We start from the raw sequence: 54,151 nt of genomic DNA, 5'->3' as shown, positions 1-54,151 counted from the left end.
GCCCGCGAGCGTGTTCGGCGGCAACGGCTCGCCCGTTCGCGTGGCTTGCACGACCGGCGCGGGCGACTTCTCGCGCGCGGGCGATTCTTCGACTTCGCCTTGCGCCGCGCGCAGCAATTCCACCGCGACCGCTTCGACCGCCTGTTGCGCCTGCACGCCGATGCCGACGAGCTCGATGGTCGCGCCCTCGCCCGCACCGAGGCCGAGCAGGCCGACGACGCTTTCCACCGGCGCCTTCTTGCCTTCGTAGCGCACTTCGACCTTCGCGTCGAAACCGCGGGAAGCTTCGCGTGCCCGCGCCGCCGGACGCGCATGGAGGCCGCCCGCATGGGAGAGCGTCAGGCTGCGGCGCGCTTCGTCGAGAACGACCGCGCCCGCGCGCGCCGTCTCGGCTTTCTCGCCGTCCTTGGCGCGCAGAACCAGCAGGCGCGAGCCCGCTTTCAGCACGCCGCGGCCGGCGCGATCGATGATATCGAAGGCATCGCCGTTGGCGATCGCGATTACCGAAACGAGGCTCGGCGCGTGCTGCGCGACGAAATCCGCATCGAACTCGATCAGCGGCTCGCCCGCGCGCACCGTCGCGCCTTGCTGGATCTTCGGCGTGAAGCCCTTGCCGCCCAGCTCGACCGTGTCGATGCCGATATGCACGAGAATCTCGGCGCCTTCCTTCGTGCGCAGCGTCACGGCGTGATGCGTGCGCGCCAGATGCGTGATGGTGCCGTCGCAGGGCGAGACGAGCACGTTATCGAGCGGATCGATGCCGATGCCGTCGCCGAACATGCCCTCGGCGAACACGGGATCCGGCACGTCGGCGAGCGGCACGACGGGACCGGTGAACGGCGCGAGCAGCACGACGTCGTTCGGGTTATCGATGGAATGGTTCAACAGTGACTCCTCGGCACGGCGCATCGGCTATCTCACTCAATGGGTTTCGGTGACCTTGTTCAGGTGGCGCGGCGCGTCGGGATTGCGCCCGCGCGCGGCGGCCAGACCCGCGGCCATCACGTAGAACGAAAGAATCGCGGCGATCGGATCGAGCGCGGGATGGTCCGTGGCGACGAGCGGCAGTTCCGCTTCGGCGACGTCGGCTGGGGCTGCGAGCAGCACGCGCGCGCCGCGGGCACGCATATCGGCGGCAAGCTGGATGAGACCCGCCTGCTCCGGCCCGCGCGGCGCGAATACGAGCAGCGGATAGTCGCGGTCGATGATCTCCATCGGACCGTGACGCACTTCCGCGCTGGAAAACGCTTCGGCCTGAATGCCCGACGTTTCCTTCAGCTTGAGCGCGGCTTCCTGCGCGATGGCGAGGCCGAGGCCGCGCCCGATCACGATCATGCGATCGACGCTCTTCAGTTCGTCGACGGCGCGCGTCCAGTCGAGCTTGCCGGCGGCGCGCAGCTTCTCGGGCAGCGAATCGAGCGCCTTCAGCAATTCGACGTCGCGCTGAACGTGCGCGATCACGATCGCGGAAAGCGACAGCATCGCGATATAGCTCTTGGTCGCGGCAACCGACAGTTCGGGACCGGCGAGCAGCGGCAGGAAGTATTCGCACGCGCTTTCGAGCGGCGAACCGGAGACGTTGACGGCCGCGACGGTGAACGCCCCCGCGTCGCGCAGCGCCTGCATGGTGCCGACGAGATCGGGGCTCTTGCCCGACTGCGAGAACGCGACGGCCAGTTGGCCCGAGACACGCAGCGGCGCCTGCTGCAACGTCGCGACGGACATCGGCAGCGATGCGACCGGCACGCCGATGCGGCTCATCGTCAGGCTTGCGAAATAACTGGCGGCGTGGTCGGAACTGCCACGCGCGACCGTGAGCGCGACATTGCGCGGCTGTTCCTTGAGCTTTTCCGCGAGTTCTTCGATGCGCGAGGTATCGGCGAGCTGGGCCGCGACGACGTCGGCGGACTCGAGCGCCTCATTAAGCATATTCGACAATTGATTCTCCTTCGACGTACGTGGCGGTCAGCGCGTGCTCCCGGTCGAGCACGACGAGATCGGCCCAAGCGCCGCGCGCGATGCGGCCGCGGTCTTCGAGTCCGAGATAGTCGGCGGGGAAACGCGACAGGCGATTCGAGACGTCCGCGAGCGGAATGCCCAGCGAGACGAGATTGCGCAGCGCCTGATCCATCGTCAGGGTGCTGCCGGCGAGCGTGCCGTCCGCGAGGCGCACGCCGCCCATGCATTTGGTGACGTGCTGGCTGCCGAGGCGATATTCGCCGTCGGGCATACCGGCCGCCGAGGTGCTGTCGGTCACGACGTAGAGACGCGGAATCGCGCGCATCGCGGCCCGAATCGCGCCCGGATGAACGTGCAGCAGATCAGGAATCAGTTCCGCGTATTCGGCATGCGCGAGCGCCGCGCCGACCATGCCCGGGTCACGGTGATGCAGCGGCGACATTGCGTTGAACAGATGCGTGAAGCCGCGCGCGCCGTGCTTGAGCGCGTTCACGGCGTCGTCGTATGTGCCGAGCGAATGGCCGAGCTGCACACGCACGCCGCGCGCCGCGAGGTCCGAAATAATGTCGAGATGACCGGAGATTTCCGGCGCGATCGTGACGACGCGGATCGGCGCGAGATCGAGATACTTCAGCACTTCGTCGCGCACCGCGACGGCGGCCGCGTCCGGCTGCGCGCCGAGCTTGCCGGGATTGATGTACGGACCTTCCAGGTGCACGCCGAGCATGCGCGCGCCGCCCGCCGCGCGGTGTTTGGCCTGTTCGCCGAGACCCGCGACGACGCTCATGAGTTCGTCGCGCGGCGCAGTCATCGTGGTGGCGAGCAGGCTCGTCGTGCCGTGCTGCGCGTGCTGGCGGGCAACGGTGTCCGCCGCGTCGCCGCCTTCCATGATGTCGCGGCCGCCGCCGCCGTGAACGTGCAGATCGATAAAGCCCGGCAGGATGTAGGGCGCGTCGTTGGCGAGCGGATCGGCGATATGTCCTTCGAGCGCCGTCACGCGGCCGTTCTCGAAGCGGACCGTGCCGTGGATCCAGCCATCGGTCGTGAGTATGTTTCCTTTCAGCATGAATTTCTCTGGAAGTACGCGATGCATGGATGAGGTTCAGTGCCGTCCGCGCCGTGCTGCGAGCAGGCTTTCGTCGCGAAAGAAGCGAACGGCGTCCTTGGGTCCTCTCGTTCTCTGTTTGCTCTCTTGATGCGTCCGGATTAAGCGCGTCTGTGCCGACGCTTATCGATGCAGTTCCGCGACGAAGTCGTAGTAGTCGTCGCGACAGTAGGTGTCCGTCAATTCGATCGCGCGTTGATCCGCCGAATAGCCGATGCGCGTGATCACGAGCAGCGCTGCACGCGGCGCGACGCCCATGAGCCGGGCGATCTCCGCGCCGGCGTTCACCGCGCGAAAGTGCTGCAACGCGCGCACCACCGACAGCCCGCGCGCCTCCAGATACCGGTAGAGCGAAGCGCCGATCGCGAGTGGATCGGGCACCGCGGCGACCGGCAACGTTGAATGCTCGACCGCCATCACGATGCCGTCCGCGCGCCGCAACCGCTTCAGGCTTGCAACAGCCGCGCCCGGCGCCAGACCGAGGCGCACGGTTTCATCGCGATTCGCTGCGCGCAGTCCGCGTTCTAGCCAGATCGAATCGGGCGTGAAGCCGCGCTGCTCCATCTTTCGCGTGAAACCGGTGAGACGGGAAAGCGGATCTTCGACGCGCGGCGTGATGAAACTGCCCGCGCCTCGTACGCGCCGGATCAGGCCTTGCTCGACCAGCAGCGCGATGGCCTTTCTCGCGGTTATCCGCGACACGCCCACACCTTCCGACAACGTGCGCTCGGACGGCAGCGCCTCGCCAGCCGACCAGTTGCCCGCGTGGATCGCCGTGGCGAGGCGCGACGCCAACTGAAGATAGAGCGGCGTGTCGCTCCGCGCGTCGGGTGTCAGGTCCTGCCAGCGATGCTCCATCGAAAGCTCTCACCTCAAAAGTGGAGCCCATTATATAACCAACATAATACCAGTCAACGCTAAAGCGGCGTCTCAGGACGAACGTCAAATTTCTCGCTAAATCAATGAGTTAAAAAATGTTTAGCGGCTCGATTCGGAACATATCTGCTATTGGGACTTACCCGTACACGTAGTCCACTTGCCGAATTGGTTCCTTAATTGCCTGATAACCCATTTTTCGGGCATTTTCATATTCGCACGGTCGTTCTTCTTTGGCACAATGCATGTATTAATTCGGATTCACAATTAATTTCAACAAAACGAGAGACTAGAGCGATGGGCAGTTCCGATCCGAGCCGGGCCGTCGAAGCGGTGCGCCGTTTCAACCGTTTTTATGCACGCCATACCGGCGCACTCCACGAGCGGCTCCATAAAAGCTGCTTTTCGTTAACTGAAGTTCGCATCCTGCATGAGTTGGCGCAGGACCGGGCTGCCACGGCGGCCGATTTATCGCGCAACCTTGGACTTGATACGGGCTATCTCAGTCGCCTGATCAACAATTTCCAGAAGAACGGCCTCGTGGTACGGCGAAAGAACGAATCGGACGGCAGAGCGCATCTGCTTCATATCACGCCCGAAGCGAAAGCCCAGGTCGATGAGATCGATCTGCACGTATCGGCCGAGGCCGCCGCGCTGCTCAAGCGGCTGACCGCTGCCGAAATCGATCAGCTCTGCACGGCAATGGCGGACGTCGAGCGTCTGCTCTCGCCGCCGAACGCCGAAGGAGAAACGCGACTGCGCGGCCCGCGCGCCGGAGACTTCGGCTGGATGATCGAGCGCCAGGCGCATCTATATAGCGGCGAGCGGCCGAAGCTGGTCAGCGAGGCATGGGCGGCGAACATGGTCGCGAACTTTCTCGCGGAGATGCAGGCGAACACCCCGCGCATCGCGTGTTGGGTGGCGGAGCAGAACAACGCGACGCGCGTCGGTGCCGCGATACTTACCGCGGACTCCGAAAGCCGCGCACGCATCGACATGTTGTTCGTCGAACCGGGCGCGCGGCGTCGCGGACTCGGCGAGCGGCTCGTCGCGGCGTGCACGAACTTCGCGCACGGCGCTCGCTACGAACAGGTGATCTGCCGGCTGGACGAGCCCTACGAAGATTTCTGCGGACTCTTCATGCGAACCGGTTTCACGCCGGTGCAGGAGGGGAGCACGGGCATTCTTTGGCAGCGGCAGTTGCAGCAGATTTGCGTCGACTGATTGCGCCAAGGAAAACGGCGTCCCGCAGAACGCCGTTTCGAAAATCAAGCGATGACATTCAGAACGAAGGCACGACCGAGCCTTTGAACTCGCTCTTCAGGAACTGGCGGACATCTTCCGACTGGTAAGCCTCAACCAGCTTCTTCACCCACGGCTGATCCTTGTCCTTCGCGCGCACCGCGATCAGGTTCGCGTACGGGCTATGCACGTCTTCGAGCGCGATTGCGTCCTTCGTCGGCTGCAGGCCCGCGGCAAGCGCGAAGTTCGTGTTGATCGCGGCGGCATCGACGTCGGCGAGCGTGCGCGGCAATTGCGCGGCGTCGAGTTCGACGAGCTTGATCTTCTTCGGATTCTCCGCCACGTCGAGCGCCGTCGCGTTGTTGCCGTTCGCGCCCGCGCCCGCCTTCAGCTTGATGACGCCTTGCGCTTGCAGCAGCAACAGCGCGCGATTCTCGTTCGACGGATCGTTCGGCACCGCGACCTTCGCGCCTTGCTGCAGATCCTTCAGCGACTTCAGTTTCTTCGAATAGACCCCGAGCGGCGAGATATACGTCAGCCCCGCGTTGACGATCTTGTAGCCGCGCTGCTTGATCTGACTGTCGAGATACGGCTGATGCTGGAAACTGTTTGCGTCGAGATCGCCGGCGTCGAGCGCTGCGTTCGGCTGCACGTAGTCGTTGAACTCGATCACTTTCACGTTGAGCCCTTCGCGCTTCGCGACCTTCTGCACGACTTGCCAGATTTGCGCGTCCGGGCCGCTGATGGTGCCGACCTTGATCACCTTGTCGTCGGCGTGAGCGGCGAGGCTCGTGAACAACGCGGCGGAGGCCGCGACTGCGGTAATGGCTTTAAGCAAATTTCTGCGCTGCATGGTGTTCCTGTTTCGATGATGCGTGCTTGCTGGATTGCCTGATTCGTCTCCGATCGATGATCAGACCGGGTGACGGATGTTCGCACAGCATTGGTGCGACGTGAAATACAGATTGCTCATGTGAATATCCGCTGCCACGGGGTACGGCTAGAATCGACAACAGAACATCACAAATCTCGCGAGCCGGAGGCGCATCTCACCATGTACGTCATCAATCTTCGCTACACAGGCGCGCTTGCCGAGATCGACGACGCGCTCGACGCGCATCGCGCCTATCTCGAGCGCTATTTCGCGGCGGGCGTCTTCGTGATGGCGGGACCGAAGGTGCCGCGGGATGGCGGCGTCATCGTGGCGTCAGGCATCGAGCGCGATCGGCTAGATGCGATCGTCGCGGAGGATCCGTTCGCGCAGCAAGGGCTCGCGCACTACGACATCATCGAATTCAAGGCGACGCGGCTCGCGCCGGGTCTGAATCTGCCTGAGCCGTCGCTGGACGGCTGATAAAAGAAGTGGCCCGTTCGGGCCACTTTCGCGATCAGTCGATCAAGATCTTCAGGTCGTGAACCCACGGCTCGACGCCCTGCCCGTCGCGCGCGAAGAGACGCAGCTTGCCGTCCTTGTCGAACACGTAGCTGGCGGCGGTGTGATCCATCGTGTAGTCGTCGGGCGTCTTGCCCTGCGACTTCGCATAGTAGACGCGGAAGTCCTTGGCGAGCTTCGCGAGTTGCGCATCGTCGGCGGGCCGCAGACCGACATACGACGAGTTGAACGCCGCCACGTACTGACCGAGCAGATCGGGCGTGTCGCGCGCCGGGTCGACGGTGACCATCAGCACCTGCACGTCTTTCGCTTTGTCGCCGAGTTGCTGCATCGCTTGGGAGAGCTCGGCGAGCGTCGTCGGGCACACGTCGGGGCAATGCGTATAGCCGAAGAACAGCACCACGGCCTTGCCCTTGAAGTCCGCGAGCGTGCGCGTCTTGCCGTGCGTATCGGGCAAGGCGAAATCGCTGCCGAATTGCTTGTTCCCGGTGATGTCGAGATTCTTGAAATCCGGGGCTTTCTCGCACGCCGAAAGCAGCGCCGCGAAAAACAGCAGCGCGAAGATGCGACGAAGAATGGCCGTCATGCGCCGATCACCGTACGCACGTAGTGATCGACGAGCAGCGCGCCGAACAGCAGCGACAGGTACACGATCGAATAGCGGAAGGTCTTGCGCGCGAGCGCATCGGAATAGTCGCGATACATCTTCCACGCGTAGCCGATGAAACCCGCGCCGAGTGCGATCGCGCTCGCCAGATACACGACGCCGCTCATGCCGGAGATATACGGCATCAGCGTCACGGCGAACAGCACGAGCGTGTAGAGGAAGATGTTGAGCAGCGTGTACTTCTCGCCGTGGGTGATCGGCAACATCGGCAGGCCGGCGTTCTCGTAATCCTTGCGGCGATACAGCGCGAGCGCCCAGAAATGCGGCGGCGTCCACACGAAGATGATCAGCACGAGAATCCATGCGTCGCCGGGCACGTGTCCCGTGACCGCGGCCCAGCCGAGCGCCGGCGGCATTGCGCCCGACGCACCGCCGATCACGATGTTCTGCGGCGTGTAAGGCTTGAGCAGCAGCGTGTAGATGACCGCGTAGCCGACGAACGTGGCAATGGTGAGCCACATCGTGAGCGGATTGGTGAACGTGTAGAGCGTCCACATGCCGATGCCGCCGAGCAATGCTGAGAACGTCAAAATCTGCGTGGACGTGATCTGGCCGCGCGCGGACGGTCGCCACGCGGTGCGGCGCATTTTTGCATCGACTTTTTGCTCGACGAGACAATTGATTGCAAATGCCGCGCCGGCCAGCAACCAGATGCCGACGGCGCCGCCGATCAGCTTGTCCCACGGCACCATGCCGGGCGTGGACAGAAACATGCCGATGACGGCACAGAAAACGGCGAGCTGCGTGACGCGCGGCTTGGTCAGCGCGAGATACTGCGATGCGCGGCTGCCGAGTGGGGAGTTGAGTGTCGTGCTATCCATGATGTGGAGTCACGCTGAAACGACGTCGCGCGCGGGAACTGCGGCGCGGCCGGGACGGCTGGAAGAGATTCGAAAGTTTAGCATAACGAGTAGCAGCAACAGGATCGCGGCTCCGCCGTTGTGCGCCACCGCGACCGGCAACGGCCACTGCAGCACGATGTTCGACATGCCCGTCAGGAACTGAAGGACGATCATCAACAATACGCCGTTTGCGGGCTTTCGCAGCGATTCGAAACGTCGCAGTCTCAGCGCGAGCCACAGCAGATAAATCACGACGACGACCGCGAACGTGCGATGCGTCCAGTGAATCGCCACCAACGCGTCCTGCGAGATCACGTCACCGTCGCCGGTCATGCCGAGCGCGCGCCAGAGATGAAAGCCGTGCTCAAAATTCATTGGCGGAACCCACTGGCCGTTGCACAGCGGAAAGTCCGTGCACGCGAGCACCGCGTAATTCGTGCTGACCCAGCCGCCGAGCGCGATCTGCACGACGAGCACCAGCAAGCCGAATGCCGCGGCCGGCATCCAGCGCGCGGCGGCGGCATTCGAAACCGAGTCGAGCGATGGAATCGGCGTCATGCGCGCCGCCAGCCAGCCGAGCACGCCGAGCAGCGCGAGTCCGAGCAGCAGGTGCGTCGTGACGATCACCGGTTGCAGCTTCAGTGTGACGGTCCACGCGCCGAACGCGCCTTGCAGCAGGATAAGCAGCAGAATGCCCGTCGGCCACCACGGCGACACGTGCAGCGGACGCTTCTTGATGCGCGCCGTCCACGCGATGATCACCTGCGCGATGATGAGCACGCCGATCGCCATTGCGAAATAGCGATGCAGCATCTCGATCCACGCCTTCACCATGCTGACGGGACCGGTCGGCATCGCCTGATACGCGGCTGAAATCTGCGCATGGGCGATGAACGGCGACGACGTGCCGTAGCAGCCGGGCCAGTCCGGGCAGCCGAGGCCGGAATCGGTCAGACGCGTGAAGCCGCCGAACATGATGAGATCGAGCGTCAGGAAAGTGGTCAGCCAGACGAGTTTCCTGAACTTGTCGTCATCGGCCTTCACCCATACGTACGAGAGCGGCAGCAGCGCGATGCAGATGCCGATCAGGCCCAGTTGCAATACATAACTCATGTTTAACCTTCAAACCGCGTATTAGCCGCGTTTTAGCCGCGCTTTAGCCGATGCGCGACCACTTCAGGAGCTTTGCCACATCCCCGTTGATCTTCTTCGGATCGGGATTTTTCGGGAAGCGCATCATCAGATTGCCGTTCGGATCGACGAGAAAGATGTGATCCGTGAGCTTTGTGCCGTCATTCACCGGCAGCCACGCCGCGATCGACTTCTCGTCGGCGACGAGCATGCGCGTGTCCGGCTGCGGATACGCGGACTTGATGACGTCGGCGACCGGCTTGTCATCGGTGCGCAGCCACACGTTCACGACGCGCTCGCGCTCGGCGTTCTGCAACACGCGCACTTGCCGCATGAAATAGAGGCGCGTCGCGCATTGCTCGTCGCAGTCGCTGCCGTTGACGGTGATCATCAGCCATTTGCCTTCGAGCGACTTGAACGGCAGGGTCTGCCCTTTTTCATCGGTGACGACGAGCTGCGCCGGAATCGGGCGCTGCGGATCGATCAGCGTGCCGTAGCTCGATGTGCCGCCCGCGGGCTTGAACACGTAGTACATCAGATACGACGCGATCACCGGCGCCGCGCACACGAGCGCGAGCAGCAAAAGCATCCAGCGGCCGCTGATCCAGGAGCCTTTCTTCGCGTTTCCTTGCTGCGTGCGTGTCTTGTCGGTGGCAGCGGAGCGTTGTGATTGCATCGGTGAAAATGTGTCTCTGTTCGTCAGTGTTCAGGCGTGATGCTCGGCTTCATCGTCGGATTCGCTGCCTATGTCGGTTGCATCGCGCTTCTTCGCGGCGCGGCGCGCGGCGTACAGGCCAAACCCGATGGCCGCCGCCGCCATGCCCCACCACTGGAACATGTAGCCGTAATTGCGCTCGACGCCGAGCGTCGGCGCGGGCCAGTCGCGCACGAGCCTGTCGCCGGTATCGTTCGTCTGCTGAATCACGAACGGCTGAAACGCCAGCCCGGTTTCGGCCGCGTACGATCTGATGTCCAGGTTCTGGCGGATCTCCTTGTGCGCAGCCGATCCGCCGCTGCCCAGTTCGAACGCCTGCGACGCATTCGCGCGCGCGATCCCCTTCACCTCGACCACGCCTTTCGGCGTCTCATACGGCTCGATGCCCGTGCGGTCCGCCATGTTGCGCGGCAGCCATCCGCGATTGACGAGCACATAGCCGCCGCCCTCGAGTTTAAGCGGCATCACGACATAAAAGCCTGGCTGGTCGTTATAGGGACGATTGTCCAGATACACGACGCGCTCCGGCATGAACTCGCCGCGCGCCTCCACGCGATGGAACTCGATCGACTTGAGCGGCATCGGCTCGACGCCGACTTCGCGCGCGGGCGCATTCTCGAACGCGACGATCTGCGCGTTGAGCGCTTCCTTCTGATGCGCGCGGTCGCGCTGCCAGAAGCCGAGGCGCACCGTGATCGCGACGACGATCAGAATCAGGAGCGCGGGCCAGAACCGGATCTTCATGCCGAACGCCTAACCGTCGGCATCCGGCCGGCCGCTACACGCCGGGTTCCGTCGAGTGAGATAATGAGATAGTCCAAATTCATACTGCTCACCGTCGTTCCTGAGCAAAATCGCTGGCTGGTTTCATGCACATCTTCGTTGCTATCGCATTCATCCTTATCATCGGCAGCCTCGGCTCGGCGCTCTATTTCATGATGACCGACCGGGGCAGGACGAAGCGGATGGTGTGGTCGCTCGCCGCGCGCGTCGGGCTATCCATCTCGCTCTTCCTTTTCATCCTGTTCGCTCACTGGATGGGCTGGATTCAAACGTCGGGCGTTCCCATCGGACGCTGATCGCGACGATACGCGCAACGCGCGCCTCGCCCCGCGAGGCGAATTGTCGCGCGCGGCGCTAAAACGCACCGCCTCTTCAAACGACAACGCCGCCCCTTGAGACATCGAGGGCGGCGTGTTGATCACTGCTTCTATGCTCTCGGACCGGCGTCGCCGCCGGCCTTGCATCGCCGACGGCGCATCGCGCGCGCCCGCGTCGATATTCCTTACAGCCAGTAGACGACGACGTACAGACCCAGCCACACGACGTCGACGAAGTGCCAGTACCACGCGGCGCCCTCGAACGCGAAGTGGTGCTCCGCCGTGAAGTGACCGCGAATCAGCCGGAACATCACCACTGCCAGCATCGTGCCGCCGAGGAACACGTGGAAACCGTGGAAGCCCGTCAGCAGGAAGAACGTCGAGCCGTACACGCCGGAGTTGAGCGTCAGGTTGAGTTCGTTGTACGCGTGGAAATACTCGTAGCCCTGGCAGAACAGGAAGATGATACCGAGCAGAACAGTCGCGCCCAGCCAGATGATCGCCTTCTTGCGATGATCTTCGCGCAGCGCGTGGTGCGCCACCGTCAGCGTCGCGCCGGAAGACAGCAGAAGCGCCGTGTTGATGGTCGGCAGGGGCCACGGCACCATCGCGCGGAAATGCGGCACGAGCGCGGCGGGGCCGTTGTTCGGCCACACGGCGGTGAAGTCCGGCCAGATCAGCTTGTAGTCGAGGCTGCCGAGTTCGTGCATCGCGATGGCGCGCGCGTAGAACAGCGCGCCGAAGAACGCCGCGAAGAACATCACTTCGGAGAAGATGAACCAGCTCATGCTCCAGCGGTACGACACATCGACACGCTTGCCGTACATGCCGCCTTCGGATTCGGAGATGGCGTCGCCGAACCAGTGCCACAGCACGAACAGCACGAACAGCAAGCCGATAAACGTGCCGGCGGGCCCGAAGCTATGGCCGTTCACCCACGACGCCAGCGAGGCGAGCATGATCAGCAAGCCAGTTGCAGCCATCACCGGATGCCGCGACGGATGCGGCACGAAATAGTACGGGCTCTCGTTTTGACCGCTCATTGTTGATTCTCCACTTCGATCCAGTTGCTTGAATTTTCTTTTGCCGCCGGCAGCAGCGCTTCGCGCGACGCCCGGCGTTTTCCGTCTATCCCACTACCGCGCGCACGATCAGCAACAACACGACGATGAACAGCACCGCCCCGATGATGCCCGCCGCGATCAGATGCAGCGGATTCAACTGCGCGGCGTCGCTCTCCAGGTCGGCCCGGCGGCGCACGCCGAAAAACGACCAGCACACCGCCTTGATGAGCTTGAAGAAACCGCCCTTTTTCGGCGTATCCGCGCTCATGGCCGTCACGAGCCCTTCGCCACCGACTTCGGCGTGTTCAGCTCGAAGAACGTGTACGACAGCGTGATCGTCTTCACATCCTTCGGCAGCTTCGGATCGACGACGAACACGACCGGCATGCGCTTGGTCTCGTTCGGCGCGAGCGTCTGCTGCGTGAAACAGAAGCATTCGATCTTCTTGAAATACTCGGTGGCCTGCTTCGGCGCATAGCTCGGAATCGCCTGCGCGTTCACCGTGCGATTCTGTTCGTTGGTCACGTCGTACATGACCGTCATCACTTCGCCGGGATGGATGTCCAGCGAGTTCTGCTCCGGCTTGAACTTCAGCGGGCCGCGCGCGTTCGCATCGAATTCGATCGAGATCGAGCGGCTCATGTCCACTTGCGTGTTCTTCGCCTCGCGCGCGCCGACGTCCTTCTGCACGAGGTTGTTGATGCCGGTGATCTGGCAGATCGCGCGGTACATCGGCACGAGTGCAAAGCCGAAGCCGAACATCAGCGCGGCGACGACGAAGAGCTTGACCAGCATCGACCGGTTGAACGACCGGTCGACATGCGAATTTTCCTGCTGAGTGGACACGTTGCTTTCCTACCCTCGCGACAACAGGTATTGCCTGACGACGATACCCAGAAAGAAGACGGCGGCAACCAACACCATGATGATTCCGAGCCGCTTGTTACCCGCGCGTATTTCCTCGGGCGTGCGTCTTTTTTGTGGATTCGGGGCCATGCTTTCTCTTGCTTGCCGGCTGCAAGACTTCCGTGGCGGAAGCCTTGCAAACCTCGATGCTATTTATTCGACCGTCGGCGGATTTTCAAATGTATGGAACGGCGCCGGGCTCGGCACGGTCCATTCGAGGCCTTCCGCGCCATCCCACGGCTTGTCGGATGCCTTCTCCAGCTCGCCGCCGCCACGATACGTCGGCAGCGCGACCGCGAACAGGAAGTACACCTGTGCGAGGCCGAAGCCGAATGCGCCGATCGTCGCGACCTGGTTGAAGTCCGTGAACTGCGCCGGGTAGTCCGCATAACGGCGCGGCATGCCGGCGAGACCCAGGAAGTGCATCGGGAAGAACGTGATGTTGAAGAAGATCATCGACGCCCAGAAGTGGATCTTCCCGCGCATCTCGTTGTACATCCAGCCGGTCCACTTCGGCGCCCAGTAGTACCAGCCTGCGAACAACGCGAAGAGCGAACCCGCCACCAGCACGTAGTGGAAGTGCGCCACGACGTAATAGGTGCCGTGCATCTGGATGTCGAGCGGCGCCATCGACAGGATCAGGCCCGTGAAGCCGCCCATCGTGAACACAAACAGGAAGCCGATCGCGAACAGCATCGGGGTTTCGAACGACAGCGCGCCGCGCCACATCGTCGCCACCCAGTTGAACACCTTCACGCCCGTCGGGACCGCGATCAGCATCGTCGCGTACATGAAGAAGAGCTGGCCCGTCACCGGCATGCCGGTCGCGAACATGTGGTGCGCCCACACCATGAACGACAGGATCGCGATCGATGCCGTCGCGTACACCATCGAGCTATAGCCGAACAGCGGCTTGCGCGAGAACGCCGGAATCACCTGCGACACGATCCCGAACGCCGGCAAGATCATGATGTACACCTCGGGGTGACCGAAGAACCAGAAGATGTGCTGGTACATCACCGGATCGCCGCCGCCCGCCGCGTTGAAGAACGACGTGCCGAAGTGACGGTCGAACAGCACCATCGTGATCGCGCCCGCCAGGACCGGCATCACGGCGATCAGCAGGTACGCGGTGATGAGCCACGTCCACGCGAACATCGGCATCTTCATGAGCGTCATGCCCGGCGCGCGCATGTTCAAAATCGTCACGACGATGTTGATGCCGCCCATGATCGACGACGCGCCCATGATGTGGACCGCGAAAATCGCGAAGTCCATGCCGGGGCCCATTTGCGTGGAGAGCGGCGCGTACAGCGTCCAGCCCGCGGCGGTTGCGCCGCCCGGCACGAAGAACGAGCCGACGAGCAGCACCGCGGCGGCCGGCAGCAGCCAGAAGCTGAAGTTGTTCATCCGCGCGAACGCCATGTCCGATGCGCCGATCTGCAGCGGCACCATCCAGTTCGCGAAACCGACGAACGCCGGCATGATCGCGCCGAACACCATGATGAGGCCGTGCATGGTGGTCAGCTGATTGAAGAACTCGGGACGCATGATCTGCAGGCCCGGCTCGAACAGCTCGGCACGGATGCCGAGCGCCATCACGCCTCCGGAGAGGAACATGATGAAGGAGAACAACAGGTACAGCGTACCGATGTCCTTGTGGTTGGTAGCGAAGAGCCACCGGCGCCAGCCATGCGGCGTCTCGTGCGCATGGTCGTGCGCGTGGTCGTGACCTGCGCCTACATCGTGTCCGATGCTAGACATGACAATCATCTCCTAAAGCGAATACTCGGGGCACTTGGCAATGACGCGTGGGACTTTCCGTTGCCGTCCGGCGAAGGAAAGCGCCACGCTCGGCACGTCAAGCAGCCGGACTGATTTCCACGCGACGGGCTTCCTTGTTATCGGCGCCGCCCGTGATGGTTTCCGGTTTCTTCAACACGATGCGGTCTTCCGACACGCCCGCTGCCTTCAGCGCGTCGCGCACGGCTTGCGCGCGGCGCTTGGCGAGATCGGCGTTCTGGTCGGCGTTGCCGGTCGCATCGGTGAATCCCGACAACGCGATCTTCGCGTCCGGATGCGCCTTTGCGTAGGCCGCCGCGGCGTCCACCGCACTCTTCGCGTCGGCGGGCAGCGAATCCTTGCCCGTCTCGAAATAGATGCTGGCGGGCAGACCGGCGGCTTGCGACGCCTGCGCACCCGATGCAGCCGGCGCGCTCGCTTCGGCCGCCGCGGGCGCGGCACTCGCCGCTTCCGGCGCCGATGCCGCCGCCGCATTGCCGCCGCCTTCGGGCATCTTGCCCGCCTTGGCATCGATGACCTGCTTCGGTTGCAGCAGATCGCCGGTGTGGTTGCTCCAGCTATTACGCTCGAACGTGACGACCGACGCGATCTCGACGTCGTTCAACACACCTTGCCACGGCGGCATCGCGGCCTTGCCGTGCAGCACGATATTCAGATGCTCGGCGATGGAACCGTTCGCGATCTTCGAGCCGTCGAGCGCCGGGAACTGGCCCGCGCCCTTGCCGGTCGGCTGGTGGCAGACCGCGCAGTTCGACGTGTAAACCTGCTGGCCGCGCGCCATCAGTTCGTCCTTCGTGTACGTCTTGAGCGGATCGTCCTGGCCGGCGGCCATCTTCTTCTTTTGCCCATCGACCCACTTTGCGTAGTCATCGGCCGACAGCACTTCGACGACCACCGGCATGTACGCGTGCTCCTTGCCGCACAGTTCCGTACAGAATCCGCGATACGTGCCCACCTTCTCGGCCTTGAACCAGGTGTCGCGCACGAAGCCCGGAATCGCATCCTGCTTCACGCCGAATGCCGGGACGTACCACGAGTGAACGACATCGTTCGCCGTCGTGATGATGCGGATCTTCTTGTCGACCGGCACGACGAGCGGGTTGTCGACTTCCTGCAGATACAGCGTCGAGATCGGCTTCTGACCGTTCACTTCGCTGCGCGGCGTGGAGAGCGTCGAGAGGAAGCTGATGCCTTCGCCCGGACCCTTCACGTAGTCGTAGCCCCACTTCCACTGATAGCCCGTGACCTTGACGGTGAGATCGGCGTTGGACGTGTCCTTCATCGCGACGACGGCCTTGGTTGCCGGCAGCGCCATCAGAATGACGATGATGAACGGCACGATCGTCCAGATGATTTCGACCGTGGTGCTTTCGTGGAAGTTGGCCGGCTTGAAGCCTTTCGACTTGCGATGCTTGAAGAGCGAATAGAACATCACCCCGAACACGCCGATGAAGATGACGGTGCAGATGATGAGCATGAAGATATGGAGGCCGTAGAGCTCCTCGGCGATCTTCGTCACAGGCTGCTGGAAGTTGATCTCGTTGACAGCGGGACCGCCTGGACTGTTTTCGACCGCCAGGGCTGCACCGGCGGAAAGCAGTGCGCCTGCCGCCAGCACGCCCGAGAGGGCTCGCTTGATTGTTTTCATAGCATCCTTACCCAAATTTTCCATTCAAACCCTCGACCCCCGTGGCATCGCACCCGCCGGCTCCTCTCATAGACGTCTCAGCGACGCCTGTAACTCGGCAGCAAATTGTTTGCGACGATGCTGTGCAAGGTGTTGTCCGATTTTCACCGATTGACCGCGCGATACGATCGTGAGCGGCTCTCTCGGCGTCGCGCCCGCTTCGACCCGCACCCAACGCGGATTGAACTCGAACTGCGTCAGCTCTTCGGCGTTCATCTGTTCGATCAACAACCGGTTTTGATACAGCCGGATCCGTTCGTAGTCGACCGCATGGCGCGCGTAGATCAGAAACGCGATGCCCACGACCGCCAACTCGATTCCGGTGAACGGCAGCACCAGCCAGGCGCCGTTCAGAAACAGCGGCGTTGCGATTGCCAGCGAAAACAGCGCAAGCGACACATAGAAGCCCACGAACTGACGCGGCGAGACCGAGCAGTTTCGCTTCATCAGCCAGTCCTTGATGACCGGCTCGGACTCCGTCAGCGTCTGGCTGGCTTGCATCGCTGCCTCCATCAATCCGCACGCAATCACACACATTTGCTCGGATTTCGCCCAAATTTGTGTCGGTCCGGGCGACAAACTGACGCATTATAGGCGTCTTGGGTGGCATCCACAAGCAAGGGTCGTAACCTCGCAAAGCCAAGCGCCACAAGCTTCTGCGCCTTTTTGACGCACCTTTTTGCGCGCTTTTCTTGCGCAAATTTCAGACATAACAACTGTGCTCTTTACCGATTCAGCGTTTCGGTCTCGAGCCTCGTCCAATGTCTTCAAGACGGACGATGCCGTGCCCGTCCGCTGTCGTGCGCGGCACCGCCTTCCACGCATGCCCGTAGATCACTTCGAAGGTCAGCGGGATCGTGCCGTCGTCGCGGCGCAGCGCTTCGAGCGCCTGATGCACCGCGCCGCGCACGGCCTTGGCGTCCGCATGGCCTTCGTCGAACGCGCGCTCGAACGGATACGCGCCCCAGCGCGTCACGTCCGCGAACAGCGATTCAGGCGATTTGTACGTGATCGTCAGCACTTCCTGATCCATCACCGGAATTTCGAAGCCGCTTTCGACGAGCATGTCGCCGAGATCGTGCATGTCGACGAAATCGATCGTATGCGCTTGCGGCGCGAGCCCGAGCGTCCGCTCCGCTTCGCGATACGCGGCGCGAAGCTCGCGCAGCGTATCGGGGCCGAACGTGCTGAACATCAGCAAGCCGTTCACCTTGAGCACGCGCTGCCATTCGGGAAAAACGAGGTCGGGCCGCGCATGCCAGTGCAGCGCGAGATTCGACCACAATAGTTCGAACGCGCCCGATGCGAACGGCAGCGCGGAAAAATCCGCCTGCGCGAGTTGCGGGCCGCGTGCGCCGAACGCCTTGGCGAGCGTCGAAGGAAGAAAGCGGCGCCATCCCGCGCCGTTGTCCGCGTCCGTGGCTTCGGCGGCGCGCGCGCGCGAGAGCATCGCGGACGAGATGTCGATGCCGGTCACCGACGCCTCTGCAAAGCGTTTCCGCAAACCGGCCAGGTCCGCCCCGGCGCCGCACGCCGCATCGAGGACGCGCATCGGCGCAACCTTGATGTATTCGAGCCGCTCGCGCATGCGCTCCGCGATCTCGCGTGGCAGGAACGCGACCTCGTCGAAGGCGGCGGCGCGACCGTCGAAGATCGCGCGCAAACGGCGCGGATCATAGGCCGGACGGCTAGTTTTAGGGGATGTCGGGGACATGTCGATCTTTTTGCGGAGAGTGCGAAGTATACTCGGTCGTCTCGAAAACGACCCATGCGAAGTGCTGATACGAGGCATAAACGCTTCGTGAGGCGCAATGAATGCGCGTGTTTAGCGCATCGAGCCGCGATTTTTCCGATTCAGCAGTCATGAAAGCCGACAGCATTCGCCTTCCCTTCCGGACGCCCGTCACGGCACGCGCTCGCGGATTCGCGTCGGCGGCAAAACGGCTCGTCGCGTGCGCGCTGCCGAGCCAGTGCGCGTTATGCGGCAATTTGTCGCAAGCACTGCTGTGCGATGGTTGCGACGCGCAGTACTGGAACGAGCCGCGCTTGCGCTGTGCGACGTGCGCGCTGCCGTTGGCGGCATCCGCGATGCGACGCGAGCGCGAAGACCTGCGCGTGCACTGCGCCGCGTGCCTCGAAGCGCCGCCCGCGTTCAACGACACGCTCGCGCTCGCCGACTATCGCGCGCCCCTCGACACGCTCGCCGTCGAGTTGAAGTTTCGTGCGCGGCTCGCCGCGGGCGAGGCATTCGCGCGGCATCTGCATGCGCGTTTCGAGGACAGCGATCTGCCCGCGCCGGATGTGATCGTGCCGATGCCTCTCTCGCGCGAACGGCTCATCGCGCGTGGCTACAACCAGGCGTGGGCCATCGCGCGTCCGCTCGCACGCATGATGCGCGTGCCCGCCCACGCATCGATGATCGCGCGGGTCCGGCATACGTCGGCGCAATCGCGGCTCGATCGGGAAACGCGCCGCCGCAATGTCGCGAGCGCGTTCGCCGTCTCGGGCGATGTGCGCGGCACGCATGTCGGCGTCGTCGACGATGTGATGACATCGGGCGCGACGCTCGACGCGCTTGCTCGCACGCTGAAGCTCGCCGGCGCGCGGCGTGTCAGCAATTTCGTGGCGCTGCGCACGCCTAAAGATTAATCACCTTTATTAGAAGCAATCCATGTTCAACGTCGTACTCGTCGAACCTGAAATCCCGCCGAACACCGGCAACGTGATCCGCCTGTGCGCGAACACGGGCGCGCGTCTGCATCTGATCGAGCCGCTCGGCTTTCCGCTCGACGACGCGAAGATGCGCCGCGCCGGCCTCGACTATCACGAGTACGCCGAAATGAACGTGCATGCGGACTGGGATGCCTTCATCGCGAAGGAAACACCCGACGCCACGCGCATGTTCGCGTTCACGACGCGCGGCTCGACGCCGTTCTTCGATCACGCGTTCAGGCCGGGCGACTGGTTCGTGTTCGGCGCGGAGACGCGCGGCCTCGCGCCCGAACTGCTGGCGCACTTTGCGACGGAACAGCGCGTGCGCCTGCCGATGCGGCCGGGTAATCGCAGCCTGAATTTGTCGAATACGGTGGCGATCGTGACGTTCGAGGCGTGGCGTCAGGCGGGATTCGAAGGCGGCGCTTGAGCCTTTGCCGCTTCGAGTTCGGCTCGATAGAGCGCGAGCATGTCGTCCTGAAAGCATGCAAAGACGACACGCTGAACGGCGGGCGTGGAAGGCAAGGTGTCGATGACCGTGCGCACCGCGATCTTCACGGCTTCATCGTGAGGAAAGTGATAGATGCCGCAACTGATGGCCGGGAACGCAATCGACTCGCAGCCCGCTTCCTGAGCGAGTTCGAGCGAGCGCCGGTAACAGCTCGCGAGCAATTCGGGCTCGTTCTTCTTGCCGCCGCTCCAGCGCGGCCCGACCGCATGAATGACGTGCTTCGCGGGAAGATCGTAGCCGCGCGTGATTTTCGCGTCGCCGGTTTCGCAGCCGCCGAGCGTCTCGCACTCGCGCAGCAGGCCTTTGCCGGCCTTGCGATGAATCGCCCCGTCGACTCCGCCGCCGCCGAGCAGCGATTTGTTCGCCGCGTTGACGATGGCATCGAATTCGAGCGTGGTGATATCGACTTTCAGCGCTTCGAGCTTGGGCCTACGCACACACGCCTCCGATTACTCTGCTTTTGCGTCCCGACTGAGCAGCGCCTGCACGGCATCGCGCGGCGTCACGTTATCGAAGAGCACGCGGCATACCGCCTGCGTGATCGGCATCTCGATTCCGCGCGAATGCGCGAGCCCGAGCACGGCGCGCGCGCATCGCACGCCTTCCGCGACATGGCCGAGCGCCGCGAGAATCTCCTCGAGCGTGCGTCCGCTGGCGAGTTGCATGCCGACAGTGCGATTGCGCGACAGATCGCCCGTCGCGGTGAGGATGAGATCGCCGAGGCCGGTTAGCCCGGTGAAAGTCTCCGCGCGGCCGCCGAGCGCGACGCCTAAGCGCGACATCTCCGCGAGCCCGCGCGTGATGAGCGCGGCGCGGGCGTTCAGGCCGAGACCGAGGCCGTCGGAAATGCCCGTCGCGATTGCGAGCACGTTTTTCACCGCGCCGCCGACTTCGACGCCGATGACATCGTCGCCGGTATAAATACGCATCGCGCCATGATGGAACGCCGCGACGGTGCGCGCGCCCAGTTCCGCCGATGCGCTCGCGACCGTCAGCGCGACCGGCAAGCCTTGTCCCACTTCGCGCGCGAAGCTCGGTCCGGACAGCGTTCCGTTGCTGCGATGCTCGGGCAATTCGGCCGCGACGACCTCGTTGGGCAGACACTGCGTATCCGCCTCGAAGCCTTTGCACAGCCAGACGATATGCGCCGGTACGACGCCGGCGTCGCGCATCGAACGGCACAGCGCGCGCAGGCCCGCGACCGGCGTCGCGACGACGCACAGCGCGTCATCCGCCGATGCATGCGCGAGCGCCGCGGCGAAATCGGTCTCGAATGCGAGCGCGTGCGGCAGCGTCACGCCTTCGAGATAGCGCGTGTTTTCGTGCGTGCGGGAAAGTGATTCGATGAGCGCGGAGTCGCGCGCCCAGAGCTTCGTGTCGTGCCGGGTCGCGAGGTGGCCCGCGAGCGCGGTGCCCCATGCGCCGGCGCCGAGAACGGCTACTTTCATGCTCGGCTCCGGTCCGGCAGAGTCAGGTCAGTGCGTCGCGCCGTTCGCCGCGCCTTCCTGGGCGCTCGCGAGTTGGGCGATACGCTGCTCGTACAGCGCCTGGAAGTTGATCTCCGCGAGGTGGATCGGCGGGAAACCGGCGCGCGTGATCGCGTCGGCGATGTTCGAGCGCAGGTACGGGAACAGAATGGTCGGGCACGCGATGCCGACGAGCGGATCGATCTGCTCCGCCGGAATGTTGCGGATGTCGAAGATGCCTGCCTGCTTGGCTTCGATCAGGAATGCGACCTTGTCGGTGACTTTCGCCGTGACCGTGCCCGTGACCAGCACTTCGAAGACGCTTTCCGCGAGGCGGTCGGCCTTCACGTCGACTTCGACTTCGACCGACGGCATTTCCTGTTCGAGGAAGATAGCCGGCGAATTCGGCTGCTCCAGCGACATGTCCTTCAAATAGATGCGCTGGATGTTGAAAAACGGCTGGTTGTTCTCGTCAGACATTTTGATTTCCTAGGTAATCCGGTATGCGGCGCGCGTTCGTGTCGAATCGCGCGCCGCGAGTATGCATGTGTCAGGCCGATTCGAGCAGCGGCACGAGGCCGCCCTTTCGATCGAGCGCGGACAGATCGTCGTAGCCGCCGACGTGCGTCTCGCCGATGTACACCTGCGGCACGGTCCGCCGTCCGGTGCGCGTCATCATTTCCTCGCGCCGGCCCGGCTCGCGATCGATCAGGATCTTCTCGATCGTTTCGACGCCGCGGGACTTTAAAAGACGTTCGGCCATCTGGCAATACGGGCACACGACCGTGCTGTACATCACCACTTTTTTCACTTGACTGCTCCTTGTTTCACCACCGGCATGCCGGCTTTTTGCCAGGCGTCCACTCCGCCTTGCAAAACGTGGACCTCGGCGTAACCCGCCTCGGACACGGTGCGGCTCGCACGCTGCGATTCTTGACCGGTTTGGCAAACGAGCACGACCGGATTGCTCTTATTCTTCGCGATCTGGCCGATTTTTGCTTGAAGCTCCGTGGCTTCGATATTTCGTGCAGACGGCAGATGTCCCTTCGCGAATTCCGCGGCGGGCCGCAAATCGACGACCACGGCGTTGCGCCGGTTGATGAGCGTCGTGGCTTCGGCGGCCGAAATGCCGCCGCGCCCGCGCCGCGTGACGGCGGGCCAAAGGAGCAGCGCGCCGGAAACCAGCGCGATGACGATAAGTGCAATATTCGTGTAATCAGTGAAAAACTTCACGTCGAGGGCCGCCGAAATTTAGTAGGAAAGGAAGAAAGGGAAATGGGCGCAATCGGGGCATTATAAAATAACCGTTTCCCGCGATGGCCTCTGCCGTCCGGCCGATGGCGACACCCCGCCCGTTCGGGCAGCATGACGGGGTGCGATCGGCGCACCGCTTTTCCAACTGACCGACCGAAATCATGTACAAGCTAGTGCTCATCCGCCACGGCGAATCGACGTGGAACAAGGAAAACCGCTTCACCGGCTGGGTCGACGTCGACCTGACCGAGCAGGGCAACCGTGAGGCGCGCCAGGCAGGCGTGCTGCTGAAGGAGGCGGGCTACCAGTTCGACATCGCGTATACGTCGGTGTTGAAGCGCGCCATCCGCACGCTGTGGCACGTCCAGGACGAGATGGATCAGATGTATATACCGGTTGTGCATTCGTGGCGCCTGAACGAACGCCACTACGGCGCGCTCGCGGGCCTGAACAAAGCAGAAACCGCGAAGAAGTACGGCGACGATCAGGTGCTCGTCTGGCGCCGCAGCTACGACACGCCGCCGCCCGCGCTCGAACCGGGCGACGAGCGTGCGTCGTACAACGATCCGCGTTACGCGAAGGTGCCGCGCGAACAGTTGCCGCTCACCGAATGCCTGAAAGACACGGTCGCGCGCGTCCTGCCGATCTGGAACGAATCGATCGCACCCGCCATCAAGTCCGGCAAACAGGTCGTGATTTCGGCGCACGGCAACTCGATCCGCGCGCTGGTCAAGTATCTGGACAACATCTCCGATCAGGACATCGTCGGGCTGAACATCCCGAACGGCGTGCCGCTCGTGTACGAACTCGATGAAAACCTGAAGCCCATCCAGCACTACTATCTGGGCGATCCGGAAGCCATCGCGGCCGCGCAGGCCGCTGTCGCCAAGCAAGGCAAAGCGGGCTGATTCCGGCTGTCCGGCAGGTGTTTGGCCTGACGAGGGCGCCATAACGGGCGCCCTCGCCGCGTTCATGGCGCCCGGCTGACGAACCGCGAGCGGCATCGACAGGATCGCGTCGAAACGTGCGCGAGCCATCGCTTCAACGGATGAAAGCCTCAGGCATTTAAGTTGCGTTTAAGTCGCCAATCAAGGCGAGCGGGTATACTGGCCCGTCACCAACGATGCAGCCCATCCGATTCCGACCGCACTCTCTATGCGAAAGAACCTGAAAAACTTCGGCCTGGTAGCCGTTGGCGTTGCTGCCGGCGCACTCGCCACCCTGCAGATCTCCGCATCCGCACAGCAAGCTGCTTCCTCGCCTCTGCCGCTCGAACAATTGCGGCTTTTCGCCGAAGTTTTCGGTCAGATCAAGCACGAATACGTCGAACCGGTCGACGACAAGAAGCTCCTCACCGCCGCCATCAAGGGCATGGTGTCGAGCCTCGACCCGCACTCGTCCTATCTCGACAAGACCGATTACGAAGAGCTGCAGGAACAGACCAAGGGCCGATTCGCGGGCCTCGGCATCGAGATTTCTTCGGAAGACGGCCTCATCAAGGTCATTTCGCCGATCGAAGACACGCCAGCGTTTCGCGCCGGCATTCGTCCGGGCGACCTCATCACGCGCATCAACGACAAGCCGGTGCGCGGCATGACGCTGGATAAAGCCGTGAAGCAGATGCGCGGCGAGCCGGGCACGAAGGTCACGCTCACGATCTTCCGCAAGAGCGACGACCGCACGTTCCCGCTCACCGTGACGCGCGCCGTGATCCGCGTGCAGTCGGTGAAGATGAAGGTGCCGGAGCCGGGCTACGGCTACATCCGCATCACGAGCTTCCAGGAGCGCACGGTGCCGGATCTCGCGTCGAAGCTGCAGGATCTCGCGCGCCAGCAACCGAATCTGAAGGGCCTCGTGCTCGATCTGCGCAACAACGGCGGCGGCTTGCTGCAAAGCGCGGTCGGCGTCGCGGGCGCGTTCCTGCCGGATAACGCGGTCGTCGTGTCGACCAACGGCCAGATCGCGGATGCGAAGCAGACTTTCCGCGACACCTACGACAACTATCGCCTGCCGTCCTTCGATTCCGATCCGCTGAAGAGCGTGCCGGAAATCTTCAAGAAGGTGCCGATGGTCGTGCTGACCAACGCGTATTCGGCGTCGGCCTCCGAGATCGTCGCGGGTGCGCTGCAGGATCATCATCGCGCGCTGATCGTCGGCAAGACCACGTTCGGCAAGGGCTCGGTGCAGACCGTGCGTCCGATGACCGCCGACAGCGCCCTGCGCCTGACGACGGCCTATTACTACACGCCGAGCGGCAAGTCGATCCAGAATCAGGGCGTGCGCCCCGACGTGCCGGTCGATCAATACGCGGACGGCGATCCGGACGACGCGCTCGTCACGCGCGAAGTCGATTACTCGAACCACCTCGCGAACACGCAGGATCCGAACGAGAAGAAGGAACAGGAGCAGCGCGAGGCGGATCGTCTGGAGCAACTGCGCATTCTCGAAGAGCAGAACGACAAGAAGACGCCCGAGCAGCGCCGCAAGGACCGCGAGCGCAAGCCGGTCGAGTTCGGCAGCGCGGACGACTTCATGCTCCAGCAAGGTCTGAACAAGCTGGAAGGCAAGCAGGTCGTGGAGTCCAAGTCGTACAGCGAACGCAAGCTCGCGCAGAACAAGCCGGCACGTTCGGCGTCCGCTCCGGTGGTTGCACCGCCTGCGCTGCCGGCCACGCCGGGTTCCGCGCCGGCGTCGGGCGCGCAGCCGGCATCGGCGCCTACCGCGCAGCAGTCGAAGTAACTTTTCCGTAGTCCCCGCAAAGGCTTCGCAGCGTAACGTTGCGAAGCCTTTCTTCTTTTCGCGCTTAGAATGCTTCGTTCGAGCAAGCCGATTCTTTCCGCGATGAACGACGACCAACTCCTTCGCTATTCCCGCCACATCCTCGTCGATGAAATCGGCATCGAGGCGCAGCAGCGCTTTCTCGACGCGCACGCCGTCATCATCGGCGCGGGCGGACTCGGCGCGCCCGCGGCGATGTATCTCGCGGCGTCAGGTGTCGGAAAAATCACGCTCGTCGATGCCGATACTGTCGATCTCACGAATCTCCAGCGGCAGATCGTGCACATGACGCGATCGGTCGGAGCGCCCAAGGTGGAATCGGCACGCGAGACGTTGAGCGCGCTGAATCCGGACATCGACGTCATCGCGGTGAACGCGCGCGCCGACGCCGCGTGGCTCGACATCAACATGCCCGGTAAAACCGTGGTGCTCGATTGCAGTGACAACTTCGCGACGCGTCACGCGATCAACGCGGCCTGCGTCACGCATCGCGTGCCGCTCGTGTCGGGCGCGGCGCTGCGTTTCGACGGGCAGATCAGCACCTTCGACTTCCGCGCACCCGATTCGCCCTGCTACGCGTGCGTGTTCCCGCCGGATCAGCCGTTCGAGGAAGTCGCGTGTTCGACGATGGGCGTGTTCGCGCCGACGGTCGGCATCATCGGTGCGATGCAGGCGGCGGAGGCGCTGCGCGTGATCGGCGGTTTCGGCGAGACGCTCGCGGGCCGGCTGATGATGCTCGACTCGCTGCGCATGGAATGGAACACGATGCGAATCGCGCGGCAGCCGGATTGCGCTGTCTGCGGGCACACCGGAAACCGCGAAGCAGCGCGCTAAATCGGTCGCGTCTTACGCCGTCGACCGGACGGTCCGCTTAAGCTCATCGATTCTTCAATCGCAGGGCGGATCGTTCTTTGAGCGCCATCACTTCGCCGGCGAGCGCGCAACGCGGGCTCACGCAAAGCGCGTTCGCGCGGCCGTCGCTTCCGCGAATCACCCGCACACGGAGTTCCGCACGCCGTATCGCGTGATCAATTTCCACGCATGCATTGGTTGCTTCAACGACACGACGTGCGACTTCGACAACCGCGATTTTCTGTGGTGTCCGCGCAGGCGCGGCAAGCCAAGCCGCTTTCAATGCACTTCGGCGATCTCACCCGAGCAGGTCATCGCTCGGGTGGATCGACTGATTGCGGATCACGGCTTGGCCTAGACCTTCTGCAACGCCGTGAGCGCGGCCTGCAATTCAGCGGGTTCGTAGGCCGCAAGCACATCCGCGACCGGCTTTTCCAGCGCCTTCAGGTTCGAGCGCAGAATTTCCTGCTTCACGATCAGCAACTGGCTCGGATGCATCGAAAACTCGGTGAGCCCGAGGCCGAGCAACAGGCGCGTGACGGCGGGATCGCCCGCCATTTCCCCGCACACCGACACCGGCACGCCCGCGCGCTTCGCCTCGCGCAACGTGAACGCGATCAGGTTCAGCACCGCCGGATGCAGCGGATCGTAAAGATGCGCGACGCTGTTATCGGCGCGATCGATCGCGAGCGTGTACTGGATCAGATCGTTCGTGCCGATCGACAGAAAATCGAGCCGGCTCAGGAACAGCCGCACGGCGATGGCCGCCGCCGGAATCTCGATCATCGCGCCGACCTGAACCTGACGGTCGTACGCCGCGCCTTCGTCGTCGAGTTGACGCTTCGCCTCGCGGATCAGATCGAGCGTCTGGTCGATTTCCTGTGCGTGCGCGAGCATCGGAATGAGAATCTTGGTCGGCCCGAACGCCGACGCCCGCAGAATGGCGCGCAACTGCGTGATGAACATCTGCGGCTCGGACAGGCTCCAGCGGATCGCGCGCAAGCCCAGCGCGGGATTCGGCGCGGTTTCGTAGCCATCGCTTCCGGTCATGGAATCGAGCGGCTTGTCCGCGCCGACATCGATCGTGCGGATCGTCACCGGCTTGCCGTTCATCAACTCGACGGCGCGCTTGTATGCCTCGAACTGCTCCTCTTCCTCCGGCAACTGGTCCTTGTGATTCATGAAGAGGAATTCGGTGCGGAACAGGCCGACGCCCATCGCGCCCGCTTCGACGGCGACTTGCGCGTCTTCCGGCAACTCGATGTTCGCGCACAGTTCGATCTTCGTACCGCAGAGCGTCTGCGTCGGCGAGAACTTCAGGCGCTGGAGCTTGCGCTGTTCCAGCAGTTTCTCGCTCTGACGATACGAATACTCTTCGAGAACGATCGGCGCCGGATCGACGATCACGATGCCATGATCGCCGTCGACGATGATGAGATCGTTCTGGCGGATCAGCACGCTCGCCTGCTGCACGCCGACGGACGCCGGAATGCCGAGACTGCGCGCGACGATCGCCGTATGCGAGGTGCGGCCGCCGAGGTCGGTGACGAAGCCCTTGAACGCCTGCGTCTTGAACTGAAGCATGTCCGCCGGCGCGATATCGTGGGCGACGACGATCATTTCGTTGTGCCCGTTGCTGGCGGCCGTATGCACGACGAGCGACGCGGCCGTCGGCGCGCCGGCCAACGCTTTCAAAAGACGCTCGACGACCTGCTCGACATCCGCCTTGCGTTCGCGCAGATATTCGTCTTCGATCTCGTCGAAATAACCGCCGAGGATTTCCAGTTGCTCGGTGAGCGCCCACTCGACGTTGTAGCGGCGCGTGCGAATCAGGTCGATGGTTTCCTGCACGAGCATGGCGTCGTTCAGGATCATCGTATGGACGTTGATGAACGCGCCCATTTCGCTCGGCGCATCGGCGGAAAGGTCTTCGCGCAGCGCTTCGAGTTCGGCGAGGACGGCCGCCTGCGCCGCGTGGAATCGGGCGATTTCCGCGTCGATCTGATCCGGCTCGATCAGATAGTGGTCTACGTCGAGCGCCGCCGGCGCGATCAGATACGCGCGCCCAATGGCGATGCCGCGCGAGACGGGAATTCCATGCAGCGTGAAGGACACGCGCCCTCCTCTAGTTCTTTGAATGTCGCGGTCTGCCAGGCGCTCCCTCGACGGGCACAAACCGCGCGTCCATTATATGTTCGATCGTGCTCACAAGTCCCTGAACACCCGGTGACGACAGGGCCGGAACGGTTGCACGACGTTACGCGAAAGCGTGATGCGGATACGAAAAAGCCGCGTCGATGCGCGGCTTTTCACTGACGGACACTGCGGCGAAACGCTTACTGCCCTTCTCCGAATTTATCGGCGATGAGCGCGAGAATGGCTTGCATCGCTTCGGCTTCGTCCGCGCCTTCGGTTTCGATCGTCACCGTGCTGCCGATGCCCGCCGCCAGCATCATCACGCCCATGATGCTTTTCGCGTTGATCCGGCGCCCGTTGCGGCTCATCCAGATCTCGCATTGAAAATTGCCCGCCAGTTGTGTGAGCTTGGCCGAAGCGCGTGCGTGGAGCCCCAGCTTGTTCACGATTGTTGTTTCTTGTTGCAGCATGATGCTCCGAAGCGCTAGATGGATGAAATGAGCGGCGTCAGTGGCTGGCGGCCTTCGCGCTGATGAGATCGGCGCTCGCCGAGCATGCCGGATCGGGCGAGCCGGCGGCCTTCGTCGCGAGGGCGCAGGGGTTGAGCGGCGTGGACGAATCCAGTTCCTGGATGCCCTTCGAGCCGCCCTGAAGAATCTTTTCGGCGAGCGTGTCGAGCGGCGTCGCGCGGTAGCAGACGGCGCGCACGAGCATCGGCAGATTGCAGCCGGCGAGCACGCGCACATCGGTGTCGTGCAGGCTCGCCGCGATGTTCGCGGGCGTCGCGCCGAACACGTCGGTGAGCACGATCGCGCCGTTTTCTTCTTTCAGGCGATCGATTTCGGAGCGCGCGAACGCGCGAACTTCGACCGGATCGCAGTCGGGCATCACGTCGATGACGCCGATGCGCGCCGGCAAGCCACCGTAAATATGTGCGATGCACTCGCGTAGCGCGGTGGCGAAAGGTGCGTGCGCGATGATCAGAATGCCAGCCATGTCAGGAAATTGCCTCAGCGACAAATCAACGACGAAAAATCGGACAAATACGTCGGAGTTCGCTCGAAAGCGCGCGAGCGGCGCGGAACACAACTCTAAAGTGGATGCCGTTACAACGAAATCAACCGCCTTCCAGCTTCATTACCCCAAGCCTGCGCGTCGATGCTTAAGCGAACTTTAAGCGCACTTTTAGACGCGATCGCGCCCCAGAAACGCGGGCGCGGGAAAGTCAATTCTAACAGTCCCGCCGAGGTGAGTTTGGCGCGCTGTCCGCGCGCGTTTCGTTGGCCGGCAGACTCAGTGCGCCGCGCGCTCGAGCGCGTCGATAAACATGCCCGCAACGTCGAAGCCGGTCTGATCCATGATTTCGCGAAAGCACGTCGGACTCGTGACGTTGACTTCGGTGAGATAGTCGCCGATCGCATCCAGCCCGGCGAGCAGCAGGCCGCGCGCCTGCAGCACCGGCCCGAGCGTCTCGGCGATTTCGCGATCGCGCGCCGACAGCGGCTGCGCGCGCCCGAGCCCGCCCGCCGCAAGATTGCCGCGCACTTCGCTGCCCTGCGGAACGCGCGCCAGCGAATACGGCACCGGCTGACCGCCGATGACGAGAATGCGCTTGTCGCCATCCTTGATTTCGGGGATGAACTTCTGCGCCATCACCGTGCGCGCGCCGTCCTCGGACAACATCTCGACGATCGAGCCGAGATTCATCCCGTCCGCCTTCACGCGGAACACGCCCATGCCGCCCATGCCGTCGAGCGGCTTCAGGATCACGTCGCCGTGCTCGGCGTGGAAAGCGCGCAGGCGCGCGGCATCGCGCGTGACGAGCGTCGGCGTGACGAACTGCGGCCATTCCGCGATGGCGAGCTTCTCGGAATGATCGCGGATCGCCTGCGGCTTGTTGAAGATGCGCGCGCCGTTGCGCTCGGCGATCTCCAGCAGCCACGTCGCGTTCACGTATTCCAGATCGAACGGCGGATCCTTGCGCATCAGCACGGCGTCGAAATGCGTGAGCGGCAGATGCTCGGCCTGCTCGGCGGCATACCACGGCCAGCGGTCACTGTTGGCCTCGTCGCCGACGATCGCGATGCGCCGCGCGCTCGCCTCGACCTTCGTTCCGGTCCACGCGAGATGCTGCGGCTCGCACGCGTAGAGCACGTGGCCGCGCCGCGCGGCTTCGGCCATCATCGCGTAGGTCGTGTCCTTGTAGATCTTGAAGCGATCGAGCGGGTCGGCGATAAAGAGGATGTTCATGACGATTTGCTAGTTCGGTGCGCGGCCTGCGAGCTTACCGCAAGCCGCGAACTCACACCTGAATGGCTTCAGGATCGGTCTTTTCGAGCTCGACCGATGCCGCCAGCAGCGCCAGCCGCGCCACCACGCCGTACATGTAGAAGCGGTTCGGCGGCGCGGCGCCGGGCTTCGCGTGCGTGTCGGGCAACGCCGTGTGCTCGAAGCCGAGCGGCACGAAATGCATGCCCGGCGCGTTGAGGTTCTGATCGCGCTCGCGCGAATCGTGCACGCGGTAAAACCCGCCGACGACATACCGGTCGATCATGTACACGACCGGCTCCGCGACCGCATTTTCCACGCGCTCGAACGTATGCACGCCTTCCTGCACGATCACGTCGTGAACTTGCAGGCCTTCCTTGGCGTCGTTCATCTTCGTGCGTTCGCGCTTGGTCAGCGCGGCGACTTCGCTCGCGTCGTGGACGGTCATCACGCCCTTTCCGTACGTGCCGGCATCCGCCTTGATGACGACATACGGACGCTCGCTGATGCCGTACTCGCGATACTTCTTCGCGATCTTCTTGAGCACGCCGTCGATGGCTTCCGCGAGCGCTTGTTCGCCCGTGCGCGCTTCGTAATCGACGCCTTCCACATGCGCGAAGTACGGATTCACCATCCACGGATCGATCTCGACGAGCTTCGAGAACTTCTTAGCGACGTCGTCATAGCAGGAGAAATGGGTCGACTTGCGGCGCACCGCCCAGCCGGCGTGCAGCGGCGGCAGCAGATACTGCTCGTGCAGATTTTCCAGCACGGGCGGAATGCCGGCCGAAAGATCGTTGTTGAGCAGGATCGAGCAGGGATCGAAGTTCTTCAGGCCGAGGCGCCGCGGCGTGCGTTCGAGCGGCTCCAGCACGATTTTCTGGCCATCGGCGAGCGCGATGGTCACAGGACCGTGGATATTCTCGTCCAGCGTGCCGAAGCGGATGTTGAGCCCCGCTTGCCGCATGATGAGCGCGAGGCGCGCGACGTTCTCGAGATAGAACGCGTTGCGCGTATGGCGCTCGGGAATGACGAGCAGATTCTTCGCGTCCGGGCAGATTTTTTCGATGGACGCCATCGCTGCCTGCACCGCGAGCGGCAACACTTCCTGCGGCAGATTGTTGAAACCGCCGGGAAAGAGATTGGTGTCGACGGGCGCGAGCTTGAACCCCGCGTTGCGCAGATCGACGGAACAGTAGAACGGCGGCGTGTGCTCCTGCCATTCGAGCCGGAACCAGCGCTCGATGGCGGGCATGGCCTCGAGGATTTTCCGCTCGAGATCGAGCAGCGGGCCACTTAACGCCGTAACAAGGTGCGGAACCATGTATTACTCGCGGAAGAAGACAAAAGATTGTAGAGCAATTGCTTTGCCTAAATGGGTATCAACCGCCAATTGACAAGGTTTTGCGGCCCGCGCCGCGCCGCTTCCACGCACTTTTCCGCCTGTCGCTTCAATAGGTTTGGCCGCCGCCTTCGACGAAACCCGGACGGAAATGGCGCACCAAAAAAAATGCCCGCCATAAGGCGGGCGAAGTCGCTGCGCTCGTTCCTTGCTCGCAGCCTACGCGCTCTCGCGGCGCGCCGGTTGCGGCGTAAGACTTACTCGACGTGCTCGCCGTGCAGCGTGACGTCGAGACCTTCGCGTTCCTGTTCTTCCGTGACGCGCAGGCCCATGGTCATGTCGATGATCTTCAGCAAAACGAAGCTGACGACGCCGCTGTAGACGAGCGTGACGAGCACGCCCTTCGCCTGCACGAGCACGCTGCCGTCGAAGCCGCCGATGTCCTTCACCGCGAACACGCCCGTCAGCAGCGCGCCGATGATCCCGCCCACGCCGTGCACGCCGAACGCGTCGAGCGAGTCGTCGTAGTTGAACTTGTGCTTGAGCCACGTCGCCGACCAGAAGCAGACCACGCCCGCGACAATGCCGATCACGATCGCGCCCGTCACGCCGACGAAACCCGACGCCGGCGTCACGGCCACCAGACCCGCAACCGCGCCCGAGATGATGCCGAGCACCGACGGCTTGCCCTTCGTGATCCACTCCGCGAACATCCAGCCGAATGCGGCGAACGCGGTGGCGATCTGCGTCGTGAGCATCGCGAAACCGGCACGGCCGTCAGCCGCCACTGCCGAACCCGCGTTGAAGCCGAACCAGCCCACCCACAGCATCGATGCGCCGATCAGCGAGAGCACGAGGTTGTGCGGCGCCATCACTTCGCGGCCATAGCCGACGCGCTTGCCGAGCACGAGACAGCACATCAGACCCGCGATACCGGCGTTGATGTGAACCACCGTGCCGCCCGCGAAGTCGAGCACGCCAGCCGATGCGAGCCAGCCGGTAGGTTCCCAGACCATGTGCGCGATCGGCGAGTAGACGATCAGCGACCACAGCGCCATGAACACGAGCATCGCCGAGAACTTCATGCGATCCGCGAACGCGCCGGTAATGAGCGCCGGGGTGATGATCGCGAACGTCAACTGGAATGCGAAATAGACCGACTCGGGGATCGTCACGGCCAGATGGCTGACGGTAAGCGTCGTCGCCTTGTCGCCCTTGATGTAGGCCATGCCGTGCAGGAACACGCGCGAGAAGCCGCCGAGGAACGAGCCGCCCGGCGTGAACGCGATGCTGTAGCCGACGACCGTCCAGAGGATCGTCACGAGACAGCAGATCGCGAAGCTCTGCATGACCGTCGCGAGCACGTTCTTCTTGCGGACCATGCCCGCGTAGAAGAGCGCGAGGCCGGGAATCGTCATGAACAGCACGAGCGCCACGGAAGTCAGCATCCACGCGGTGTCGCCGGAGCTGATCTTCGACGAATCGACCATGACCGGCTCGGTCGGTGCGGCCGGCGCGGCATCGGACGCGGCGGATGCGCCGGACGCGGCTTCTGCCGCCGATGCCGCCTGAGCCGACGACGCCATCGCCGTGTTGGCGCTTTCGGGCGCGCTTGCAGCGGGTGCCGAGGCTGCGGCCGGAGCGGACGCATCCTGAGCGAGAGCGGTGCCGACATTCGCGCCGATCAGCGCGCCCGCCACCAACAGTGACATCAAAAAGTTACGCATTCTTCTGGTTCCTCTTATCGCCAATTTCTTGTTAGAGCGCGTCGGCGCCGGTCTCGCCGGTGCGGATGCGGATCACCTGTTCGATTGAGGTGACGAAGATCTTTCCGTCACCGATTTTTCCCGTGCGTGCGGCGCGTTCGACGGCTTCGATCGCCTGATCGACGATGTCGTCCGAGACGGCCGCCTCGATCTTCACTTTCGGCAGAAAGTCGACGACGTACTCCGCGCCCCGATACAGCTCGGTGTGCCCCTTCTGTCGGCCAAAGCCTTTCACCTCGGTCACGGTGATGCCCGAGACGCCGATGGCCGAGAGCGCTTCACGCGCTTCGTCCAGCTTGAACGGCTTGATGATTGCGGTAATGAGCTTCATGTATCCCTCGCTGTGGTGTGCTGATCCTTCGATGCCGTCCATTGAAGCGTGCAGAAAAGGTCGCGCCACTTATGCAACTCGTATGCCATGCGAGCATCCATGCGGCTTTGCGCGATTTCGCGAAACAATCGCACGAAGGGTCGGCCGAACGGCTAACGCGGGCCGCGCGTGCTGGCGTCGGGGTAGGTTCATTGCTAGAGTGGTCCAGAGGTCCCGCAAAAAGGGGCATGGGCGGACAACGCGAGCGCGCGGCGGCGCTAAAATCGCGGCGCCTCAAAGGTGCTTCGACGCGCGTTCGCGCATTCGGCGGCGCGCACCAATATCGAACATTCGATAATTCGGGGCACTGACCTAACAATGAATGCACTTTTTTTGTGCAAGAAGGGAGAAACGATGAAGCAGCCCAACGACGTTTTCAACGATTTGCAGCAGAAGATGAGCGATCTCTTCAAGAATTCGCCCGCGAAAGACGTCGAACGGAATATGAAGGCGATGCTCTCGCAGGGCTTTTCGAAGCTCGATCTCGTGACGCGCGAGGAATTCGACACGCAGACGCAAGTGCTCGTCCGCACGCGCGCTCGTCTCGAAGAACTCGAAAAGCGCGTCGCGCAGCTGGAGCAGCGTCTCGCGGGCGGAAACACGGCCGCGCAAGACTGAGGCGCCAGCACTGCCTATCGCGTACCTCGGCTAGCGAGCCGTGAGTTTCTAGTTTTATTGCCGGCGCGGTCCATGCGCCGTTTCAGGTGAAATCATGTCGCTTGCCGTGGTACGCAGCCGCGCGCCCGCTCCTGGGCGCGCGCCCGAAGTCGTCGTCGAAGTCCATCTCGCCAACGGGTTGCCGTCGTTTTCCATCGTCGGTCTGCCCGATCTCGAAGTCCGCGAAAGCCGCGAGCGCGTGCGCGCCGCGCTGCAGAACTGCGGCTTCGATTTCCCCGTCCGCAGAATCACCGTCAATCTCGCACCCGCCGATCTTCCGAAGGAAAGCGGCCGCTTCGATCTGCCGATCGCGCTCGGCATTCTGGCCGCGAGCGGACAGATTCCGGCCGCAGCGCTCGAACATCGCGAGTTCGCGGGCGAGCTTTCGCTGACCGGCGCGCTGCGTCCGATGCGCGGCGCGTTCGCAATGGTCTGCGGCGCGGCGCGCCACTATGCATCGATGCGCGATGCAGCCCCGCCAATCCCCGAAATCTACGTGCCGCTCGCAAGCGCGGCGGAAGCGGCGCTCGTGCCGGGCATCGAGGTCTTCGGCGCGGCGGACTTGCCCACGCTCTGCGCGCATCTGAACGATGTCCCCGACGCCCGTCTGCGACCCGTGCAAGCCGCTCCGCTTCCCTCGACAGCCGCGCCGTCCGCGGATCTCGCCGATGTCATCGGCCATCCCGCCGCCCGCCGCGCGCTCGAAGTGGCGGCTGCGGGCGGTCATCATCTGCTGATGGTCGGTCCGCCCGGCGCGGGCAAGTCGATGCTCGCCGCGCGCCTGGCCGGCCTGCTCCCGCCGATGAACGACGACGAAGCGCTCACCTCCGCCGCGATCCTTTCGGCGAGTTCGCTCGGCTTTACGCCCGAGCAGTGGCGGCGACGGCCGTTCCGCGCGCCGCATCATTCGGCGAGCGCGGCGGCGCTCGTCGGCGGGCGCAATCCGCCGCAGCCGGGCGAGATCACGCTCGCGCATCTCGGCGTCCTGTTTCTCGACGAGCTGCCCGAATTCGACCGAAAAGTGCTGGAAACCCTGCGTGAGCCGCTCGAAGTCGGCCAGATCACGATTTCGCGCGCCGCACAGCAGGCGGAATTTCCGGCGGCCTGCCAGCTCGTCGCCGCGATGAATCCATGTCCGTGCGGCTGGCGCGGCGACCCGAGCGCGCGCTGCCGCTGCTCGCCCGATGTCGCCGCGCGTTATCTGCGCAAGCTGTCGGGTCCGCTGATGGATCGCATCGACATTCAGATCGAGTTGCCGGCGCTCTCGCCCGCGGAACTGTCGGCGCGCGGCACCGAGCGCGGCGAGTCGAGCGCCGTCGTCGCGGCGCGGGTCGCGGCGGCCCGCGACATACAGACGCAGCGTCAGGGCAAGATCAACCGCGATCTCGACGGCCGCGAAGCCGACGCCGTCTGCCGCCCCGATTCCGCCGGCGAAGCCTTGCTGCGCGCTGCGGGCGAGCGCTTCGGCTGGTCCGCGCGCGCGTACTACCGCGTGCTGAAGGTCGTGCGGACGATCGCGGATCTCGCCGGCGCCGATATGCCCGACGCGTCCCATGTCGCGGAAGCCGTTCAGTACCGCCGGGCGCTGTCGATCGCCTGAAGCCAGCGCGGACGCGGGGTGGTCCGCGCGATGCTAAGCGGAAAATTACTTGTCAAGACTTGACTTATGCACACTGAAGCGATCCGGGGCGGTCCTTCGTCTGATCAAACCCCGGTTTTGGCCACATTTCACAGACCATTGATTTTATTGAATTATTTAACTTGCCGCGAACGAAGGCAAACTAACGTAAACCGCGTGAGTCGGGCTTTTGAGCGCTACCACACACTGTTTTCCACAAAGTTATCCACAGACATTGTGGATAGCGCAAAAAGTCCATATGAATCCGAGAATTAGCGCGTAAACTTCTGAAGGAACTTCGGCTATTTCCGACACACTAAGACACTTCTTAAGTTAGTGCCTGCAGAATTCGAGGCCTTCCTCTAAAACAGTTTGAACGACGAAAAGAACTGCTCGGCCTGCTCGGTCGGCGTCGTCTTGTCTGACACGATCGCCAGTTGATAGACGTGCGCGCCGCGCGCCACGAAGCGCGCGTGAATCGTCCGCGACTCGCGCTTCTCCCCGCCTTCGCCCTTCACCTCGATCTCGCTGCCCAACACGCGTCCGCCCGCCGCGAGGTCGATCTGCGTCGCACGCGCCTCGGGCTTCGCATTCACGTTGCGCGCGAGACCTTGCTGGAGGAAATCGAGTGTCGCGCGCTGCAATTGCGGATCGGCGCTCGGCAGCACGACCGTGCCGACGGCGAACACGGCGTCGCCGGCTTCTGCGGTCTGCATGTGCATCGTCATCGACCGGCCTGCGATGTCGATCTTGCGCTCCTCGGAACGCGGCTTCGCGGGCAGCGTCACTTCGTAGCCGTCGTCGTTGTTCGTCACGGTGCGCCAGTCGTATGAGGGCGTGCACGCGAGCAATGCGCCGCATGTGACAGTTGCGCACATCAGCTTGTTGGCGGAAGCAATATTCGGAAGAAAGCGCGCGGCCGCGCGCCGCAAACGGACAGGAAACACGGGGAAAACTCGTTTCATGAGGAATCGCTGCGTGAAAACCATCATTATCGCGCTGCGATGCCGGGCTTATCGGCGCGTCACGAACGCATCCCGAAATTGGCGCTAAAATACGCAGCAGTCTCCGTTCCGTTCGCCGGAGCGCCATCCGAGGTTCCCATGTCCCAAGCCACGCAAGAAACATCCACGCGCGCGAAGAGTCCGCTGCGTTACATCGTGATGGCGCTCGTCGCGGGCGTGATCGCCTGCACCGGGTATTTCGCCTTCGGCGGCCAGCAGAAAGTGCCGGACGCGACCTTCACGCTGCTTTCGGGACAGAAGATTTCGACGTCGGGCGATCTGAAGGGCAAGGTCTATCTCGTCAATTTTTGGGCGACGAGCTGCGAGACATGCATGAAGGAAATGCCGCAGATGATCGACACGTACAACAAATTCAAGGGCCGCGGCCTGGAGTTCGTCGCGGTCGCGATGAACTACGACGCGCCGATGTACGTCAACAACTACGCGCAGACGCGCAAGTTGCCGTTCAAGGTCGCGATGGACGACGGCAGCGCTGCCAAGCAGTTCGGCAACGTGCAACTGACGCCGACGACCTTCGTCATCGACAAGAACGGGAAGATTTTGAAGCGCTATGTCGGCGAGCCGACGTTCGCGGAACTGGATCAACTGCTCGACAAGGCGCTCGGTTCGGCCTGAACGCCTTTACGCGAAACACGCAGCCCGCTGGCGACAACCAGCGGGCTTTTTTATCGCTCGGACGAATCGCCTTTCACGACGATTCCGTATCGCTTGATCTTCTCGTACAGCGTCGCCTTGCCGAGCTGCAGCCGATCAGCCGCCACCGCGACCGCGCCGCCGCACTGCTCCAGCGCCTGCCCGATCACCGCGCGCTCGAACTGCTCGGTGCGTTCCTTGAGCGATTGCGTCGATGTGTCGAGCGCCGCCGCCGCACCGCTGTCGTCGAGAATGCCGAGCACCATGCGATCCGCCGCGTTGCGCAACTCGCGCACGTTGCCCGGCCAGTCGCGCTGCATCAGTTCGGCGCGCTGACGATCCGTGATGAGCGGCGCGGGCCGCTCGTAGCGCACGGCCGCATCGAGCAGAAAATGCTCGAAGAGCGGCACGATATCTTCGCGCCGCTCGTTGAGCGGCGGCAGCGTGATCGTCACCACGTTCAGCCGATACAGCAAGTCGCGTCGGAACGTGCCATCGGCGACGAGTTCGTTCATGTCGCCCTTCGCCGCCGCGACGACGCGCAGATTCGCGCGCACCGGCTGATTCGAGCCGAGCCGCTCCAGCACGCCGTCCTGCAATACGCGCAGCAGTTTCACTTGCAATGACAGCGGCATGCTCTCGATTTCATCGAGAAAGAGCGTGCCGCCCGACGCGTGTTCCAGCTTGCCGATACGCCGCTTCTGCGCGCCCGTAAACGCGCCGGCCTCGTAGCCGAACATCTCCGATTCGAACATCTGCTCCGGCAGCGCGCCGCAATTCACCGCGATGAACGGCTTGTCGCGACGCGGCGACATGTCGTGCAGGCTGCGCGCGATGAGTTCCTTGCCCGCGCCCGTATCGCCGTTGATGAGCACGGAGGCATCCGTCGGCGCGATGTTCGCGATCAGCCGGCGCACCTGCTCGATCGCGAGACTGCGCCCGATGATGCGGCTCTGCCCCGCGCCCGCCAGCTCGCGCCGCAGCGCCTGATTCTCGAGCACGAGCGTGCGGCGCTCCAGCGCGCGGCGCACCGCTTCGATCAGGCGCTCGGACGCGAACGGCTTTTCGATGAAGTCGTAGGCGCCGTCGCGCATCGCCTGCACGGCCATGGAGATGTCGCCGTGGCCGGTGACGAGAATGACCGGCACTTCGGGCGCACGCTCGCGGCATTGCGCGAGCAGATCGAGGCCGCTCGCGCCGGGCAAGCGGATATCGCTCACGATCACGCCGGGGAAACTCGCGTCGATCGCGCGCGCGGCGGATTCGACGCTGCCGTGCCCGATCACGTCGAAGCCCGCGAGTTGCAGGCTCTGCACGCTCGCGCGGCGCACGAGTTCGTCGTCCTCGATGAAGATCACCTGCAAACCGGTGGTCATGTGTTGCTCCAACTGTGTTTTCAAGCGCGCCGCAAAGTCAGCACGAACTCCGCGCCGTGCGAATGATCGGCGTCCGCCTGGGTGCCGCCTTCGGGACCGTCCGCGACGATCGGCGCCTCGCGATTGCGCGCGACGAGCGTGCCGCCGTAATCGCGCGCGATCGCCGATGAAATCGCAAGCCCGAGGCCCAGTCCCTGCCCCATTTCCTTCGTCGTGAAGAACGGCTCGAAGAGTTTCGGCAGCGCATCGACGGGAATGCCGGGACCATTGTCGCGCACGATGAGCTCGATCGTATCCGCGTGGCCATTCAGTTCGATGACGATGCGCGGCCTGTCACACGACGCGACCGCATCGAGCGCGTTGCCGATCAAGTTGATGAGCACCTGCTCCAGCCGCAAGTCCTCGCAACGCACGAAGATCGGCGCGCTGCCTTCGGCGAGTTCCGGCGCGATATCGATGACGACGTTCTTCATGCGCGGACGCAGCATCGAGAACACTTGGCGCAGCGCCCGCGCGACGTCGGCGCGCGCATTCTTCGGCCGCGCCTTCGTGACGAACAACTTCAGCTGATTCGTGATGTTGCCCATGCGCTCGGTCAGCGACGCGATCGCTTCGAGATTCTCGCGCGCCGCCGCCTGATCGCCGCGATCGATCAGCACGCGAGTGTTGTCGGAAAAACTGCGCAACGCGGCGAGCGGCTGATTCAGTTCATGCGTGATGCCCGCCGCCATCTGGCCGAGCGCGGCGAGCTTGCTCGCCTGAATGAGCTCGTCGTGCGCGGCGCGCAGATCCTGTTCGGCGCGCGTGCGCTCGTTCACTTCCTTCGTGAGTTGCGCGTTCGCTTCCGATAAATCCGCCGTGCGCTCCGCGACGCGTTGATTCAATTCGGCATACGCGGTCTGCAACATCTCCCGGCTGCGGATCATCTCGCGCACGCGCGCGCGCCGCATGCGCCAGTAGAACGCGAGCAGGCACAGCGAGACGAATACGAGCGCGGTGACGATGACCGCGATCTGCGCGCCGCTCTCGACGGGATCGAGCGCGGCCATCGTGATCAGTTGCCAGTCGGGTTCGCCGATGGAGCGATGCGTCGCGAGAAACGCCGGCGCATGGTGTCCGTCTCGCCCGCCGCCGCCGACGCGCACGATCTGCGCGCCGCCCTCGAGCGTCTTTACGATAGTCATCGGCAGCGGCGTGATCGCCTGTTGCGCGTATTGGCGCGTCGCATAGACGGACGCCTCGACGTTCTGCGGCAGCGGCCGCACCGTGTGATATTTCCACGCGGGCACGGACGAGAGAAAGATGACGCCGTGATCGTCGGTGACGATGAGCGGCTCGGATGCATCCGCGCCTTGCAGCCATTCGAGATTCAGCTTCACGACCGCGACGCCGATGATCTCTTTCGTGCCCTCGCGATAGACCGGTTGCGAGATGTAGTAGCCGGGCTCGGTCGAGATCGTCCCGATGCCGAAGAAACGGCCGGTGCTGCCCTTCATCGCGTCGATGAAATACGGCCGGAAGTTGTAGTCCACGCCGACGAAACTGTCCGTCGCGTTCCAGTTGCTCGCGGCAACCGCGATGCCGTTTGCGCGAATCAGATACGTGACGGTGGCGTGCGAGCGCGCGTTGAGGTCTTCGAGATAACGGTTCGCGCGCTCGACGTTCGCACGATCCGGATGATCGAGCGCGTCCTGCACGACCGGATGCCGCGACAGCAGATAAGGTAGATATTCGTAGCGGTCGAGCGTGCTCTTGAGCGTGTTCGTCGTGCGATCGACGCGCGCGGCGGCGTTGAGCCTCAACTCGTCGATGCCGCTTTGCCACGCGAGATGCCACGTGAGCGCGCAGCACGCCACGAGCGCGGCGAGAAGCGCGAAGAACACGACGATGCGGCGCGACACGTGAGCAGATTCCCGCGAAAGAGGATCTGCCATTGTGTCATAGGCTTGTGGCGAATCAGGCGCCGGAAACGACTGCGGCGAAGCACTCGCGGACTGAGGCTTCGCCGCTTGCATGATCGCTTCCGGCTTCAGTGCGGATTCAGACCGACTTCGCTTCTTCGGCGTCGGTCACGTCGACATCGCGCGACAACGCCGCCTTCAGCTTGCTGCGATCCAGCTCCTTCTCCCATGCCGACACGACGACCGTCGCCACGCCGTTACCGACGATGTTCGTCAGCGCGCGGCATTCCGACATGAAGCGGTCGATGCCGAGAATCAGCACCATGCCCGCGAGCGGAATCGTCGGCACGACGGCGAGCGTCGCGGCCAGTGTGATGAAGCCTGCGCCGGTCACGCCCGAAGCGCCCTTCGACGTGAGCATCGTCACGGCGAGCAGCGTCAGTTGCTGGCCCCACGAGAGATCGGTGTTGGTCGCCTGCGCGATGAACAGCACGGCCATCGTCATGTAGATGTTGGTGCCGTCGAGGTTGAACGAGTAGCCTGTCGGCACGACGAGACCCACGACCGAACGCGAGCAGCCGAGCTTTTCGAGCTTGAGCATCAGTTGCGGCAGCGCGGCTTCCGACGACGACGTGCCGAGCACGATCAGCATTTCTTCCTTGATGTACGCGATGAACTTCAGGATGTTGAAGCCCACCATGCGCGCGATCGCACCGAGCACCACGACGACGAAGACGATCGACGTCAGATAGAACGTGCCGATGAGCTTGAGCATCGGCAGCAGCGAACCGATGCCGTACTTGCCGATGGTGAACGCCATCGCGCCGAACGCACCGATCGGCGCGAGCTTCGTGATGATGCCGACCATGCCGAACAGGATGCTCGACAGACCTTCGATGAACGTCGTCACGACCTTGCCGCGCTCGCCGATATGCGCGAGCACCGCGCCGAACAGGAGCGCGATCAGCAGGATCTGGAGGATTTCGCCCTGCGCGAACGCCGACACCAGCGTGTCCGGGATGATGTGCAGGAAGAAATCGACCGTGCTCTGGCCGTGCGCCTTCGTCGCGAAGGAATCGACGGCCTTGTGGTCGAGCGTCGAAGGATCGACGTTGAAGCCGACGCCCGGCCGCAGGAGGTGCGTCGCGGCGAGACCGAGGATCAGCGCGAACGTCGACACGACTTCGAAGTACAGCAGCGCCTTGCCGCCGACGCGGCCGACCTTCTTCATGTCTTCCATGCCGGCGATGCCGGTCACGACGGTACAGAAGATGATCGGGCCGATGACCATCTTGATGAGTTTGATGAACCCGTCGCCGAGCGGCTTCATGTCGGTGGCGAGCGAGGGATAGAAGTGCCCGAGCGCGATGCCGATGATGATCGCGACGATCACCTGCACGTACAGGACTTTATGGATGGGTTTTTTCACGATGTTTCCAGGCGATAACAAGCAGTTGGCGGAAGTACGGCCAGCGGCGAGCGTTGACGCGGGGCGGGCGTGTGTGGGCACGTCTGAACGCGTCGATGGGCGATAGCCGCTTCGTCGACGGATCAGGGACGTTTGGATGCGAGAGGGGTCATCGGCTTGTCTCCTTGACTTTTATGGGCGGCTCATGGGCCGTGCCGTTTGTATCGCAAGGGCAATGCCAGGTTTAAGTTTCGCTTAAGCCGATGATTCTATGGGAGTTTTCTGAGCGGCTGGCGGCTTCGAATCCGGGATTCCGGAAATCCGGAATGCGGGCGTCCGGGGTTCTGGACGGTTAGCGCCTCGATTACGAGAAACAAAAAACCCACCGTCTCCGGTGGGCTTTCTCTCAGCGGAAGGGCAAAACCGGCGTCAAACCACGCCCGCCCCATGCGCCTGCACATCCGCGTGATAGCTCGAGCGCACCATCGCGCCGACCGCCGCGTGCGTGAAGCCCATCTTGTACGCCTCTTCCTCGTACATCTTGAAGGTATCCGGATGCACGTACGCCCGCACCGGCAGATGATGCTCCGAAGGCTGCAGATACTGCCCGATCGTCAGCATGTCGACGTCGTGGGCGCGCAGGTCGCGCATCACCTGAAGAATTTCCTCTTCCGTTTCGCCGAGACCCACCATCAGGCCCGATTTCGTCGCGACTTCCGGATGCAGCGCCTTGAAGTCCTTCAGCAACTTCAGCGAATGGTGATAATCCGAACCCGGGCGCGCTTCCTTGTAGAGACGCGGCACCGTTTCGAGGTTGTGGTTCATCACATCGGGCGGCACGGCGGTCAGAATGCCGATCGCGCGATCCAGACGCCCGCGGAAGTCCGGCGTCAGAATTTCGATGCGCGTTTCCGGCGAATGCTCGCGAACCTGCCTGATGCACTCGACGAAGTGCGCGGCGCCGCCATCGCGCAGATCGTCGCGATCGACGGACGTGATCACCACGTATTTCAGCTTCAGCGCGCCGATGGTGCGCGCGAGATTCAGCGGCTCGTCGGCGTCGAGCGGATCGGGGCGGCCGTGTCCGACATCGCAGAACGGACAGCGGCGCGTGCACTTGTCGCCCATGATCATGAACGTCGCGGTGCCCTTGCCGAAGCATTCGCCGATGTTCGGGCAGCTCGCTTCCTCGCAAACCGTATGAAGACTGTGCTCGCGCAGGATCTTCTTGATCTCGTTGAAGCGCGAGTTGCCCGTCGCGGTGCGTACGCGAATCCACTCCGGCTTCTTCAGCTTCTCGATCGGAATGACCTTGATCGGAATGCGCGATGTCTTCGCCTGTGCCTTCTGCTTTGCAGTGGCGTCGTAAGCGGCGGGCGACGAAGCAGAAGCGGCGGTGTCGCCAGCCAGGTTTGCGGTTGCGTCAGTCATTCGGTCGATCCGGTTGTTGCAGCGGCAATTGCGGGGAGGCCGCCGATTTGAAGTGCCAGCCGTTCGGCCAGCACGAGAGCTACGTCGCGCCAGTCGGCCGCGACGCCGAGCGTCGCCATGTCGACCGTTTCGAGCCCCGCGTAGCCGCACGGGTTGATTGCGAGGAACGGCTGCAGGTCCATTCGCACATTGAGGCTCACGCCGTGATAACTGCAGCCGTTGCGAATCTTGAGTCCGAGCGCGGCGATCTTCGCGCCTTCATGCGCCTGCGTACGATCGTTCGCGCCTTGAGGATGCCGCGCCACGTAAATGCCCGGCGCGCCGGCCTTGCGGTCGGTCGCGAGATTATACGTCGCGAGGGTTTCGATCACGGCCTCTTCGATGCGCCGCACTAGCTCGCGCACCATGAGCTTGCGGCGGCGCAGGTCGATCAGCAGATAAGCGACGATCTGCCCCGGCCCGTGATACGTGATCTGTCCGCCCCGATCCACCTTGACGAGCGGAATGCCGCTTTCGGCGAGCAGCAGATGCGCCGGATCCCCCGCGAGACCGAGCGTGAAGACGGGCGGATGCTCGACGAGCCAGATTTCGTCCTGTGTTTCGGGCGTGCGGGCGTCGGTGAAGGCGCGCATCGCGTCGAAGCTCTGGCTGTACGGTTCGAGACCGCGCCAGCGCAACGCGACCGGAAAGTCACCGGAACTGAGCACGGTGGCGGGCGCGTCGTGGATTGCTTGTGGGATGGCGAGCGGTGTAGCGAACATGGTGCCGGTAGTTTACCGAAATAGCCCCATGCCCGCCGATGGTGAATTCGCATGCCTTCGATGGCAAATGCGAATACTTGGGGTCAGACGGTTCTCCATCCGGAGCGCAACCGCTGCGCGAGACGCTCGATGCGCGTCGAAACCCAGTGCATCGCGCGTTCGTCGCAGCGCGGCAGGATCGTGAAGACGACATAGGCCGGACGGTCGCCCTCGACGGAAAGCCAGAGCCGCTCGCGCTCGCGCAGCTTGAGATTGTCGCCGGGCACGAGCCAGTAATCCTCGATGTCGTTGCTTCGCGTCGCCCAGACGGGACTGCCGTGGACCATGAGACGCGTGCCGCGCGCAATTCTCATCGGCACGGTTTCGCCGGGCTTGATTTCGAAGGTGACGCTTGTTGATATTTCTCGCATGATCCACTCCGCCAAGGGAACGTTTCGATGACTACAATCCTAGGCGTGACAAGGCATCAGGCAAAACGATCAATTTTCACTGCTATGTGAGCTGTATTGACAACGACACCGCCGACAATCCATATGGACCTCCGCCAGCTTCCCGCCCTGAACGCGCTGCGCGCCTTCGAAGCCGCCGCCCGTCACGAGAGCTTTTCCCGCGCCGCCGACGAGCTTTTCGTCACGCACGGCGCGGTCAGTCATCAGATTCGCGCGCTGGAGTCGGAGCTCGGCGTGTCGCTGTTCGCGCGCGACGGCAAACGCGTGCGTCTCACCGATCGCGGCCGGCAGTACGCAGCGGAAGTGCGCTCGGCGCTCGTCGCGCTGGCGGAATCGACGCGCCGCATCCGCTCCGGCGATCGCGACCGGCGGCTGATCGTATCGACGATTCCGTCGTTTTCCGCCCGCTGGCTGACGCCGCGCGTCGGCAGATTCATCGAGCAGCATCCGGATATCGATCTCGAACTGCTGACGACGGCCTCGCTCATCGATTTCAACCGCGACGACGCGGACGTGGCGCTGCGTTTCGGCTACGGCAAGTACGCGGGTCTGCACACCGAGGAATTGCTCGACGAGGTTTTTTTCCCGGCGTGCTCACCGAACTTTCGCGGCGGCGCGCTGCCCCGCGTGCCGCGCGATCTGGAAAAGCTGCCGCTTCTGCGCTCGGACGACGAGCTCTGGCGTCCGTGGTTCGACGCCGCGGGACTCACCGATCTGCCCGAACCGAAGCGCGGCGTCTTGTATGAGGATTCGTCGAATTTGCTGCAGGCGGCGATCGACGGTCAGGGCATCGCGCTCGTGCGCCGTTCGCTCGCGATGCAGGAAATCATCGCGGGACGGCTCGTGCGGCTTTTCAATGTCGAAGGGCCGAGTCCGTGGAAGTATTACTTCGTGTGCCCGACCGCGCTGCTTCAGACGAAGCGCGTCCACGCGTTCAGGGAGTGGGTTTTCGAGGAAGCGGAGCAGTTCAGGCTGCTCTACGAGCGCACGCCGGCGGTGTGCGATGCGCCCGCGGGCAAGATCAAAGCACTACCTTGACCATCGGATGGCCGGTGAGCGCGCGATAGATATCGTCGAGATGCGCGCGATTCTGCGCGCGCACGGTGCAGGTGAGACCGGTGTAGTTGCCGCCCGAAGACGGGCGCGACTCCACACGCGACGCGTCGAAATCCTTGTCGAAAGCCTTGAGCACATCGACGATCGTGTCGTGGAATTCCGGATGCGTCTTGCCCATCACCTTGATCGGGAAATCGCAGGGAAAATCGAACAGCTCGTCGGCGCTGTGCTTGGCGCTGTCGGTCGGATCGGTGGCTTGTGGCTTGTCAGTCATGACTTTCTCCTTCACTTGCCGCGCTTGGCCTCTTCGGCGAACTCGCGCGCTTTGGCCCGCTGGTAGGCGTCGTACAGTGCAGCATAGACCGGACCGGGGCGGCCGTCGCCGACGCTCTTGCCGTCGAGCGTCGTGACCGGCATGACTTCTTTCGTCGCCGAGCTGATCATGACTTCGTCCGCCGAACGCAATTCTGCTTCGGTGATGTCGCGCTCCTCGAACGCGATACCCGCCTCGCGCGCCAGTTCCTCGATGAGCCCGTAGCGGATGCCTTCGAGAATGCGCGGTCCGCGCGGCGCGCCCAGCAGCGTGCCGCCCTTCACGATCCACACATTTGAGGACGAACCCTCGGTAAGCAAGCCGTCGCGCAACTGAATGGTTTCGAGCGCGTCGTTTTCGGCGGCGTGCTGCGCCATCAGCACGTTGCCGAGCAACGAGACCGATTTGATGTCGCAATGCAGCCAGCGTTTGTCTTCGGCGGTGACGGCGACGGCGCCGCGCGCGCGATCCGCCGCGCTCGGGAACACGAGCTGGCCGAGCATGACGAACACGGTCGGCACGATTCCCGCCGGGAACGCGTGCCCGCGCCGTTTGGCGACGCCGCGCGTCACCTGGATGTAGACGAGCGCATCGCCCGCGCCGGCGTTCTCCGCGATGACGCGATCGATCAGCGCGCGCCAGCCGGCGTCATCGAACGGATTGCCGATGCGAATCTTGCCGAGACTGCGATCGAGCCGCGCCAGATGCTGCTTCAGGCGGAACGGCAGACGCGCGCCGTCGGCTTGCGCGTAGAGCGGCACGACTTCGTACACGCCGTCGCCGAAGATGAAACCGCGATCGAGCACGGGAATGCGCGCTTCGGAAAGCGGTCCCCACTCGCCGTTCAGATAGACCGTCGGATCGAATGCTTCGGCTTGGCTCATCACAGGCTCCTTACTTACGCTTTTGCCACCAGAGCAGCGCCGAATCCCACAGGCGGCCGAAGATGCCCGCTTCCGGCACATCCTGCAACGCGACGAGCGGGAACTGCGCGACTTCCTTGCCATCGGCCATCATCTTGACGCTGCCGATCTGCTGGCCCTTCTTGATCGGCGCGACGATCAGATTGTCGTGCGTGACCGTTGGCTTGACCTTCTCGCCCAAGCCCTTCGGCACGGTGATGTACTGATCCGTCGTGACGCCCGCCTGCACGTTGTCGGCCGCGCCCTTGTACACGCGCGGCGAATCGATCACCTGATTCGCCTTGTACAGACGCAGCGCGTCGTACGCGGTGTAGCCGTAGTTCAGCATCTTCAGGCTGTCCTGCACGCGGTTGTGTTCTTTCGGCTCGCCCATCATCACGGCGACGAGGCGGCGGCTCGCGTCGGGCACGCCGACGAGCGAACGCTTCGCGGTCGCGATCAGGCAGTAGCCGGCGGCCTTCGTGTGGCCGGTCTTGAGGCCGTCGACGGTCGGATCGAGCCACAGCAGGCGATTGCGGTTCGGCTGCTTGATCTTGTTGTACGTGAAGTCCTTCACCGAGAAGATGCTGTAGTACTCGGGGAAGTCGCGGATCAGGCGCGTCGACAGCACGGCGAGATCGCCCGCGGTCGTGTAGTGCTGCGGATCGGGCATGCCGTTCACATCGGCGAAATTCGTGTGTGTCATGCCGATGCGCTTCGCCGCCGCGTTCATCAGCGTGACGAAGTTGCCTTCGCTGCCGCCGACGAGTTCCGCGAGCGCGATGGCCGCGTCGTTGCCCGACTGCACGATCATGCCGTACACGAGATCGTGCACGGTGACGGGCTTGTTCGCCTCGATGAACATGCGCGACTCGTCGGTGCGCACGCGGCGCACGGCCTCGCTCGGCATGACGGTCTGATCCATGTTGATCTTCTTCGACTTCAACGCATCGAAGACGAGATACGCGGTCATCAGCTTGGTGAGCGATGCCGGCTCGACGCGCTCATCGGGATTGCCCGAGGCGAGCACCTGATTGCTGGTGGCGTCGACGAGCACCCACGAACGGGCCGTCACGTCGGGCGGCGGAACCTGGGCGAAAGCGCTCGCCGCCGCCAGCACGGCGGGCAGAACGAAAACGGCTTTTGCGGAAACGGAAACGGAAGGAAAAGACAGGCCGGAAGGGACAAAGCGCATAGGATCGATCGGCGGAAAAAGCACGCTGCGACGATGACGATCGAGGATCGGATGATCGGCGAAGCACGGGTTGAACAGGCTGACCGTCGCTGTCGGTCGGGCATTTCGCCAGGACAGCGGCACGCGCGGCGCCGCGGCGAAAAGCGCTCGTTCGACAGACGGACGCAAAAACGGTTCTCAGAAGCCGGGGTTTCGACGGCCGCGATACGTCGAATGCAACGTCGCGCGGCCGGAATCCGTGAAAAAATTCTGCGCCATTATACGCGCGGGCCGCTTCCGTTTTCCTTGGAATCTGCGCGGTTGCCGCTCGTTTTAACGTTTTTCAGGCTGCGCTTAGCCGCTTTTGCCGATCGATGACGAGCGATGCGCTCAACGCCACGCGTCGACGATCACGCGCTTCAGGATATGCAGCTTGCGATGGAAGAAATGCTCGCCGCCCGGAATTACGACGACGGGCAGTTCCTGCGGCCGCGCCCAGTCGTAGACGGATTGAATCGGCACGGTGTCGTCGACTTCGCCGTGGATCACGAGCGTCGTGTCGGGCACGGGCGCGACTTCCCAGCGGCTCGCCGCCGTGCCGACGAACACCATGCGCTCGATGTTCTTGCCGGCATCACGCATGCGCTTCGCGACGTGCGACAGCACGAAGGTGCCGAACGAAAAGCCCGCGAGCACGATCGGCACGTCCGCCTGACCCGGCTGCGCGCGCATGTGATCGATCAGCGCGAGCAGATCGTCCTGTTCGCCGATGCCGTTGTCATGCTCGCCGCCCGTCTGCCCGACGCCGCGAAAGTTCGAGCGATACGTCGTGTAGCCGAGCTGGACGAACGTGCGCGCGAGCGTCTGCGCGACCTTGTTGTCCATCGTGCCGCCGAAAAGCGGATGCGGATGCGCGACGAGCGCGATGCCGCGCGGCGCGCTGTCGGTCTTGTCGAGCGCGCATTCGATCTTGCCGACCGGACCGTCGATGAGAAACTTTTCGGTTTGCGCGTTCATGCGGGTTGATCGATCAGAAGACGTTCGACGATTTTGCCGTTGGCGAGATGCGAATCGACGATCTCGTCGATGTCGGTTTCATCGACATACGTGTACCAGGTGCCTTCCGGATACACGACCACGACCGGCCCGAGTTCGCAGCGGTCGAGGCAGCCGGCCTTGTTGATCCGCACGTTGCCTTCGCCCGCGAGACCCAGTTTTTTCACGCGCTTTTTAGCGTATTCCTGCATGGCCTGCGCGTTGCAGTTCGCGCAGCTCGGACGCGCCGCATCGGCTTCGCGCTGGTTCAGGCAGAAGAACACGTGGTACTTGTAGAAGGAATCCATGAGCGGGTGCGATGAGAGTGTCGGTCGATTATAGCCAGCGATGTTCGTGCCCGCCGTATCAGGCCGAGCGCCCCGCCTTGCGCGCGCGCCGCCGCGCGAGCCACGCGCGCTCCGCCGCCGAAGCGAGCCAGCCGAGCGCCGCGTACGGCCACACCCACGCGAGCCAGTGCGCAAGCCCGTTGAAATGCAGATAGCGGCCCTGCCGCCAGTCGGCGAGCACGATGTCGAAATACGGATTCACCGGCAGCAGATTGATGAGCGCGAGCGAGATCACGAGCGCCCCGCCCGCGAGCGCCGCGCGCAAGCCGCGCGGCAACGCGACCGACAGCACGCCCGCGATCGTCGCGATGGCGATGCCTTCCAGCGCGCCGTCCGTCGCCCAGTCGAAGGTCAGGCCCGCGCGCGACTGCAGAAAGCTTGCGCCCGCTTTCGCGAAGATCGTCATCGCGATCAGGCCGAGCATCAGCCGGATGCGTGGCGCGCGCTGCCGCGTGAGCAGCGTCGCGAGCACGAGCGCGGCGAACAGGCTCGTCGATGTGATCAGCGCTTCCCAGGCGTCGTCCGGCAGAAGCGCGCCGAGCCGGTCCGGCCAGCTTTCGATGTCCCACGCGGCGGGCGTCCACGCGAGAATCGCGTCCTGCATCGCCGGGTCGAGCTCGTCCCACAGCACGCGCGGAAGATCGCCGCCGCCGAAGAGATACGGCGCGGGGAACATCGCCGCGAACGGCCAGAGCGCCGTCAGCCCGAGCACATACGCCGCGTCGCGTTCGAACCACGTAAAGCGGATGCGCCGCAACAGGCCGCGATCGAGCAGCGCGCTCGTCGCGGGCGCGATCAGCATGCCGCCGACGAGCGCGCCGAACGCGTTCGCGGCGAGATCGAGGTTCGAGGCGACGCGCGTCGGCAGATACGTCTGGATCGCTTCCATCGCGCCGGAGAGCAGCGCGCCGCCGATGAGCGCCGCGCCGACCGCGAATGTGCCGCGCAGACGCGGATAGAGCGCGAGCACGATCAGCGCGCCGAGCGGCATGTAGCCGAGCACGTTGGTCACGACATCGAAAACGGTCAGATATTGCGGCAGCGGATCGGTGAGATACGCGAACGGGCTCAATCCGAGCGAGCGCCAGCCGGAAAACGGATAAAGCGAACCGTAGACGACGAGCGCCGCATACGCGGCGAGCGCCTGCCGGGAGAACGCCGACGGGCGACGCTGCCATTGCTTGATCGTCATGAGCCGCCCGGACGCTTCGATGCTGGGCGGAAGATCATCGTGACGCGGAGAGCGGCTGCGCGGCGAGCCACGCGGAAAGTTGCGCGATCACATCGTCCGATGCAGCCGCGAGCGCCCGCGCGCCGCCGGGGGCATCGGCGCTCGGCGCGGGCGCGCTCGCGGCGAAGCTGCGCTGGCCGACGACGCGGCCTTGCTGCGTGAGCGTCGCGCGCACCGACACGAGGCCGCGGCTTTGCTCGGGCGCATCGAAGACCTGTTCGAAGCTCGTCAGCTCGACTTCGAGCAGCGGCACGGCGCGCACCGGATCGGCGCCCGACAGAACCGGGCCGCGCGCCGCGAGCGCATCGCGCAGGCGTTGCGTCAGCAACTGCGCGGGCGGCATCGTCCAGTGGCTGTTCGAATAGTTGCCGGTGCGCTGTGCATCGACATAGCTCAGCCGATACGCGAACGAATCGGTTTCGAGACTGCGCGGCGCGCCCACCGCGAGCACTTTGACCGGCGGCATCGGCGCGGCGTTGGCGCTTGCGTTGGCAGCCGGTATCGCGCCGAGGTCGTAATGCGCGTTCGGCATCGCGGTCGACGTCGATCCGCAACCTGCGAGCAACGCGGCGCAGCCGAGCGCGAACGCCGCGACCGCTCCTTTCATGTCGATGTCCGTCATATCTTTTCCCCGATCAATGCGCCGCTTTCGCCGGCCACGCGAAGCCCGGCTCGCCCGGTCCCGGCTCCTTCTGCGGCGCGCCGAAGAGCACGCTGCGCGGATTGGTGCTGAACGCGTCGGCGGCGCGATCGACGGAACGCGCCGCCGCGCTCACGTCGTCGCTGAACGAATAGAAGCGCGGCAACGCCTCGAAACCGACGCGCGCCGTGATGAAACGCAGCGATTCGTTCATGTCCGCGAGCGCCGCGCCCGCGTCTTCGGCGGCCTTGCCCGCCTTGTTCAAGTTGGACACGAGCGGGCCGTCCGGACGATTCAGGTTCTGCACGAGCTGATGCGTCGAGGCGAGCGTCGTGTTGATCTGCCTGAGCGTCTGCGGCAACTGCGCCGTCGCGGGCTGCACCTGGCTCGCGAGCGTCGCGATGCCGTCGGCGGCGGTTTGCAGGCTCTTCGTCGTCGCCATGAGCTGATTGCGCACGTCGTCGGAGAGGAACTTGTCGGCGTCGTCGGAAAGGCGCTCGAACTTCTTCAGGATGATGTCGCCGCGCTGCTGCAACTGCTCGAAAAGACCGGGACGCATCGGCACTTCGGCGACGTGCTGCGGCGACGAAGCCAGCGCGGCCGTATCGGTGCCGGTGTCGTCGAGCTGCACGAACGCGATGCCCGTCACGCCCTGAAAGCCGAGCGTCGCGTACGTGGAATGCGTCATCGGCGCGTTCTTGTCGACGACAATGCGGATGCGGATCTGCCCCGGATGCGACTTGTCGAAGCTGATCGACTGCACCTTGCCGACGCCCAGGCCGCGATAGCGCACGGCCGCGTCCGTGAAGAGGCCGGTCACGTTGGTGCGCGCGATCAGATCGTACGGCACGCGCACGGTGCGATCGACGTTGAAGAAGAACACGGCGAACGCGATGGCCAGCACGAGCACGATCGTGAAAAGCCCGGTCCAGAACGCGTGTGATTTGTTTTCCATCGGCAGGTTCCTTTGGCGCTCGCTTCGCGCTTACTTGTTCACGGCGATCGGCGCATCTTCGAGCGCGGCCGGCGGCAGCTTCGCGCGGCGCTCGGACGGCAATGCCTGCAACGCGCGGCGGCCGCGTCGCCCCAGAAAGTACTCGCGGATGAACGGATGATCCACCGCGCACGCCTCTTCCACCGGCGCCGCGACGAGCACGCGATGATCCGCCAGCACCGCGACGCGCGTGGACAGCGCGACCATGGTGTCGAGATCGTGCGTGACCATCACGACCGTCAGACCGAGCGCGCGATGCAGCGTCGCGATCAGATCGACGAATTCGTCCGATGCCTTCGGATCGAGACCGGCCGTGGGTTCGTCGAGGAACAGCAGTTCGGGCTCGAGCGCGATCGCCCGCGCGATGCCGACGCGCTTCACCATTCCGCCCGACAACGCGGACGGCATCTTGCTCGCGTGCTTGCACGACAGGCCGACCATTTCGAGCTTCAGCATCACGAATTCGCGGATCAGGTCCTCGGGAATCTTGCCGAGTTCGCGAAACGGCTGCGCGATGTTGTCATATACCGTCAGCGACGAAAACAGCGCGCCTTGCTGAAACATCATGCCGGAGCGCGTGCGCAGCATCTTCGCGGTTTCGTCGTCCATTTGCGCCCATTCCTCGCCGAGCACGCGAATGGTGCCCGATGTCGGCGACTCGAGGCCGAGAATCTGCCGCACGAGCGTGGTCTTGCCCGAGCCCGAACCGCCGAGCAACGCGACGATCTCGCCGCGCCGCACATCCAGATTCAGATGCTCGTGAATCACCGTGCGCCCGTAGCGCTTGGTGAGATCGCGCACTTCGATCACCGGTTCCGCGATGACGGGCGGCGGCTGATGACGAACGGCGGTGGCGAGCGTGGTCGACATGGCGGTCAGAGTCCGACGTTCTGGAACAGGATCGCGAAGACGGCGTCCGCGAGAATGACGATGGTGATCGACGTCACCACGGACGTCGTCGTGCCTTCGCCGAGACTCTGCGAATTCGCCTTGATGCGAAAGCCGAAGTGACACGCGGCGAGCGCGATCAGCATGCCGAACACGACGCCCTTGCCGAGCCCGATCCACAGGTTCGCGATCGGCACGACCGACGGCAGCGAGCGAATGAAGAAGTTCATGTCGATGGACAGCACGAGCTTCGCCGCGAGCGCGCCGCCCGTCAGCGCGATGATGTTGGTCCACATGACGAGCAGCGGCATTGCGATGCCGAGCGCGATCACGCGCGGCAGCACGAGGCGCAGGCTATGCGGAATGC

At 63.7% G+C, this 54,151-nt stretch carries 60 protein-coding genes (2 of these 60 cut by a window edge); 13 read left to right on the top strand and 47 right to left on the bottom strand.

Annotated features, from left to right (window positions below):
- From ptsP (NCS02_RS01655) to NCS02_RS01640, 4 genes are all read right to left on the bottom strand, one after another.
- Positions 1 to 909, bottom strand: partial view of a phosphoenolpyruvate--protein phosphotransferase gene (ptsP, locus tag NCS02_RS01655; protein ID WP_250481450.1) — the 5' end (the start) only. Its footprint begins 1,680 nt before the window's first position; only the first 909 of its 2,589 coding nucleotides appear in the window; its start codon is at positions 907 to 909; its stop codon lies off the left edge, out of view.
- 12 nt (positions 910 to 921) lie between these two features.
- A complete protein-coding gene (locus tag NCS02_RS01650; protein WP_008351738.1) occupies positions 922 to 1,929 on the bottom strand; it encodes an SIS domain-containing protein in 1,008 nt (335 codons plus the stop codon).
- Positions 1,922 to 3,025, bottom strand: a complete 1,104-nt coding sequence (gene nagA, locus NCS02_RS01645) for an N-acetylglucosamine-6-phosphate deacetylase (RefSeq protein ID WP_008351739.1) — start codon at positions 3,023 to 3,025, stop codon at positions 1,922 to 1,924. Before nagA ends, NCS02_RS01650 begins: the two co-directional genes overlap by 8 nt.
- A gap of 162 nt (positions 3,026 to 3,187) precedes the next feature.
- Positions 3,188 to 3,922 carry a GntR family transcriptional regulator gene (locus tag NCS02_RS01640; protein ID WP_008351740.1) on the bottom strand — a complete coding sequence of 245 codons (735 nt, stop codon included), beginning with the start codon at positions 3,920 to 3,922 and terminating at the stop codon, positions 3,188 to 3,190.
- Between the two features lie 315 nt (positions 3,923 to 4,237).
- Between NCS02_RS01640 and NCS02_RS01630 the strand changes: the two genes are divergently transcribed.
- Entirely contained in the window at positions 4,238 to 5,164 is a 927-nt protein-coding gene (locus NCS02_RS01630; protein WP_008351741.1) for a bifunctional helix-turn-helix transcriptional regulator/GNAT family N-acetyltransferase, read from the top strand.
- Positions 5,165 to 5,222: 58 nt separating this feature from the next.
- Here NCS02_RS01630 and NCS02_RS01625 read toward each other — a convergent pair whose 3' ends face one another.
- Positions 5,223 to 6,035, bottom strand: a complete 813-nt coding sequence (locus NCS02_RS01625) for a MetQ/NlpA family ABC transporter substrate-binding protein (protein ID WP_250522866.1) — start codon at positions 6,033 to 6,035, stop codon at positions 5,223 to 5,225.
- Positions 6,036 to 6,236: 201 nt separating this feature from the next.
- On the opposite strand from NCS02_RS01625, the gene NCS02_RS01620 reads away from it, so the two are divergent.
- A complete protein-coding gene (locus tag NCS02_RS01620; RefSeq protein ID WP_034470513.1) occupies positions 6,237 to 6,536 on the top strand; it encodes a YciI family protein in 300 nt (99 codons plus the stop codon).
- 34 nt (positions 6,537 to 6,570) lie between these two features.
- On the opposite strand, the gene NCS02_RS01615 is transcribed toward NCS02_RS01620, so the two are convergent.
- From NCS02_RS01615 to NCS02_RS01595, 5 genes are read right to left on the bottom strand one after another with little or no spacing between them, the layout of a single operon-like run.
- Positions 6,571 to 7,161: an SCO family protein gene (locus tag NCS02_RS01615; RefSeq protein ID WP_008351744.1), complete on the bottom strand. Its 591-nt coding sequence runs from the start codon at positions 7,159 to 7,161 to the stop codon at positions 6,571 to 6,573.
- A complete protein-coding gene (cyoE, locus tag NCS02_RS01610; protein WP_008351745.1) occupies positions 7,158 to 8,063 on the bottom strand; it encodes a heme o synthase in 906 nt (301 codons plus the stop codon). Before cyoE ends, NCS02_RS01615 begins: the two co-directional genes overlap by 4 nt.
- A gap of 9 nt (positions 8,064 to 8,072) precedes the next feature.
- Positions 8,073 to 9,197, bottom strand: coding sequence for a COX15/CtaA family protein (locus NCS02_RS01605; RefSeq protein WP_008351746.1), 1,125 nt, complete (start codon positions 9,195 to 9,197; stop codon positions 8,073 to 8,075).
- Positions 9,198 to 9,240: 43 nt separating this feature from the next.
- Positions 9,241 to 9,891 carry an SCO family protein gene (locus NCS02_RS01600; RefSeq protein WP_250481448.1) on the bottom strand — a complete coding sequence of 217 codons (651 nt, stop codon included), beginning with the start codon at positions 9,889 to 9,891 and terminating at the stop codon, positions 9,241 to 9,243.
- A 30-nt stretch (positions 9,892 to 9,921) separates the two neighbouring features.
- Complete coding sequence (locus NCS02_RS01595; RefSeq protein WP_250481447.1) at positions 9,922 to 10,674, bottom strand: SURF1 family protein; 753 nt, start codon at positions 10,672 to 10,674, stop codon at positions 9,922 to 9,924.
- A 125-nt stretch (positions 10,675 to 10,799) separates the two neighbouring features.
- Between NCS02_RS01595 and NCS02_RS01590 the strand changes: the two genes are divergently transcribed.
- The gene (locus NCS02_RS01590) at positions 10,800 to 11,009 is read left to right on the top strand and encodes a twin transmembrane helix small protein (protein WP_008351753.1); all 210 of its coding nucleotides are present in this window, start codon (positions 10,800 to 10,802) and stop codon (positions 11,007 to 11,009) included.
- Between the two features lie 206 nt (positions 11,010 to 11,215).
- On the opposite strand, the gene NCS02_RS01585 is transcribed toward NCS02_RS01590, so the two are convergent.
- From NCS02_RS01585 to NCS02_RS01550, 8 genes are all read right to left on the bottom strand, one after another.
- The gene (locus tag NCS02_RS01585; protein WP_008351755.1) at positions 11,216 to 12,073 is read right to left on the bottom strand and encodes a cytochrome c oxidase subunit 3; all 858 of its coding nucleotides are present in this window, start codon (positions 12,071 to 12,073) and stop codon (positions 11,216 to 11,218) included.
- A gap of 85 nt (positions 12,074 to 12,158) precedes the next feature.
- The gene (locus tag NCS02_RS01580) at positions 12,159 to 12,362 is read right to left on the bottom strand and encodes a DUF2970 domain-containing protein (RefSeq protein WP_008351758.1); all 204 of its coding nucleotides are present in this window, start codon (positions 12,360 to 12,362) and stop codon (positions 12,159 to 12,161) included.
- A gap of 5 nt (positions 12,363 to 12,367) precedes the next feature.
- Positions 12,368 to 12,940, bottom strand: coding sequence for a cytochrome c oxidase assembly protein (locus NCS02_RS01575; protein ID WP_008351760.1), 573 nt, complete (start codon positions 12,938 to 12,940; stop codon positions 12,368 to 12,370).
- 9 nt (positions 12,941 to 12,949) lie between these two features.
- Positions 12,950 to 13,090, bottom strand: coding sequence for a cytochrome oxidase small assembly protein (locus tag NCS02_RS01570; RefSeq protein ID WP_008351762.1), 141 nt, complete (start codon positions 13,088 to 13,090; stop codon positions 12,950 to 12,952).
- 63 nt (positions 13,091 to 13,153) lie between these two features.
- The gene (gene ctaD / locus NCS02_RS01565; RefSeq protein ID WP_008351764.1) at positions 13,154 to 14,764 is read right to left on the bottom strand and encodes a cytochrome c oxidase subunit I; all 1,611 of its coding nucleotides are present in this window, start codon (positions 14,762 to 14,764) and stop codon (positions 13,154 to 13,156) included.
- A gap of 97 nt (positions 14,765 to 14,861) precedes the next feature.
- Positions 14,862 to 16,475, bottom strand: a complete 1,614-nt coding sequence (coxB, locus tag NCS02_RS01560; protein ID WP_008351767.1) for a cytochrome c oxidase subunit II — start codon at positions 16,473 to 16,475, stop codon at positions 14,862 to 14,864.
- A 42-nt stretch (positions 16,476 to 16,517) separates the two neighbouring features.
- On the bottom strand, positions 16,518 to 16,991 hold the full coding sequence (locus tag NCS02_RS01555) for a DUF2244 domain-containing protein (protein ID WP_008351769.1): 474 nt from the start codon (positions 16,989 to 16,991) through the stop codon (positions 16,518 to 16,520).
- Between the two features lie 232 nt (positions 16,992 to 17,223).
- A complete protein-coding gene (locus tag NCS02_RS01550; RefSeq protein WP_250519303.1) occupies positions 17,224 to 18,204 on the bottom strand; it encodes a methyltransferase domain-containing protein in 981 nt (326 codons plus the stop codon).
- A gap of 149 nt (positions 18,205 to 18,353) precedes the next feature.
- Here NCS02_RS01550 and NCS02_RS01545 point away from each other — a divergent pair, with 149 nt between their 5' ends.
- Together NCS02_RS01545 and trmL are read left to right on the top strand one after the other, a co-directional pair.
- Positions 18,354 to 19,139, top strand: a complete 786-nt coding sequence (locus NCS02_RS01545; RefSeq protein WP_175979761.1) for a ComF family protein — start codon at positions 18,354 to 18,356, stop codon at positions 19,137 to 19,139.
- Between the two features lie 22 nt (positions 19,140 to 19,161).
- Entirely contained in the window at positions 19,162 to 19,632 is a 471-nt protein-coding gene (gene trmL, locus NCS02_RS01540) for a tRNA (uridine(34)/cytosine(34)/5-carboxymethylaminomethyluridine(34)-2'-O)-methyltransferase TrmL (protein WP_008351775.1), read from the top strand.
- Here trmL and NCS02_RS01535 read toward each other — a convergent pair.
- The 5 genes from NCS02_RS01535 to NCS02_RS01515 form a co-directional block, all read right to left on the bottom strand.
- Entirely contained in the window at positions 19,605 to 20,150 is a 546-nt protein-coding gene (locus NCS02_RS01535) for an O-acetyl-ADP-ribose deacetylase (RefSeq protein ID WP_250522865.1), read from the bottom strand. The two genes, trmL and NCS02_RS01535, sit on opposite strands and share 28 nt — an antisense overlap.
- A 12-nt stretch (positions 20,151 to 20,162) precedes the next feature.
- Positions 20,163 to 21,161, bottom strand: a complete 999-nt coding sequence (locus NCS02_RS01530) for an NAD(P)H-dependent glycerol-3-phosphate dehydrogenase (protein ID WP_250519286.1) — start codon at positions 21,159 to 21,161, stop codon at positions 20,163 to 20,165.
- 27 nt (positions 21,162 to 21,188) lie between these two features.
- Positions 21,189 to 21,659 carry a protein-export chaperone SecB gene (gene secB, locus NCS02_RS01525; RefSeq protein ID WP_008351779.1) on the bottom strand — a complete coding sequence of 157 codons (471 nt, stop codon included), beginning with the start codon at positions 21,657 to 21,659 and terminating at the stop codon, positions 21,189 to 21,191.
- Positions 21,660 to 21,729: 70 nt separating this feature from the next.
- Positions 21,730 to 21,990: a glutaredoxin 3 gene (gene grxC / locus NCS02_RS01520; RefSeq protein ID WP_008351780.1), complete on the bottom strand. Its 261-nt coding sequence runs from the start codon at positions 21,988 to 21,990 to the stop codon at positions 21,730 to 21,732.
- Entirely contained in the window at positions 21,987 to 22,412 is a 426-nt protein-coding gene (locus NCS02_RS01515; RefSeq protein ID WP_008351781.1) for a rhodanese-like domain-containing protein, read from the bottom strand. Before NCS02_RS01515 ends, grxC begins: the two co-directional genes overlap by 4 nt.
- 182 nt (positions 22,413 to 22,594) lie before the next feature.
- Between NCS02_RS01515 and gpmA the strand changes: the two genes are divergently transcribed.
- The 3 genes from gpmA to NCS02_RS01500 all read left to right on the top strand — a co-directional run bounded on the left by gpmA (position 22,595) and on the right by NCS02_RS01500 (position 26,045).
- Positions 22,595 to 23,341, top strand: a complete 747-nt coding sequence (gene gpmA / locus NCS02_RS01510; RefSeq protein WP_008351782.1) for a 2,3-diphosphoglycerate-dependent phosphoglycerate mutase — start codon at positions 22,595 to 22,597, stop codon at positions 23,339 to 23,341.
- Between the two features lie 247 nt (positions 23,342 to 23,588).
- A complete protein-coding gene (locus NCS02_RS01505) occupies positions 23,589 to 25,172 on the top strand; it encodes a S41 family peptidase (protein WP_008351783.1) in 1,584 nt (527 codons plus the stop codon).
- 102 nt (positions 25,173 to 25,274) lie between these two features.
- Positions 25,275 to 26,045, top strand: coding sequence for a HesA/MoeB/ThiF family protein (locus NCS02_RS01500; RefSeq protein ID WP_250519285.1), 771 nt, complete (start codon positions 25,275 to 25,277; stop codon positions 26,043 to 26,045).
- 372 nt (positions 26,046 to 26,417) lie between these two features.
- Here NCS02_RS01500 and ptsP (NCS02_RS01495) read toward each other — a convergent pair whose 3' ends face one another.
- From ptsP (NCS02_RS01495) to NCS02_RS01465, 7 genes are all read right to left on the bottom strand, one after another.
- Positions 26,418 to 28,178, bottom strand: a complete 1,761-nt coding sequence (ptsP, locus tag NCS02_RS01495) for a phosphoenolpyruvate--protein phosphotransferase (RefSeq protein ID WP_250522864.1) — start codon at positions 28,176 to 28,178, stop codon at positions 26,418 to 26,420.
- A gap of 221 nt (positions 28,179 to 28,399) precedes the next feature.
- The gene (locus NCS02_RS01490; protein WP_008351787.1) at positions 28,400 to 28,669 is read right to left on the bottom strand and encodes an HPr family phosphocarrier protein; all 270 of its coding nucleotides are present in this window, start codon (positions 28,667 to 28,669) and stop codon (positions 28,400 to 28,402) included.
- A gap of 37 nt (positions 28,670 to 28,706) precedes the next feature.
- On the bottom strand, positions 28,707 to 29,195 hold the full coding sequence (locus tag NCS02_RS01485) for a PTS sugar transporter subunit IIA (RefSeq protein WP_008351788.1): 489 nt from the start codon (positions 29,193 to 29,195) through the stop codon (positions 28,707 to 28,709).
- A gap of 297 nt (positions 29,196 to 29,492) precedes the next feature.
- Positions 29,493 to 30,449 carry a glutathione synthase gene (gene gshB / locus NCS02_RS01480; protein WP_008351790.1) on the bottom strand — a complete coding sequence of 319 codons (957 nt, stop codon included), beginning with the start codon at positions 30,447 to 30,449 and terminating at the stop codon, positions 29,493 to 29,495.
- A 52-nt stretch (positions 30,450 to 30,501) separates the two neighbouring features.
- A complete protein-coding gene (gene gshA, locus NCS02_RS01475) occupies positions 30,502 to 31,791 on the bottom strand; it encodes a glutamate--cysteine ligase (RefSeq protein ID WP_033536547.1) in 1,290 nt (429 codons plus the stop codon).
- A gap of 275 nt (positions 31,792 to 32,066) precedes the next feature.
- A complete protein-coding gene (locus tag NCS02_RS01470) occupies positions 32,067 to 33,536 on the bottom strand; it encodes an ammonium transporter (protein ID WP_008351793.1) in 1,470 nt (489 codons plus the stop codon).
- Positions 33,537 to 33,567: 31 nt separating this feature from the next.
- Positions 33,568 to 33,906, bottom strand: a complete 339-nt coding sequence (locus tag NCS02_RS01465) for a P-II family nitrogen regulator (protein ID WP_008351794.1) — start codon at positions 33,904 to 33,906, stop codon at positions 33,568 to 33,570.
- 393 nt (positions 33,907 to 34,299) lie between these two features.
- On the opposite strand from NCS02_RS01465, the gene NCS02_RS01460 reads away from it, so the two are divergent.
- Both NCS02_RS01460 and NCS02_RS01455 read left to right on the top strand, forming a co-directional pair.
- The gene (locus tag NCS02_RS01460) at positions 34,300 to 34,563 is read left to right on the top strand and encodes an accessory factor UbiK family protein (RefSeq protein WP_008351796.1); all 264 of its coding nucleotides are present in this window, start codon (positions 34,300 to 34,302) and stop codon (positions 34,561 to 34,563) included.
- A gap of 94 nt (positions 34,564 to 34,657) precedes the next feature.
- Positions 34,658 to 36,202, top strand: coding sequence for a YifB family Mg chelatase-like AAA ATPase (locus NCS02_RS01455; RefSeq protein WP_175979755.1), 1,545 nt, complete (start codon positions 34,658 to 34,660; stop codon positions 36,200 to 36,202).
- 380 nt (positions 36,203 to 36,582) lie between these two features.
- Here NCS02_RS01455 and NCS02_RS01450 read toward each other — a convergent pair whose 3' ends face one another.
- Complete coding sequence (locus NCS02_RS01450; RefSeq protein WP_250519282.1) at positions 36,583 to 37,185, bottom strand: hypothetical protein; 603 nt, start codon at positions 37,183 to 37,185, stop codon at positions 36,583 to 36,585.
- Positions 37,186 to 37,323: 138 nt separating this feature from the next.
- On the opposite strand from NCS02_RS01450, the gene NCS02_RS01445 reads away from it, so the two are divergent.
- On the top strand, positions 37,324 to 37,860 hold the full coding sequence (locus NCS02_RS01445; RefSeq protein WP_008351800.1) for a peroxiredoxin family protein: 537 nt from the start codon (positions 37,324 to 37,326) through the stop codon (positions 37,858 to 37,860).
- 50 nt (positions 37,861 to 37,910) lie between these two features.
- Here NCS02_RS01445 and NCS02_RS01440 read toward each other — a convergent pair whose 3' ends face one another.
- The 6 genes from NCS02_RS01440 to NCS02_RS01415 all read right to left on the bottom strand — a co-directional run bounded on the left by NCS02_RS01440 (position 37,911) and on the right by NCS02_RS01415 (position 45,165).
- Entirely contained in the window at positions 37,911 to 39,254 is a 1,344-nt protein-coding gene (locus tag NCS02_RS01440) for a sigma-54-dependent transcriptional regulator (protein ID WP_008351801.1), read from the bottom strand.
- Positions 39,255 to 39,274: 20 nt separating this feature from the next.
- The gene (locus NCS02_RS01435; protein ID WP_502799839.1) at positions 39,275 to 41,269 is read right to left on the bottom strand and encodes a sensor histidine kinase; all 1,995 of its coding nucleotides are present in this window, start codon (positions 41,267 to 41,269) and stop codon (positions 39,275 to 39,277) included.
- Positions 41,270 to 41,294: 25 nt separating this feature from the next.
- Positions 41,295 to 42,584, bottom strand: coding sequence for a dicarboxylate/amino acid:cation symporter (locus tag NCS02_RS01430; RefSeq protein WP_008351804.1), 1,290 nt, complete (start codon positions 42,582 to 42,584; stop codon positions 41,295 to 41,297).
- A 408-nt stretch (positions 42,585 to 42,992) separates the two neighbouring features.
- Positions 42,993 to 43,994, bottom strand: a complete 1,002-nt coding sequence (gene lipA, locus NCS02_RS01425; RefSeq protein ID WP_250522862.1) for a lipoyl synthase — start codon at positions 43,992 to 43,994, stop codon at positions 42,993 to 42,995.
- Positions 43,991 to 44,755: a lipoyl(octanoyl) transferase LipB gene (gene lipB / locus NCS02_RS01420; RefSeq protein ID WP_250480235.1), complete on the bottom strand. Its 765-nt coding sequence runs from the start codon at positions 44,753 to 44,755 to the stop codon at positions 43,991 to 43,993. The genes lipA and lipB overlap by 4 nt, the downstream gene beginning before the upstream one ends.
- Before the next feature lie 83 nt (positions 44,756 to 44,838).
- Positions 44,839 to 45,165 carry a DUF2917 domain-containing protein gene (locus NCS02_RS01415; RefSeq protein WP_033536549.1) on the bottom strand — a complete coding sequence of 109 codons (327 nt, stop codon included), beginning with the start codon at positions 45,163 to 45,165 and terminating at the stop codon, positions 44,839 to 44,841.
- 123 nt (positions 45,166 to 45,288) lie between these two features.
- Between NCS02_RS01415 and NCS02_RS01410 the strand changes: the two genes are divergently transcribed.
- Positions 45,289 to 46,242, top strand: coding sequence for a transcriptional regulator GcvA (locus NCS02_RS01410; protein ID WP_008351810.1), 954 nt, complete (start codon positions 45,289 to 45,291; stop codon positions 46,240 to 46,242).
- Here NCS02_RS01410 and NCS02_RS01405 read toward each other — a convergent pair.
- Genes NCS02_RS01405 through NCS02_RS01395 form a run of 3 tightly spaced genes read right to left on the bottom strand, consistent with a single transcriptional unit; the run spans position 46,226 to position 48,670 of the window.
- A complete protein-coding gene (locus NCS02_RS01405; protein WP_034470775.1) occupies positions 46,226 to 46,534 on the bottom strand; it encodes a DUF493 family protein in 309 nt (102 codons plus the stop codon). The genes NCS02_RS01410 and NCS02_RS01405 overlap by 17 nt on opposite strands.
- Positions 46,535 to 46,545: 11 nt before the next feature.
- Entirely contained in the window at positions 46,546 to 47,457 is a 912-nt protein-coding gene (locus NCS02_RS01400; RefSeq protein WP_008351813.1) for a D-amino acid aminotransferase, read from the bottom strand.
- 10 nt (positions 47,458 to 47,467) lie between these two features.
- Positions 47,468 to 48,670, bottom strand: a complete 1,203-nt coding sequence (locus tag NCS02_RS01395; protein WP_033536586.1) for a D-alanyl-D-alanine carboxypeptidase family protein — start codon at positions 48,668 to 48,670, stop codon at positions 47,468 to 47,470.
- A gap of 33 nt (positions 48,671 to 48,703) precedes the next feature.
- On the opposite strand from NCS02_RS01395, the gene NCS02_RS01390 reads away from it, so the two are divergent.
- Complete coding sequence (locus NCS02_RS01390; RefSeq protein WP_144403732.1) at positions 48,704 to 49,027, top strand: hypothetical protein; 324 nt, start codon at positions 48,704 to 48,706, stop codon at positions 49,025 to 49,027.
- A 12-nt stretch (positions 49,028 to 49,039) separates the two neighbouring features.
- On the opposite strand, the gene NCS02_RS01385 is transcribed toward NCS02_RS01390, so the two are convergent.
- The 7 genes in view from NCS02_RS01385 to NCS02_RS01355 are tightly spaced (at most 58 nt apart) and all read right to left on the bottom strand, a layout consistent with a single transcriptional unit that may run on beyond the window.
- A complete protein-coding gene (locus NCS02_RS01385; RefSeq protein ID WP_250522861.1) occupies positions 49,040 to 49,666 on the bottom strand; it encodes an alpha/beta hydrolase in 627 nt (208 codons plus the stop codon).
- Positions 49,663 to 49,992, bottom strand: coding sequence for a (2Fe-2S) ferredoxin domain-containing protein (locus NCS02_RS01380; RefSeq protein ID WP_008351817.1), 330 nt, complete (start codon positions 49,990 to 49,992; stop codon positions 49,663 to 49,665). The genes NCS02_RS01385 and NCS02_RS01380 overlap by 4 nt, the downstream gene beginning before the upstream one ends.
- 58 nt (positions 49,993 to 50,050) lie before the next feature.
- Complete coding sequence (locus NCS02_RS01375; RefSeq protein WP_250480230.1) at positions 50,051 to 51,223, bottom strand: VanZ family protein; 1,173 nt, start codon at positions 51,221 to 51,223, stop codon at positions 50,051 to 50,053.
- 34 nt (positions 51,224 to 51,257) lie between these two features.
- Positions 51,258 to 51,884: an ABC-type transport auxiliary lipoprotein family protein gene (locus tag NCS02_RS01370; protein ID WP_008351820.1), complete on the bottom strand. Its 627-nt coding sequence runs from the start codon at positions 51,882 to 51,884 to the stop codon at positions 51,258 to 51,260.
- A gap of 13 nt (positions 51,885 to 51,897) precedes the next feature.
- Positions 51,898 to 52,857 carry an MlaD family protein gene (locus tag NCS02_RS01365; protein ID WP_175979746.1) on the bottom strand — a complete coding sequence of 320 codons (960 nt, stop codon included), beginning with the start codon at positions 52,855 to 52,857 and terminating at the stop codon, positions 51,898 to 51,900.
- Between the two features lie 30 nt (positions 52,858 to 52,887).
- Positions 52,888 to 53,766, bottom strand: a complete 879-nt coding sequence (locus tag NCS02_RS01360) for an ABC transporter ATP-binding protein (protein ID WP_008351823.1) — start codon at positions 53,764 to 53,766, stop codon at positions 52,888 to 52,890.
- A 5-nt stretch (positions 53,767 to 53,771) separates the two neighbouring features.
- On the bottom strand, positions 53,772 to 54,151 hold the end of the coding sequence (locus NCS02_RS01355; RefSeq protein ID WP_008351824.1) for an MlaE family ABC transporter permease. The gene runs 748 nt beyond the window's last position; 380 of the gene's 1,128 nt are visible here — the last part of the coding sequence; the start codon falls outside the window, past its right edge — the gene reads right to left on this strand; the stop codon is at positions 53,772 to 53,774.

It is taken from the genome of Caballeronia sp. NCF2 (genome assembly GCF_023631205.1).
Classification (GTDB): domain Bacteria; phylum Pseudomonadota; class Gammaproteobacteria; order Burkholderiales; family Burkholderiaceae; genus Caballeronia; species Caballeronia zhejiangensis.
This window is presented reverse-complemented; position numbering and strand designations above follow the sequence as displayed.

What these genes read in the sequence shown, in the direction of transcription:
- NCS02_RS01650 (WP_008351738.1), bottom strand. Translation starts at nt 1,929, where the DNA reads ATGCTTAATGAGGCGCTCGAGTCCGCCGACGTCGTCGCGGCCCAGCTC.
- nagA (WP_008351739.1), bottom strand. Translation starts at nt 3,025, where the DNA reads ATGCTGAAAGGAAACATACTCACGACCGATGGCTGGATCCACGGCACG.
- NCS02_RS01640 (WP_008351740.1), bottom strand. Translation starts at nt 3,922, where the DNA reads ATGGAGCATCGCTGGCAGGACCTGACACCCGACGCGCGGAGCGACACG.
- NCS02_RS01630 (WP_008351741.1), top strand. Translation starts at nt 4,238, where the DNA reads ATGGGCAGTTCCGATCCGAGCCGGGCCGTCGAAGCGGTGCGCCGTTTC.
- NCS02_RS01625 (WP_250522866.1), bottom strand. Translation starts at nt 6,035, where the DNA reads ATGCAGCGCAGAAATTTGCTTAAAGCCATTACCGCAGTCGCGGCCTCC.
- NCS02_RS01620 (WP_034470513.1), top strand. Translation starts at nt 6,237, where the DNA reads ATGTACGTCATCAATCTTCGCTACACAGGCGCGCTTGCCGAGATCGAC.
- NCS02_RS01615 (WP_008351744.1), bottom strand. Translation starts at nt 7,161, where the DNA reads ATGACGGCCATTCTTCGTCGCATCTTCGCGCTGCTGTTTTTCGCGGCG.
- cyoE (WP_008351745.1), bottom strand. Translation starts at nt 8,063, where the DNA reads ATGGATAGCACGACACTCAACTCCCCACTCGGCAGCCGCGCATCGCAG.
- NCS02_RS01605 (WP_008351746.1), bottom strand. Translation starts at nt 9,197, where the DNA reads ATGAGTTATGTATTGCAACTGGGCCTGATCGGCATCTGCATCGCGCTG.
- NCS02_RS01600 (WP_250481448.1), bottom strand. Translation starts at nt 9,891, where the DNA reads ATGCAATCACAACGCTCCGCTGCCACCGACAAGACACGCACGCAGCAA.
- NCS02_RS01595 (WP_250481447.1), bottom strand. Translation starts at nt 10,674, where the DNA reads ATGAAGATCCGGTTCTGGCCCGCGCTCCTGATTCTGATCGTCGTCGCG.
- NCS02_RS01590 (WP_008351753.1), top strand. Translation starts at nt 10,800, where the DNA reads ATGCACATCTTCGTTGCTATCGCATTCATCCTTATCATCGGCAGCCTC.
- NCS02_RS01585 (WP_008351755.1), bottom strand. Translation starts at nt 12,073, where the DNA reads ATGAGCGGTCAAAACGAGAGCCCGTACTATTTCGTGCCGCATCCGTCG.
- NCS02_RS01580 (WP_008351758.1), bottom strand. Translation starts at nt 12,362, where the DNA reads ATGAGCGCGGATACGCCGAAAAAGGGCGGTTTCTTCAAGCTCATCAAG.
- NCS02_RS01570 (WP_008351762.1), bottom strand. Translation starts at nt 13,090, where the DNA reads ATGGCCCCGAATCCACAAAAAAGACGCACGCCCGAGGAAATACGCGCG.
- ctaD (WP_008351764.1), bottom strand. Translation starts at nt 14,764, where the DNA reads ATGTCTAGCATCGGACACGATGTAGGCGCAGGTCACGACCACGCGCAC.
- coxB (WP_008351767.1), bottom strand. Translation starts at nt 16,475, where the DNA reads ATGGAAAATTTGGGTAAGGATGCTATGAAAACAATCAAGCGAGCCCTC.
- NCS02_RS01555 (WP_008351769.1), bottom strand. Translation starts at nt 16,991, where the DNA reads ATGCAAGCCAGCCAGACGCTGACGGAGTCCGAGCCGGTCATCAAGGAC.
- NCS02_RS01550 (WP_250519303.1), bottom strand. Translation starts at nt 18,204, where the DNA reads ATGTCCCCGACATCCCCTAAAACTAGCCGTCCGGCCTATGATCCGCGC.
- NCS02_RS01545 (WP_175979761.1), top strand. Translation starts at nt 18,354, where the DNA reads ATGAAAGCCGACAGCATTCGCCTTCCCTTCCGGACGCCCGTCACGGCA.
- trmL (WP_008351775.1), top strand. Translation starts at nt 19,162, where the DNA reads ATGTTCAACGTCGTACTCGTCGAACCTGAAATCCCGCCGAACACCGGC.
- NCS02_RS01530 (WP_250519286.1), bottom strand. Translation starts at nt 21,161, where the DNA reads ATGAAAGTAGCCGTTCTCGGCGCCGGCGCATGGGGCACCGCGCTCGCG.
- secB (WP_008351779.1), bottom strand. Translation starts at nt 21,659, where the DNA reads ATGTCTGACGAGAACAACCAGCCGTTTTTCAACATCCAGCGCATCTAT.
- gpmA (WP_008351782.1), top strand. Translation starts at nt 22,595, where the DNA reads ATGTACAAGCTAGTGCTCATCCGCCACGGCGAATCGACGTGGAACAAG.
- NCS02_RS01505 (WP_008351783.1), top strand. Translation starts at nt 23,589, where the DNA reads ATGCGAAAGAACCTGAAAAACTTCGGCCTGGTAGCCGTTGGCGTTGCT.
- NCS02_RS01500 (WP_250519285.1), top strand. Translation starts at nt 25,275, where the DNA reads ATGAACGACGACCAACTCCTTCGCTATTCCCGCCACATCCTCGTCGAT.
- NCS02_RS01490 (WP_008351787.1), bottom strand. Translation starts at nt 28,669, where the DNA reads ATGCTGCAACAAGAAACAACAATCGTGAACAAGCTGGGGCTCCACGCA.
- NCS02_RS01485 (WP_008351788.1), bottom strand. Translation starts at nt 29,195, where the DNA reads ATGGCTGGCATTCTGATCATCGCGCACGCACCTTTCGCCACCGCGCTA.
- gshB (WP_008351790.1), bottom strand. Translation starts at nt 30,449, where the DNA reads ATGAACATCCTCTTTATCGCCGACCCGCTCGATCGCTTCAAGATCTAC.
- gshA (WP_033536547.1), bottom strand. Translation starts at nt 31,791, where the DNA reads ATGGTTCCGCACCTTGTTACGGCGTTAAGTGGCCCGCTGCTCGATCTC.
- NCS02_RS01470 (WP_008351793.1), bottom strand. Translation starts at nt 33,536, where the DNA reads ATGCGTAACTTTTTGATGTCACTGTTGGTGGCGGGCGCGCTGATCGGC.
- NCS02_RS01465 (WP_008351794.1), bottom strand. Translation starts at nt 33,906, where the DNA reads ATGAAGCTCATTACCGCAATCATCAAGCCGTTCAAGCTGGACGAAGCG.
- NCS02_RS01460 (WP_008351796.1), top strand. Translation starts at nt 34,300, where the DNA reads ATGAAGCAGCCCAACGACGTTTTCAACGATTTGCAGCAGAAGATGAGC.
- NCS02_RS01455 (WP_175979755.1), top strand. Translation starts at nt 34,658, where the DNA reads ATGTCGCTTGCCGTGGTACGCAGCCGCGCGCCCGCTCCTGGGCGCGCG.
- NCS02_RS01450 (WP_250519282.1), bottom strand. Translation starts at nt 37,185, where the DNA reads ATGAAACGAGTTTTCCCCGTGTTTCCTGTCCGTTTGCGGCGCGCGGCC.
- NCS02_RS01445 (WP_008351800.1), top strand. Translation starts at nt 37,324, where the DNA reads ATGTCCCAAGCCACGCAAGAAACATCCACGCGCGCGAAGAGTCCGCTG.
- NCS02_RS01440 (WP_008351801.1), bottom strand. Translation starts at nt 39,254, where the DNA reads ATGACCACCGGTTTGCAGGTGATCTTCATCGAGGACGACGAACTCGTG.
- NCS02_RS01435 (WP_502799839.1), bottom strand. Translation starts at nt 41,269, where the DNA reads ATGCAAGCGGCGAAGCCTCAGTCCGCGAGTGCTTCGCCGCAGTCGTTT.
- lipA (WP_250522862.1), bottom strand. Translation starts at nt 43,994, where the DNA reads ATGACTGACGCAACCGCAAACCTGGCTGGCGACACCGCCGCTTCTGCT.
- lipB (WP_250480235.1), bottom strand. Translation starts at nt 44,755, where the DNA reads ATGTTCGCTACACCGCTCGCCATCCCACAAGCAATCCACGACGCGCCC.
- NCS02_RS01415 (WP_033536549.1), bottom strand. Translation starts at nt 45,165, where the DNA reads ATGCGAGAAATATCAACAAGCGTCACCTTCGAAATCAAGCCCGGCGAA.
- NCS02_RS01410 (WP_008351810.1), top strand. Translation starts at nt 45,289, where the DNA reads ATGGACCTCCGCCAGCTTCCCGCCCTGAACGCGCTGCGCGCCTTCGAA.
- NCS02_RS01405 (WP_034470775.1), bottom strand. Translation starts at nt 46,534, where the DNA reads ATGACTGACAAGCCACAAGCCACCGATCCGACCGACAGCGCCAAGCAC.
- NCS02_RS01400 (WP_008351813.1), bottom strand. Translation starts at nt 47,457, where the DNA reads ATGAGCCAAGCCGAAGCATTCGATCCGACGGTCTATCTGAACGGCGAG.
- NCS02_RS01395 (WP_033536586.1), bottom strand. Translation starts at nt 48,670, where the DNA reads ATGCGCTTTGTCCCTTCCGGCCTGTCTTTTCCTTCCGTTTCCGTTTCC.
- NCS02_RS01390 (WP_144403732.1), top strand. Translation starts at nt 48,704, where the DNA reads ATGACGATCGAGGATCGGATGATCGGCGAAGCACGGGTTGAACAGGCT.
- NCS02_RS01385 (WP_250522861.1), bottom strand. Translation starts at nt 49,666, where the DNA reads ATGAACGCGCAAACCGAAAAGTTTCTCATCGACGGTCCGGTCGGCAAG.
- NCS02_RS01380 (WP_008351817.1), bottom strand. Translation starts at nt 49,992, where the DNA reads ATGGATTCCTTCTACAAGTACCACGTGTTCTTCTGCCTGAACCAGCGC.
- NCS02_RS01375 (WP_250480230.1), bottom strand. Translation starts at nt 51,223, where the DNA reads ATGACGATCAAGCAATGGCAGCGTCGCCCGTCGGCGTTCTCCCGGCAG.
- NCS02_RS01370 (WP_008351820.1), bottom strand. Translation starts at nt 51,884, where the DNA reads ATGACGGACATCGACATGAAAGGAGCGGTCGCGGCGTTCGCGCTCGGC.
- NCS02_RS01365 (WP_175979746.1), bottom strand. Translation starts at nt 52,857, where the DNA reads ATGGAAAACAAATCACACGCGTTCTGGACCGGGCTTTTCACGATCGTG.
- NCS02_RS01360 (WP_008351823.1), bottom strand. Translation starts at nt 53,766, where the DNA reads ATGTCGACCACGCTCGCCACCGCCGTTCGTCATCAGCCGCCGCCCGTC.